This window comes from Microbacterium sp. ZW T2_14 (assembly GCF_044987405.1).
GTDB lineage: Bacteria > Actinomycetota > Actinomycetes > Actinomycetales > Microbacteriaceae > Microbacterium.
Map to the genome: position 1 here is coordinate 1 of NZ_JBJDRK010000011.1, position 56,105 is coordinate 56,105.

Annotated in this window: 56 protein-coding genes and 1 tRNA gene (2 of these 57 only partly in view); 44 read left to right on the forward strand and 13 right to left on the reverse strand. The window is 70.5% G+C overall.

Annotation, left to right across the window (positions count from 1 at the left end; all coding sequences use genetic code 11):
* Window positions 1–81: 81 nt before the first annotated feature.
* Window positions 82–498 carry a nucleoside-diphosphate kinase gene (gene ndk / locus ACI3KY_RS05690; protein ID WP_404929235.1) on the forward strand — a complete coding sequence of 139 codons (417 nt, stop codon included), beginning with the start codon at window positions 82–84 and terminating at the stop codon, window positions 496–498.
* 36 nt (window positions 499–534) lie between these two features.
* Here the strand turns inward: ndk and ACI3KY_RS05695 are convergent, their stop codons facing one another.
* A complete protein-coding gene (locus ACI3KY_RS05695) occupies window positions 535–1,152 on the reverse strand; it encodes a vitamin K epoxide reductase family protein (RefSeq protein WP_404929236.1) in 618 nt (205 codons plus the stop codon).
* A 344-nt stretch (window positions 1,153–1,496) separates the two neighbouring features.
* Between ACI3KY_RS05695 and ACI3KY_RS05700 the strand changes: the two genes are divergently transcribed.
* Both ACI3KY_RS05700 and ACI3KY_RS05705 read left to right on the forward strand, forming a co-directional pair.
* Window positions 1,497–3,929 (forward strand): Rne/Rng family ribonuclease, encoded by a 2,433-nt coding sequence (locus ACI3KY_RS05700; protein WP_404929237.1) that lies wholly within the window; start codon window positions 1,497–1,499, stop codon window positions 3,927–3,929.
* Window positions 3,930–4,033: 104 nt separating this feature from the next.
* Complete coding sequence (locus ACI3KY_RS05705; RefSeq protein WP_404929238.1) at window positions 4,034–5,128, forward strand: glycosyltransferase; 1,095 nt, start codon at window positions 4,034–4,036, stop codon at window positions 5,126–5,128.
* A 4-nt stretch (window positions 5,129–5,132) separates the two neighbouring features.
* On the opposite strand, the gene ACI3KY_RS05710 is transcribed toward ACI3KY_RS05705, so the two are convergent.
* Complete coding sequence (locus tag ACI3KY_RS05710) at window positions 5,133–5,399, reverse strand: DUF4031 domain-containing protein (protein WP_404929239.1); 267 nt, start codon at window positions 5,397–5,399, stop codon at window positions 5,133–5,135.
* 155 nt (window positions 5,400–5,554) lie between these two features.
* Between ACI3KY_RS05710 and rplU the strand changes: the two genes are divergently transcribed.
* From rplU to ACI3KY_RS05760, 10 genes are all read left to right on the forward strand, one after another.
* On the forward strand, window positions 5,555–5,863 hold the full coding sequence (gene rplU / locus ACI3KY_RS05715) for a 50S ribosomal protein L21 (protein WP_141894409.1): 309 nt from the start codon (window positions 5,555–5,557) through the stop codon (window positions 5,861–5,863).
* A gap of 20 nt (window positions 5,864–5,883) precedes the next feature.
* Window positions 5,884–6,141 (forward strand): 50S ribosomal protein L27, encoded by a 258-nt coding sequence (gene rpmA / locus ACI3KY_RS05720; protein ID WP_194415290.1) that lies wholly within the window; start codon window positions 5,884–5,886, stop codon window positions 6,139–6,141.
* 124 nt (window positions 6,142–6,265) lie between these two features.
* The gene (gene obgE, locus ACI3KY_RS05725; protein ID WP_404929240.1) at window positions 6,266–7,774 is read left to right on the forward strand and encodes a GTPase ObgE; all 1,509 of its coding nucleotides are present in this window, start codon (window positions 6,266–6,268) and stop codon (window positions 7,772–7,774) included.
* A complete protein-coding gene (proB, locus tag ACI3KY_RS05730) occupies window positions 7,771–8,613 on the forward strand; it encodes a glutamate 5-kinase (protein WP_404929241.1) in 843 nt (280 codons plus the stop codon). The genes obgE and proB overlap by 4 nt, the downstream gene beginning before the upstream one ends.
* Window positions 8,610–9,869, forward strand: a complete 1,260-nt coding sequence (locus tag ACI3KY_RS05735) for a glutamate-5-semialdehyde dehydrogenase (protein WP_404929242.1) — start codon at window positions 8,610–8,612, stop codon at window positions 9,867–9,869. The genes proB and ACI3KY_RS05735 overlap by 4 nt, the downstream gene beginning before the upstream one ends.
* Before the next feature lie 54 nt (window positions 9,870–9,923).
* Window positions 9,924–10,148: a hypothetical protein gene (locus ACI3KY_RS05740; protein WP_404929243.1), complete on the forward strand. Its 225-nt coding sequence runs from the start codon at window positions 9,924–9,926 to the stop codon at window positions 10,146–10,148.
* Between the two features lie 10 nt (window positions 10,149–10,158).
* Window positions 10,159–10,755 (forward strand): nicotinate-nucleotide adenylyltransferase, encoded by a 597-nt coding sequence (gene nadD, locus ACI3KY_RS05745; protein WP_194415295.1) that lies wholly within the window; start codon window positions 10,159–10,161, stop codon window positions 10,753–10,755.
* A 77-nt stretch (window positions 10,756–10,832) separates the two neighbouring features.
* Window positions 10,833–12,041 carry a hypothetical protein gene (locus tag ACI3KY_RS05750; protein WP_404929244.1) on the forward strand — a complete coding sequence of 403 codons (1,209 nt, stop codon included), beginning with the start codon at window positions 10,833–10,835 and terminating at the stop codon, window positions 12,039–12,041.
* On the forward strand, window positions 12,041–12,421 hold the full coding sequence (rsfS, locus tag ACI3KY_RS05755) for a ribosome silencing factor (protein WP_404929245.1): 381 nt from the start codon (window positions 12,041–12,043) through the stop codon (window positions 12,419–12,421). Before ACI3KY_RS05750 ends, rsfS begins: the two co-directional genes overlap by 1 nt.
* Window positions 12,422–12,492: 71 nt before the next feature.
* A tRNA-Ala gene (locus tag ACI3KY_RS05760) sits at window positions 12,493–12,565 on the forward strand.
* Between the two features lie 81 nt (window positions 12,566–12,646).
* Here the strand turns inward: ACI3KY_RS05760 and ACI3KY_RS05765 are convergent.
* The gene (locus tag ACI3KY_RS05765) at window positions 12,647–13,312 is read right to left on the reverse strand and encodes a M15 family metallopeptidase (RefSeq protein WP_404929246.1); all 666 of its coding nucleotides are present in this window, start codon (window positions 13,310–13,312) and stop codon (window positions 12,647–12,649) included.
* A gap of 86 nt (window positions 13,313–13,398) precedes the next feature.
* On the opposite strand from ACI3KY_RS05765, the gene ACI3KY_RS05770 reads away from it, so the two are divergent.
* From ACI3KY_RS05770 to ACI3KY_RS05800, 7 genes are all read left to right on the forward strand, one after another.
* Complete coding sequence (locus ACI3KY_RS05770; RefSeq protein ID WP_404929247.1) at window positions 13,399–14,079, forward strand: response regulator transcription factor; 681 nt, start codon at window positions 13,399–13,401, stop codon at window positions 14,077–14,079.
* Window positions 14,072–15,157, forward strand: coding sequence for a sensor histidine kinase (locus tag ACI3KY_RS05775; protein ID WP_404929248.1), 1,086 nt, complete (start codon window positions 14,072–14,074; stop codon window positions 15,155–15,157). The genes ACI3KY_RS05770 and ACI3KY_RS05775 overlap by 8 nt, the downstream gene beginning before the upstream one ends.
* 53 nt (window positions 15,158–15,210) lie before the next feature.
* Complete coding sequence (locus ACI3KY_RS05780; protein WP_404929249.1) at window positions 15,211–15,687, forward strand: VOC family protein; 477 nt, start codon at window positions 15,211–15,213, stop codon at window positions 15,685–15,687.
* Window positions 15,684–16,817, forward strand: a complete 1,134-nt coding sequence (locus ACI3KY_RS05785) for a PQQ-dependent sugar dehydrogenase (protein ID WP_404929250.1) — start codon at window positions 15,684–15,686, stop codon at window positions 16,815–16,817. The genes ACI3KY_RS05780 and ACI3KY_RS05785 overlap by 4 nt, the downstream gene beginning before the upstream one ends.
* A gap of 41 nt (window positions 16,818–16,858) precedes the next feature.
* Window positions 16,859–17,944, forward strand: a complete 1,086-nt coding sequence (locus ACI3KY_RS05790) for a putative zinc-binding metallopeptidase (protein WP_404929251.1) — start codon at window positions 16,859–16,861, stop codon at window positions 17,942–17,944.
* Window positions 17,941–19,617 (forward strand): acyl-CoA dehydrogenase family protein, encoded by a 1,677-nt coding sequence (locus ACI3KY_RS05795; RefSeq protein WP_404929252.1) that lies wholly within the window; start codon window positions 17,941–17,943, stop codon window positions 19,615–19,617. Before ACI3KY_RS05790 ends, ACI3KY_RS05795 begins: the two co-directional genes overlap by 4 nt.
* A gap of 61 nt (window positions 19,618–19,678) precedes the next feature.
* Window positions 19,679–20,884 (forward strand): glycoside hydrolase family 3 N-terminal domain-containing protein, encoded by a 1,206-nt coding sequence (locus ACI3KY_RS05800; RefSeq protein WP_404929253.1) that lies wholly within the window; start codon window positions 19,679–19,681, stop codon window positions 20,882–20,884.
* A 1-nt stretch (window position 20,885) separates the two neighbouring features.
* On the opposite strand, the gene ACI3KY_RS05805 is transcribed toward ACI3KY_RS05800, so the two are convergent.
* The 4 genes from ACI3KY_RS05805 to ACI3KY_RS05820 are packed head-to-tail and all read right to left on the reverse strand — an operon-like array spanning window position 20,886 to window position 24,283.
* Window positions 20,886–21,758: a 3-methyladenine DNA glycosylase gene (locus ACI3KY_RS05805; protein WP_404929254.1), complete on the reverse strand. Its 873-nt coding sequence runs from the start codon at window positions 21,756–21,758 to the stop codon at window positions 20,886–20,888.
* A gap of 45 nt (window positions 21,759–21,803) precedes the next feature.
* The gene (locus ACI3KY_RS05810) at window positions 21,804–22,517 is read right to left on the reverse strand and encodes an SOS response-associated peptidase (RefSeq protein ID WP_404929255.1); all 714 of its coding nucleotides are present in this window, start codon (window positions 22,515–22,517) and stop codon (window positions 21,804–21,806) included.
* A gap of 28 nt (window positions 22,518–22,545) precedes the next feature.
* Complete coding sequence (locus ACI3KY_RS05815) at window positions 22,546–23,601, reverse strand: App1 family protein (RefSeq protein ID WP_404929256.1); 1,056 nt, start codon at window positions 23,599–23,601, stop codon at window positions 22,546–22,548.
* A gap of 4 nt (window positions 23,602–23,605) precedes the next feature.
* Window positions 23,606–24,283 (reverse strand): DedA family protein, encoded by a 678-nt coding sequence (locus ACI3KY_RS05820; RefSeq protein WP_404929257.1) that lies wholly within the window; start codon window positions 24,281–24,283, stop codon window positions 23,606–23,608.
* Between the two features lie 42 nt (window positions 24,284–24,325).
* On the opposite strand from ACI3KY_RS05820, the gene ACI3KY_RS05825 reads away from it, so the two are divergent.
* The 5 genes from ACI3KY_RS05825 (at window position 24,326) to holA (ending at window position 32,592) form a co-directional block, all read left to right on the forward strand.
* Window positions 24,326–25,648: an anthranilate synthase component I family protein gene (locus ACI3KY_RS05825; RefSeq protein ID WP_404929258.1), complete on the forward strand. Its 1,323-nt coding sequence runs from the start codon at window positions 24,326–24,328 to the stop codon at window positions 25,646–25,648.
* A gap of 94 nt (window positions 25,649–25,742) precedes the next feature.
* Complete coding sequence (gene leuS, locus ACI3KY_RS05830; RefSeq protein WP_404929259.1) at window positions 25,743–28,349, forward strand: leucine--tRNA ligase; 2,607 nt, start codon at window positions 25,743–25,745, stop codon at window positions 28,347–28,349.
* Between the two features lie 226 nt (window positions 28,350–28,575).
* Window positions 28,576–29,109 (forward strand): ComEA family DNA-binding protein, encoded by a 534-nt coding sequence (locus tag ACI3KY_RS05835; protein WP_404929311.1) that lies wholly within the window; start codon window positions 28,576–28,578, stop codon window positions 29,107–29,109.
* Between the two features lies 1 nt (window position 29,110).
* On the forward strand, window positions 29,111–31,498 hold the full coding sequence (locus ACI3KY_RS05840; protein ID WP_404929260.1) for a ComEC/Rec2 family competence protein: 2,388 nt from the start codon (window positions 29,111–29,113) through the stop codon (window positions 31,496–31,498).
* A 56-nt stretch (window positions 31,499–31,554) separates the two neighbouring features.
* Complete coding sequence (holA, locus tag ACI3KY_RS05845) at window positions 31,555–32,592, forward strand: DNA polymerase III subunit delta (RefSeq protein ID WP_404929261.1); 1,038 nt, start codon at window positions 31,555–31,557, stop codon at window positions 32,590–32,592.
* A gap of 112 nt (window positions 32,593–32,704) precedes the next feature.
* Here the strand turns inward: holA and rpsT are convergent, their stop codons facing one another.
* Entirely contained in the window at window positions 32,705–32,965 is a 261-nt protein-coding gene (gene rpsT, locus ACI3KY_RS05850) for a 30S ribosomal protein S20 (RefSeq protein WP_404929262.1), read from the reverse strand.
* A gap of 236 nt (window positions 32,966–33,201) precedes the next feature.
* On the opposite strand from rpsT, the gene ACI3KY_RS05855 reads away from it, so the two are divergent.
* Window positions 33,202–34,560 (forward strand): GH1 family beta-glucosidase, encoded by a 1,359-nt coding sequence (locus tag ACI3KY_RS05855; RefSeq protein WP_404929263.1) that lies wholly within the window; start codon window positions 33,202–33,204, stop codon window positions 34,558–34,560.
* The gene (locus tag ACI3KY_RS05860) at window positions 34,557–35,801 is read left to right on the forward strand and encodes an MFS transporter (protein WP_404929264.1); all 1,245 of its coding nucleotides are present in this window, start codon (window positions 34,557–34,559) and stop codon (window positions 35,799–35,801) included. Before ACI3KY_RS05855 ends, ACI3KY_RS05860 begins: the two co-directional genes overlap by 4 nt.
* Here the strand turns inward: ACI3KY_RS05860 and ACI3KY_RS05865 are convergent.
* On the reverse strand, window positions 35,790–36,515 hold the full coding sequence (locus tag ACI3KY_RS05865; RefSeq protein ID WP_404929265.1) for an alpha/beta fold hydrolase: 726 nt from the start codon (window positions 36,513–36,515) through the stop codon (window positions 35,790–35,792). The two genes, ACI3KY_RS05860 and ACI3KY_RS05865, sit on opposite strands and share 12 nt — an antisense overlap.
* An 82-nt stretch (window positions 36,516–36,597) precedes the next feature.
* On the opposite strand from ACI3KY_RS05865, the gene lepA reads away from it, so the two are divergent.
* From lepA to era, 11 genes are all read left to right on the forward strand, one after another.
* Window positions 36,598–38,451 carry a translation elongation factor 4 gene (gene lepA, locus ACI3KY_RS05870; protein ID WP_404929266.1) on the forward strand — a complete coding sequence of 618 codons (1,854 nt, stop codon included), beginning with the start codon at window positions 36,598–36,600 and terminating at the stop codon, window positions 38,449–38,451.
* Window positions 38,452–38,461: 10 nt separating this feature from the next.
* Entirely contained in the window at window positions 38,462–39,112 is a 651-nt protein-coding gene (locus tag ACI3KY_RS05875; RefSeq protein ID WP_404929267.1) for a DUF1990 family protein, read from the forward strand.
* 7 nt (window positions 39,113–39,119) lie between these two features.
* Window positions 39,120–40,337, forward strand: coding sequence for a radical SAM family heme chaperone HemW (gene hemW, locus ACI3KY_RS05880; RefSeq protein ID WP_404929268.1), 1,218 nt, complete (start codon window positions 39,120–39,122; stop codon window positions 40,335–40,337).
* Window positions 40,338–40,465: 128 nt separating this feature from the next.
* A complete protein-coding gene (hrcA, locus tag ACI3KY_RS05885) occupies window positions 40,466–41,506 on the forward strand; it encodes a heat-inducible transcriptional repressor HrcA (RefSeq protein WP_194415318.1) in 1,041 nt (346 codons plus the stop codon).
* 51 nt (window positions 41,507–41,557) lie between these two features.
* Entirely contained in the window at window positions 41,558–42,670 is a 1,113-nt protein-coding gene (dnaJ, locus tag ACI3KY_RS05890) for a molecular chaperone DnaJ (RefSeq protein WP_404929269.1), read from the forward strand.
* A 3-nt stretch (window positions 42,671–42,673) separates the two neighbouring features.
* Window positions 42,674–43,411, forward strand: coding sequence for a 16S rRNA (uracil(1498)-N(3))-methyltransferase (locus tag ACI3KY_RS05895; protein ID WP_404929270.1), 738 nt, complete (start codon window positions 42,674–42,676; stop codon window positions 43,409–43,411).
* 65 nt (window positions 43,412–43,476) lie between these two features.
* Window positions 43,477–43,824: an HIT domain-containing protein gene (locus ACI3KY_RS05900; protein ID WP_194415321.1), complete on the forward strand. Its 348-nt coding sequence runs from the start codon at window positions 43,477–43,479 to the stop codon at window positions 43,822–43,824.
* A 70-nt stretch (window positions 43,825–43,894) separates the two neighbouring features.
* Complete coding sequence (locus tag ACI3KY_RS05905; protein WP_404929312.1) at window positions 43,895–44,926, forward strand: PhoH family protein; 1,032 nt, start codon at window positions 43,895–43,897, stop codon at window positions 44,924–44,926.
* Window positions 44,923–45,393: an rRNA maturation RNase YbeY gene (gene ybeY / locus ACI3KY_RS05910; RefSeq protein ID WP_404929271.1), complete on the forward strand. Its 471-nt coding sequence runs from the start codon at window positions 44,923–44,925 to the stop codon at window positions 45,391–45,393. The genes ACI3KY_RS05905 and ybeY overlap by 4 nt, the downstream gene beginning before the upstream one ends.
* Window positions 45,390–46,739 carry a hemolysin family protein gene (locus tag ACI3KY_RS05915; protein ID WP_404929272.1) on the forward strand — a complete coding sequence of 450 codons (1,350 nt, stop codon included), beginning with the start codon at window positions 45,390–45,392 and terminating at the stop codon, window positions 46,737–46,739. The genes ybeY and ACI3KY_RS05915 overlap by 4 nt, the downstream gene beginning before the upstream one ends.
* Window positions 46,736–47,698 carry a GTPase Era gene (era, locus tag ACI3KY_RS05920; RefSeq protein WP_404929273.1) on the forward strand — a complete coding sequence of 321 codons (963 nt, stop codon included), beginning with the start codon at window positions 46,736–46,738 and terminating at the stop codon, window positions 47,696–47,698. Before ACI3KY_RS05915 ends, era begins: the two co-directional genes overlap by 4 nt.
* A gap of 30 nt (window positions 47,699–47,728) precedes the next feature.
* Here era and ACI3KY_RS05925 read toward each other — a convergent pair whose 3' ends face one another.
* Entirely contained in the window at window positions 47,729–48,358 is a 630-nt protein-coding gene (locus tag ACI3KY_RS05925; RefSeq protein WP_404929274.1) for a hypothetical protein, read from the reverse strand.
* A 260-nt stretch (window positions 48,359–48,618) separates the two neighbouring features.
* Here ACI3KY_RS05925 and leuA point away from each other — a divergent pair, with 260 nt between their 5' ends.
* A complete protein-coding gene (leuA, locus tag ACI3KY_RS05930; protein ID WP_404929275.1) occupies window positions 48,619–50,379 on the forward strand; it encodes a 2-isopropylmalate synthase in 1,761 nt (586 codons plus the stop codon).
* Window positions 50,380–50,455: 76 nt separating this feature from the next.
* On the opposite strand, the gene ACI3KY_RS05935 is transcribed toward leuA, so the two are convergent.
* From ACI3KY_RS05935 to ACI3KY_RS05945, 3 genes are read right to left on the reverse strand one after another with little or no spacing between them, the layout of a single operon-like run.
* Entirely contained in the window at window positions 50,456–51,142 is a 687-nt protein-coding gene (locus ACI3KY_RS05935; RefSeq protein WP_404929276.1) for a trimeric intracellular cation channel family protein, read from the reverse strand.
* Between the two features lie 38 nt (window positions 51,143–51,180).
* Complete coding sequence (locus ACI3KY_RS05940) at window positions 51,181–51,834, reverse strand: hypothetical protein (RefSeq protein ID WP_404929277.1); 654 nt, start codon at window positions 51,832–51,834, stop codon at window positions 51,181–51,183.
* A complete protein-coding gene (locus tag ACI3KY_RS05945) occupies window positions 51,831–52,298 on the reverse strand; it encodes a MarR family winged helix-turn-helix transcriptional regulator (RefSeq protein WP_404929278.1) in 468 nt (155 codons plus the stop codon). Before ACI3KY_RS05945 ends, ACI3KY_RS05940 begins: the two co-directional genes overlap by 4 nt.
* 137 nt (window positions 52,299–52,435) lie before the next feature.
* On the opposite strand from ACI3KY_RS05945, the gene recO reads away from it, so the two are divergent.
* The gene (gene recO / locus ACI3KY_RS05950) at window positions 52,436–53,176 is read left to right on the forward strand and encodes a DNA repair protein RecO (RefSeq protein WP_404929279.1); all 741 of its coding nucleotides are present in this window, start codon (window positions 52,436–52,438) and stop codon (window positions 53,174–53,176) included.
* Entirely contained in the window at window positions 53,173–53,985 is an 813-nt protein-coding gene (locus ACI3KY_RS05955; protein WP_404929280.1) for an isoprenyl transferase, read from the forward strand. The genes recO and ACI3KY_RS05955 overlap by 4 nt, the downstream gene beginning before the upstream one ends.
* Before the next feature lie 104 nt (window positions 53,986–54,089).
* Window positions 54,090–54,770: a DsbA family protein gene (locus tag ACI3KY_RS05960; RefSeq protein ID WP_404929281.1), complete on the forward strand. Its 681-nt coding sequence runs from the start codon at window positions 54,090–54,092 to the stop codon at window positions 54,768–54,770.
* 175 nt (window positions 54,771–54,945) lie between these two features.
* Window positions 54,946–56,105, forward strand: the 5' portion of a protein-coding gene (gene dusB / locus ACI3KY_RS05965; RefSeq protein ID WP_404929282.1) for a tRNA dihydrouridine synthase DusB. 7 nt of this gene lie beyond the right edge of the window; the window shows 1,160 of its 1,167 coding nt (coding positions 1–1,160); it begins with the start codon at window positions 54,946–54,948; its stop codon lies off the right edge, out of view.
* Window positions 56,102–56,105: the 5' end (the start) of a deoxyguanosinetriphosphate triphosphohydrolase gene (locus ACI3KY_RS05970; RefSeq protein ID WP_404929283.1), read on the forward strand. Its footprint extends 1,358 nt past the window's final position; the window shows 4 of its 1,362 coding nt (coding positions 1–4); its start codon is at window positions 56,102–56,104; the stop codon falls past the right edge of the window. The genes dusB and ACI3KY_RS05970 overlap by 11 nt, the downstream gene beginning before the upstream one ends.

Here is a 56,105-nt window from a genome sequence, read left to right on the forward strand (position 1 = left end):
CGAGTAGCCCACCCGCCCCCACAGCCTCATCCTGCCGACAGCTCTGTCCTTCTCATCACCCGATCCGAAACGGAGACCCGCATGGCCACCGAAGAGACCCTCGTCCTCGTCAAGCCCGACGGCGTCGCGCGCGGCCTGACCGGCGCGATCCTCGCCCGCATCGAGGCGAAGGGGTACGCGCTGGTCGACATCCGGCTGGTCGAGCCCGACCGCGAGACGCTGGAGCGGCACTACGCCGAGCACGAGGGAAAGCCCTTCTACGAGCCGCTGCTCGAGTTCATGATGTCCGGTCCCTCCGTCGCCATCCGCCTGGCCGGCAATCGCGTCATCGAGGGGTTCCGTTCGCTCGCAGGCACGACCGATCCCACGACGGCGGCACCGGGGACCATCCGCGGCGACTTCGGCCGCGACTGGGGCCTCAAGGTGCAGCAGAACCTGGTGCACGGTTCCGACAGCCCCGACTCCGCGGCGCGCGAGCTCGGGATCTGGTTCGCCTGACCGGTTCGACGGCTGACCGCCTGGAGGCTCCGGCGGTCAGCCGAAGAGCGTCTGCCAGATGTTGACGACGGCGTCCATCTCGAGCTGCGCCAGCAGCAGGATGATCGCGAAGCTCACGATCGTCGCGAGCGGCACCCACGCCATGAGGCGATCGGCGGCGTGGCGCACGCGCTCCGGCACCGGCACCATGCCCGCGCGCAGCAGGTGCAGCGTGACAGCGTAGAACGTCGGAATCGTGACCGACCACGTGACCATGCACCACGGGCAGAGCGTGTGCAGGTCGTAGATGCTCTGGCTGATCAGCCAGAGCACGAGGCCGAACGCGAACGCGATCCCGGCCCAGAAGCACCACCAGAACCAGGGCGCGAAACGCGCACCGGCAAGGATCGCCATTCCGACCACGATCGGTGCGACCCAGCCGGCGAGCCCGACGATGGGGTTCGGGAAACCGAAGAGGCTGCCCTGCCACGAGTCCAGGTTCTTGGTGCACTGGACGAGCACGCTCAGGTCGCACGAGGCGATCGCGTTCGGATTCGCGAGGGCGTGGAGCTTCTCGATCGTGAGCGAGAACGCCGCCCACCACCCGATGACTCCCGCGATCACGAGCCAGATGGCGAATCCCGTGGGACGGGCGTGGGTCTGCTGCTCGGGCATGACTCGGATTATGGCATCGAGAACTGCACGGATGCCGCACCCGCCGCGGCACGGAATCGCGAGGCTGCGGCGCGGGCGACGCCTTCGCGCGCCGCGAATGGGCATTCTGGCGGGGGAAGTGCGATAATGGGGGTCGATGACTCACGGCCGCGTCGTGACGATCATCACCAGAAGACTTCAGGGCGACGAATGCCCTTGGCAGCGCGAGCATCCGCCTAGCGCCGGATATCCGCTGCAGACCGAGTGAGTTCGCGGCACCGCCCCCGTCCGGAGGGGCATGGGCGGCGCCGCACGAGATTTCGCCGGGCGACGCGCGGTGTCGCCCCGCTAGGAGTACGCCAGTGATGGCTGATGGAAACGATGCCGAATTCACCCCTCAGACCGAACCCGACGCGCCGCTGACACCAGCCGGCGACGCAGGGACGCTCGCTCCTGAGGCGGGTCACTCGGGCGAGGACTCCTCACCCGAGGCCGCGGAGCACCCTTCCGCGGAGCCCGAGAACCCGCGGGACGAGCCCCAGGAACAGGCTGAGGAGCCGGACGGCCCTCGCGAGGACGCCGTGGCAGCGGTCGCCGACCAGGAGCCCGATGACGCCGCAGCAGCGGTCGCCGACCCGGAGCCCGAGGGCGACGTGGCGGAGAACGCCGCGCCCGAGCCGGACCCGACGGCCCCCGCTGACCCCGAAGCCGGCGCCGCGCCGGAGCCGGAGGCTCCCTCGGAGCCCGCGCTTCCCACCGCGGTGAGCCTCGGACTGCTGCCGGAGGAGTTCGTGTCGGCCGTCTCGACGCAGCTCGTCTTCTACGCACCCGAGATCGCACCGCTTCCCGCGCGGGCCGGGCGCCCGCCGGAGGAGGACGAGCCCGAGGCCTCCGCATCTGCGAGCAGCTCTCGCCGCCGCAGCCGCCGCCGCGGCGGAGAGGGCCGGGACGAGGCATCCGCTCCTTCCGAGCAGGCACCGCCTCAGCCTCGCCAGCGCGCGGTCGAGCTCATCACCGAGCCGCAGCGCATCAAGGGTTCGACACGCCTCGAGGCGAAGAAGCAGCGTCGCCGTGATGGCCGCGAAGCCGGACGCCGCCGCGCGGTCGTGACCGAGGCGGAGTTCCTCGCGCGTCGCGAGTCCGTCGACCGCGTCATGATCGTGCGCTCGCGCAACGGGCGCGTGCAGATCGCGGTGCAGGAGGACAACGTGCTCGTCGAGCACTACGTGGCCCGCAACCAGGACGCGTCACTGATCGGCAACGTGTACCTCGGGCGTGTCCAGAACGTGCTCCCGAGCATGGAGGCCGCGTTCGTCGACATCGGCCGCGGCCGCAACGCCGTGCTGTACTCCGGCGAGGTCGACTGGGACGCCGTCGAGACCGGCAACCAGCCGCGCCGCATCGAGCTCGCCCTCAAGACGGGCGACCGCGTGCTGGTGCAGGTGACGAAGGATCCGGTCGGCCACAAGGGCGCCCGTCTCACGAGCCAGATCTCGCTCCCCGGCCGCTACCTCGTGTACGTGCCCGGCGGCGCCATGAACGGCATCTCGCGCAAGCTGCCCGACACCGAGCGGGCGCGTCTGAAGAAGATCCTCAAGGAGGTGCTGCCGGAGTCGTCCGGCGTCATCGTCCGCACCGCTGCCGAGGGTGCCACCGAGGACCAGCTCACGCGCGACGTGCAGCGCCTCACGAACCAGTGGGAGCACATCTCGAAGCAGATCGAGACGATCCAGGCGCCTGCCCTGCTGCACTCCGAGCCGGATCTGCTGGTCAAGATCGTGCGCGACGTCTTCAACGAGGACTTCTCGAAGATGCTCATCCAGGGCGAGGATGCGCACCACACGATCTCCAAGTACCTCGAGTCCGTCGCCCCGGACCTGCTCGACCGCGTCGAGCGCTACGAGAGCGACCAGGACCCGTTCGATGCGTTCCGAGTCACCGAGCAGATCGAGAAGGCCCTGGACCGGAAGGTCTGGCTGCCCTCCGGCGGTTCGCTGGTCATCGACCGCACCGAGGCCATGACGGTCGTCGACGTCAACACCGGGAAGTTCGTCGGCTCCGGCGGCAACCTCGAAGAGACCGTCACCAAGAACAACCTCGAGGCGGCCGAAGAGATCGTCCGCCAGCTGCGCCTGCGCGACATCGGCGGCATCATCGTCGTGGACTTCATCGACATGGTGCTCGAGTCCAACCGCGACCTCGTGCTGCGCCGTCTCGTCGAATGCCTCAGCCGGGACCGCACCAAGCACCAGGTGGCAGAGGTCACCTCGCTCGGCCTCGTCCAGATGACGCGCAAGAAGCTGGGCCTGGGTCTGCTGGAGACCTTCAGCGAGGCGTGCGAGGTCTGCGCCGGCCGCGGCGTGATCGTGCACCACGACCCCGTGGTCAAGCACCGCGTGGCCACGGCCGGCGCCCCGGCATCGGGACGTCGCCCCCGCGGCGGCGCGCCGGCTCCGGCAACGGGAGGGTCGAACGGCACCCACGTCATCACGGAGGGCGTCAAGTCGGCGCTCGCGCAGATCGCGGCATCCACGATCCACCACAACGACGAGCCCGCCGTCGCCGAACCGGAGCCGGTCGTCGAGCGGGCGGCCGCCGAGCGTCCCAAGAAGCAGCGCAAGAAGCGTCAGGAATCGGGCGCGAAGAAGGAGAGCCGGACCGAGAAGGACCTGCTCCTGGACTCGGTGCTGAACGCGCTCCCGGAGCCCAAGGCCCCCGGTCAGGGACGCGCGCGCCGTCGCGTGACCACCGCGGCGCTGACGGGCACTCCGGTGCCTCACACGCCTGCCGAGGACTGAGAGCCCGCGCCCCGGTCCGGCCGTCGCCGGTCCGGGGCGCTTCCCTCTGTCGCGGCATCCCACCGATCGCTAGGGTGGGCGCCAGGGCGGGGAACGGGGACGCCATGGCGCGCTACGTGTTCGTCACGTGGGACGGCGGCGGGAATCGCATGCCCACCATCGCGATCGCCCGCGCTCTCGTGGAGCGCGGCCACGAGGTGCGCATTCTCGGCCACGACTCGCAGGCAGCCTCGTACCGCGCTGCCGGGCTGAGGTTCACCGCCTTCGCGAGCGCACCCGGCTTCGTGCTCGACCCGCGACCCGCCGGGATGCTCCGGCTCTTCACCGACCCCGGACTCGCCGACGACACGCTGTCGCAGCTCGCCGCCGATCCGGCGGACGTCGTCGTCGTCGACTGCATGCTGCTGGCCGTCGCGGACGTCCTCGACCGGATGGAGCAGACCTTCGTCCTGCTGGAGCACACCATGCATGGCTTCCTGGCGCCGGGCTTCCGGGTGCTCGGGCCCCTGGTGTGGCCCCGCGACGTGCGTGTCGGCCGGCCCCGCAAGCATGCGGCCCCGATCCTCGTGGCCTCCGTTCCCGGTCTCACCGCGCCGTTCCCGCCCCCACCGGAGCTGTCGGCCGTCCGCGGAGCGATCGTGTACGCGGGCGCGATGACGCCTGCGGTCGCCGCCGCACCGATGGAGCCGACGGTGGCGGTGAGCCTCAGCACCTTCCGTTTCACCGACCTGGTGGCGACGTGGCGGCGGGTGCTCACCGCCGTCGACGGGCTCGACGCGCGCGTCGTGGCGACACTCGGACCGGCGATGACGGCGGGGGAGGTGGCGGTGCCGGCCGGCGTGGAGGTTCACCAGTGGATGCCGCATGAAGAGGTGTTCGCGCGAGCGTCCCTGGTCATCGGGCACGGCGGACACGGGACGACGCTGGCGGCGCTCGCCCACGGCGTTCCCGTACTGGTGCTGCCGCTGGACGCGACCTCGGATCAGCCGCGCATGGGGCGCGCCGTCGCGCGGGCGGGCGTCGGCGCCACGATGTCGCGCCGGTCGCAACCCGCGCTCATCCGTCGGGCCGTCGAGGACGCCCTCGCCGACGACCGGATGCACGCTCGTGCGAAGCGCCTGGGAGCAGCGATCCGTACGTGGGACGGACCCGGCCGCGCGGCGGATGTGCTCGAGCTGTCGGCATCCGTCGCGCGGTGAAGGATCAATGCCGGTCGCGCGCCCGCACCCTCAGGCCGGAGGCGATCAGGCGCCTGACCAGCTCGTGCCCGGTGACGTGCTGCGCGCCGGCGGCGACCAGCCGTGCGTGCGCCTCTTCGGGCACGTCGTAGTGATCCAGGTCGAAACCACGGCGGGGGATCCCGTTCGCGGCGGCGAACTCGTGGAGCTCCTCGAGGTCGGAGTCGGTCACCAGATGCGCCCACAGCCGGCCGTGCGCCGGCCAGCGAGGATCATCGATCAGGATCGCCACGTGCAGATCCTACGGGGACAGCCGACACGACGGCGGCGTGCTTTCGCGGAGTCATCGCTCATCTGATAAAGTAGACCCTTGGTGCGTCGAGATTTCCGCGCCGACTCTTTGATGACATCCTGAGCGCGTGCGCTCCCAGAAGAAACAGGTGTGAAGTGGTTTACGCAGTTGTGCGCGCCGGAGGCCGGCAGGAGAAGGTCGAGGTCGGCACGATCGTCGTCCTCGATCGCCAGGCCGCCAAGGTCGGCGACAAGATCGAGCTCCCCGCGGTGCTCTTCGTCGACGGCGATGCCGTCACGACGGACGCGGACAAGCTCGCGAAGGTCACCGTCACCGCCGAGGTGCTCGGTGAGGAGCGCGGCCCGAAGATCGTGATCCAGAAGTTCAAGAACAAGACCGGTTACAAGAAGCGCCAGGGGCACCGTCAGGACCTCACGCGCGTCAAGGTCACCGGCATCAAGTAAGTCCAGGAAGAGACGCAGAGATGGCACACAAAAAGGGCGCAAGCTCCACCCGCAACGGTCGTGACTCCAACGCTCAGCGACTGGGCGTGAAGCGCTTCGGCGGCCAGAAGGTCCTCGCCGGCGAGATCATCGTCCGTCAGCGCGGCACCCACTTCCACCCCGGCGCCAACGTCGGTCGCGGTGGCGACGACACGCTGTTCGCCCTCGCCCCCGGCGCGGTCGAGTTCGGTCAGAAGGGCGGCCGCAAGGTCGTCAACATCGTGGCGGTCGCGCAGTAGCCTACGACAGGCTCACACACCGCGAGAGCGGTGCAGAATTCCGGAAGGGGCGGGCTTCGGCTCGCCCTTTTCCCTTTACCGCTCGCCCGTCCGTCGGGAAGCATCCACACCTCAGGGGGACCGCATGGTCACGTTCGTCGACCGAGTGACGCTTCACCTGCGCGCCGGCAAGGGCGGCAACGGCTGCGTGTCGGTCAAGCGCGAGAAGTTCAAGCCGCTCGCCGGTCCCGACGGCGGCAACGGCGGTCACGGCGGTGATGTCGTGCTGGTCGCCGACCCGCAGGTGACGACGCTGCTGTCGTACCATCACTCCCCTCATCGATCCGCGGGCAACGGCGGCTTCGGCATGGGCGACCATCGCTCCGGAGCGGCGGGCGAGTCGCTCGAGCTTCCCGTGCCGGTGGGCACGGTCGTCAAGGCCGAATCCGGCGAGACGCTCGTCGACCTGATCGAGCCCGGCATGCGCTTCGTGGCCGCTCCCGGCGGCCTGGGCGGGCTGGGCAACGCCGCACTCGCGAACCCGAAGCGCAAGGCGCCGGGCTTCGCGCTCCTCGGCACCCCCGGCTGGGAGGGCGACGTCCTCCTCGAACTGAAGACCGTCGCCGACGTCGCACTCGTGGGCTTCCCCTCGGCCGGCAAGTCGAGCCTGATCGCCGCGATCTCCGCGGCCCGCCCCAAGATCGCCGACTACCCGTTCACCACGCTGCACCCGAACCTCGGCGTCGTCCAGGCGGGGGAGCAGCGGTTCACGGTCGCCGACGTGCCCGGTCTCATCGAGGGCGCGAGCGAGGGCAAGGGTCTGGGGCTCGAGTTCCTGCGTCACGTCGAGCGGTGCACGGCTCTGGTGCACGTCCTCGACTGCGCCACGCTCGAACCTGGCCGCGACCCGCTCAGCGACCTCGAGGTCATCATGGCCGAGCTGGCGGCCTATCCCGTTCCGGAGGGGCAGATCCCGCTGCTGGAGCGCCCGCAGCTCATCGCCCTGAACAAGGTGGATGTGCCGGAGGCGAAGGACCTCGCCGACCTGGTGCGCCCCGATCTCGAGGCACGCGGATTCCGCGTGTTCGAGATCTCCACCGTGAGCCACGAGGGACTGCGACAGCTCACCTTCGCCCTGGGCGACATCGTCGCGAAGCATCGCGCCGAGCTGGCCGCCGCACCTGCACCCGAGCGGATCGTCATCAGGCCCCGGGGCTCGCAGAAGGAGTTCTCGGTGCGCGTCGAAGGCGGCACGTACGGCAACATCTACCGCATCCTCGGCGACAAGCCGCTGAAGTGGGTGCAGCAGACCGACTTCCAGAACGAAGAGGCGGTGGGCTACCTCGGCGACCGGCTGGAGAAGCTGGGCGTCGAGCTCGAGCTGTTCCGAGCGGGCGCCACACCGGGCGCCACCGTCGTCATCGGCGAGGGCGACGGCATCGTGTTCGACTGGGAGCCGTCGATCTCGTCGAACGCGGAGCTGATGGCCGCACCGCGCGGCACCGACCCGCGCCTGCTGCGCGACACCCGCCGCACCACGTCGGAGCGCCGTGAGAAGTACCACGACATGATGGACGCGAAGGCCGAGGCCCGCGCCGAGCTCGAGGCGGAGCGCGTCGCCGAGCGCTATCGAAACGAGGAGGACGCCGAGTGAGCGCGCGCGAGCGCCGCGACATCCCGGCAGCTCGCCGGGTCGTCGTCAAGGTCGGCTCGTCCTCGATCAGCGGCGACAGCGCCCACAAGATCGCGCCGCTCGTCGACGCCCTGGCCGCCGCCCACGCGCGCGGCACCGAGGTCGTCCTGGTCTCGTCGGGCGCCATCGCGACCGGCATGCCGTATCTGCTGCTCGACGAGCGCCCGAGCGACCTCGCGACGCAGCAGGCGGCGGCGGCGGTGGGTCAGAACGTGCTCATCTACCGGTACCAGGACGCGCTGCGTCCGTTCCGCATCGTCGCCGGCCAGGTGCTGCTGACGGCGGGTGACCTCGAGAACCCCATGCACCGGTCGAACGCCCGCCGTGCCATGGAGCGCCTTCTCGGCCTGCGGATCCTCCCGATCGTCAACGAGAACGACACCGTCGCGACACACGAGATCCGGTTCGGCGACAACGACCGCCTCGCCGCGCTCGTGGCGCAGCTGATCGGCGCCGACGCGCTGGTGCTGCTGAGCGACATCGAATGCCTCTACACCCGTCCGCCGGACGAGCCCGGCGCCCGGCCGATCCCGCACGTGACGTACGGCGACGATCTGCACGGCTTCGAGTTCGGCTCTGTCGTCGTCAACAGCGTGGGCACCGGAGGTGCCGCCACCAAGGTGTCGGCGGCGCGGCTGGCTGCGGCATCCGGAATCGGCGTGCTCGTCACCAGTGCCGATCTCGTCGGCGAAGCCCTCTCGGGCGACGAGATCGGCACCTGGTTCCAGCCGAACCCGGAGCCCGCGGCGCCTGCCGCGACGGGTCCGGTCCGCACGGCGGTCGATACACTGGGCGGATGACCACCACCGCCACGACGGCACGGGAACGGATGCTGCTCGCCAAGGATGCGGCGCGCAGCATCGGCCTGCTCGGGGACGATGCCAAGCGCGATGCGCTGCTCGCGATCGCCGACGCGATCGAGGCGGCAGCTTCCGAGATCGTCGCGGCCAACGCCGAGGATCTTCGCCGCGGCAGCGAGAGCGGGCTCTCCACAGCCCTGCAGGACCGGCTGCGTCTCGACGAACCGCGGGTGGCAGCTCTTGCCGCCGCCGTGCGCGAGATCGCCGGGCTGCCCGATCCGGTCGGCCGCGTCCTCGACGAGCGCACCCTCGCCAACGGCGTGTCGCTCACAAAGGTGTCGGTGCCGTTCGGCGTCGTGGGCTCCATCTACGAGGCCCGCCCCAACGTCACGGTCGACATCGCCGCCCTGGCGCTGCGCTCGGGCAATGCCGTGGTCCTGCGCGGCGGCACGGCCGCCGAGCACACCAACGCGGCGCTCGTGCGGGCGATGCGCGGCGCGCTGGCCGACCGCGGCATCGACCCGGAGGCCATCCAGACCGTCGACGAGTTCGGACGCGAGGGGGCGCGCGAACTGATGCACGCCCGCGGTGTCGTGGACGTGCTGGTTCCCCGCGGCAGCGCCCAGCTCATCGAGACCGTCGTCACGGAGTCGTCGGTGCCGGTCATCGAGACCGGCGCCGGTGTGGTCCACATCGTGCTCGACGAGACCGCACCGCTCGACTGGGCACGCGACATCGTCGTGAACGCCAAGACGCAGCGTCCGAGCGTGTGCAACGCCGTCGAGACGGTGCTCGTCCACCGGGCCGCCGCCGACCGCCTGGTCGGGCCCGTGGTGTCGGCGCTGCAGCAGAACGGCGTCACCGTCCACGGCGACGCCAGCGTCGAGCGGCTCGCCGCGGGAATCGTCCCAGCGACGGACGAGGACTGGGCGACCGAGTACCTCAGCCTCGACCTGGCGATGCGCGTCGTCGACGACCTGGATGAGGCGCTCGCGCACATCCGCAGGTATTCGACCCACCACACCGAGTCGATCGTGACCCAGGATGCCGCCAACGAAGCCCGCTTCCTCGCCGAGGTCGATTCGGCCGTCGTGATGACCAATACCTCGACGCGCTTCACCGACGGCGGCGAGTTCGGCTTCGGCGCCGAGGTCGGCATCTCCACGCAGAAGCTGCACGCTCGAGGGCCGATGGGGCTCGCCGAGCTCACCAGCTCGAAGTGGCTCGCGCGAGGCGCCGGGCAGGTCCGCGCGTAACGGAATAGACTTGACCCGTCCCGCGTCCCCGCGGCGAACCCGAACGGAGCCCGAATGACACTCGCCACGATCATCGCCCTTGCTGCGGAGGAGTCCGAGCACCACGGCAACGTCGCCCTCGAGACGGTCGGGTACGGCCTCACCGCGATCGTGGTCTTCGCCGCATTGGCGCTCGTGACGCTGTCGTACCGCAACGTGGCGAACCGCCACGCGCACAAGGCGGACGCGTATGCCAAGGCCCACGCGAACGACGTACAGCGAGCGGGGCACGGTCACTGAGGTTCTCTGCATGTCGGTGACGACAGCTCCCAGAGTGGGGGTGATGGGCGGCACGTTCGACCCCGTCCATCACGGGCACCTGGTGGCTGCCAGCGAAGTCGCACAGTGGTTCGACCTCGATGAGGTCGTCTTCGTGCCGACCGGTGAACCGTGGCAGAAGGCCGACGTGTCGCCGAGCGAGCATCGTTATCTGATGACCGTCATCGCCACGGCATCCAACCCCCGCTTCACGGTCAGCCGCGTCGACATCGACCGCGACGGCCCCACGTACACCATCGACACGCTCCGCGATCTGAAGGCCCAGCGCCCGGACGCGGAGCTGTTCTTCATCACCGGCGCGGACGCCATAGCGCAAATTCTCAGTTGGAGAGACCATGATGAGTTGTGGGACCTCGCCCACTTCGTCGCCGTCTCCCGGCCCGGACACGTTCTGAACACCGACGGTCTGCCCAGCGAGGACGTCAGCCAGCTCGAGATCCCCGCCCTTTCGATCTCGTCGACGGACTGCCGCGATCGAGTTCAGCGAGGTCATCCCGTGTGGTACCTCGTCCCCGACGGGGTCGTCCAATACATTGCGAAGCATCATCTCTACCGGAGCAAGGAATGAGTACACCCGAGCACCCGGCAACGCCAGCCCTCACCCGTAAGCAGATCCGCGAACTGCGGAACACGGGATCCACTCCCGTGATCACTGCAACCCCCGCGTCCGACGACCCCGTCGAGACCCCGGCCCCCTCCGTCGAGCCCTCACCGGCCGACGCCGTCGTCGCTCCGCCGCCTGTCACCGGTGAGCCTGTCACCGGCGCCCCCTTCACGGCATCGCCGTTCTCGGCAGCGCCCATCAGCGCGGCACCCGTCAGCGCGGCTCCGTTCCCGCGACCCGCCGAACCCGCACCGGTCGCGCCCGCTCCGGTGCCCGACTCCGCGGTCGACCTCGGAGTCTCTCCGCTGACGCGCCGGCAGGCACGCCAGCAGGAGCGCATCCGGACCGCGTCGGTGCCCGTCATCACCCCCGAGGTGGTCGCGGCCCATGCGGCGGCGTCGTCCGGTGCGGTGCCGTCGTTCGGCTTCCCCGCCGCGCCCCCGCCTGCTGCGCCGCTCCGCGAGACGGGCAGCCCTCTGGTGAACGCACCGGCGGATGACTCGCAGGTCACGACCGACAGCGGGATGCACGCCCTGTTCGGCCTGCCGCGCGAATCTGCGCCGGAAGCGGTCGAACCGGCGCAGCGCTGGGATCAGCCGACGCCCTCGGCGCCGACCGCCGTCCCCGCTTTCACCGCCGCGACGGCGGCTCCGGAGGTCGACGACGAGCAAGAGGACGAGCCGTTCTCCGGTGTCTTCGGCGCCGCCGGCCGGCAGACCGTCGAGGAGCCCGCAGCCGCGCCGAAGGCGGTCAGTCCGCTGCTCGGCGCCGGCCTCCTCGAGGATGCGCCCGTCCACGCGGAGCCGACGGCCGTCGAGTTCCCGCCGTCGTTCGACCAGCTGCTGTCGCGCACGACGGGATCCATCGCGATCCCGAACACGCTGATCGTCTCCCAGGCGCCGGAAGTCTCCCCGCTCGTGGCTCCGGTCACGGCGACCGGCGAGGTCATCGTCACCGGCACGTTCAACCTGCCCGAGGGACTCGGTTCCACCGGCCGCGCGAAGGGCACGGCAGACGGCAAGGAGATCGACGCAACGCTCGTCGACGGCGAGCTGCCGTCGCACTCGTCGCCGACGCCGATCGCCGCCAGCGCCGCCGTGAGCACGGTCAAGACCCCCGGCGAAGTCATCAAGCCCCCCACTCCCGAGAAGGGCGGCAAGCTCATGATGTCGCTCGCCATCACGGCGGGCGTGCTCGCCCTCGCACTGGTCGGAGTACTCATCCTCGCCTTCGTGACAGGAGTCTTCTGATGGTCGCGAGTCCGCAGTCCCATGACATGCTCCAGATCGCCGCAGCGGCGGCGGACGCGAAGGGCGGCGAGGATCTCGTCGCCCTCGACGTGTCGGAGCCGCTCCCGCTGGTGGACATCTTCCTGCTCGTCACCGGGCGCAGTGAGCGCAACGTCGCGGCGATCGCCGACGAGATCGAAGACAGGCTCCTCGAGGCCGGTCACAAGCGCCTGCGACGCGAGGGCCGGCAGGAGTCGCGCTGGGTGCTGATCGACTTCGGCGACCTGGTGGTGCACGTCTTCCACGAGGAGGAGCGCATCTACTACGGGCTCGAGCGGCTCTGGAAGGACTGCCCTGTGGTGCCGGTCGAACTGCCCACTCCGGCCGCCGCCGAGGACTGATCCTGGTTCGGAGCACGGCTCGGAATGTTGTAAGCTTGACGAGTTGCCTCGCGGGAGCGAGAGCAGCGTCAGGGCCTGTGGCGCAGCTGGTAGCGCACCTGCATGGCATGCAGGGGGTCAGGGGTTCGAGTCCCCTCAGGTCCACCGAGATAGGCCGCCCGATCAGGGCGGCCTTTCGGTTTTCCCGACCACGTGTGCCGTCGCCGTGACACCGATCCGGCGTGGTCATCCCCGCATCCGCGGGTCCTGTGTCGGATCCGCGTACGGCGAGGGACAGCCGCCTCGCACCGCGTCCGGGCGCAGTTCGAAGTGCCAGGACTCGTTGCTGTACGTCTGACAGAGCCCGTACGCCGCGCCATGCGTGGACATCCAGGCGACCGCGTCGAAGGAGCCGATGTCGACAGCTTCCCCGGCGACGTGGGCCGAGGTGGCGGCCGTGGCCACCCATCTGGCGGCTTCGGCCTTCGACCCGTAGTCGGACACCGCATCCTGAAGGAGCTGGTCCTGGTACTCGGGGGATCGCCACCCGCTGTTCACATGGATCACGACGCCCTCGCGCGCCGCGTCCTCAGCCGCGCGACGCAGCGCATCGCCCAACTCCCCGGAGAGGCGCGCGATGCCGGGGTAGGCGTCGTCGAACACCGAGACGCCGTCGGGAAGGATGCCGTCCTCTTCGGTGACGACGCCGTCGGCCACGACTTCGGCGCCCCGTGCCGGCTCGACCGGGCCGGGCTCCTGCGGAAGGCTGCTTCCCGGAACGGATCGGTCGGCACCCGCCGCGGACTGGTGGAGCGCCGCGCCGACGGACACCGCGCACGCGATGACCAGGGCGAGGATCAGTCCCCACAGCGCGACGGAAGGCTTCAGGCGTGCGGAAGCAGTTCGATTCATGCTCCCACCCCACACGCGCGCGCGTTGCGAGGCGGTATGGATTTTCCGATAGGTGGACGATATGCGCCGCCTCGTACGATCAGAGCATGCGCGTGCTGGTCGTGGAAGATGAACCCCTGATGGCTGAAGCGATCCGCGACGGTCTGCGCCTGGAGGCGATCGCGGCGGACATCGCGGGCGACGGCCACATCGCACTCGAACTGCTGAGCATCAACGGCTACGACATCGCAGTGCTCGACCGTGACATCCCAGGCCCATCGGGCGACGAGGTCGCCGCGCACATCGTCGCCTCGGGCAGCGGCATCCCGATCCTCATGCTCACGGCTGCCGACCGCATCGACGACAAGGCCACGGGCTTCGGTGTGGGCGCCGACGACTACCTGACGAAGCCGTTCGATCTGCAGGAGCTCGTGCTGCGACTGCGCGCACTCGATCGCCGCCGCGCCCACAGCCGACCACCGGTGCGAGAGCTCGCGGGGCTGCGGCTGGATCCGTTCCGACGCGAGGTCTATCGCGACCACCGCTACATCGCGCTCACCCGCAAGCAGTTCGCGGTGCTCGAGGTGCTGATGGCAGCGGAGGGCGGCGTCGTCAGCGCAGAGGACCTGCTGGAGCGCGCGTGGGACGAGAACGCGGACCCGTTCACCAACGCCGTGCGCATCACGGTGTCGGCGCTGCGCAAGCGCCTCGGCGAGCCGTGGGTCATCGCCACCGTGCCAGGCGTCGGCTACCGCATCGACGCGGATGGGAGTGCCGGCGGTGAGTAGGGAGCCCGGGCTGAGCGTGCGGCTCAAGCTGACCCTCAGCTACGCGGGGTTCCTGATGATCGCGGGCGCGGTGCTGCTCGGGATCGTCTGGGTCTTCCTCCTGCGCTACGTCCCCAATGGGCCGATCACCGGCCCGGGTCCTTTCGTCCCGAACCGCGGCGACCTCATCCGCGCCTTCGCGCCGGCGGCCGTCTGGGCGCTGCTCTTCCTCCTCGCGTTCGGGCTGCTGGGCGGATGGTTCCTCGCCGGACGGATGCTGGCGCCCCTGCGACGGATCACCGAGGCGACCCGGCTGGCCGCAGAGGGCTCCCTTTCGCATCGGATCGAGCTCGAGGGCGCCGACGATGAGTTCCGCGAGCTGGCGGACAGCTTCGATGCGATGCTCGCGCGGCTGGAGTCCCACGTCGCGGAGCAGCGCCGGTTCGCCGCCAACGCCTCCCACGAGCTGCGCACGCCGCTGGCGATCACCCGAACGCTGCTGGATGTCGCGCGCAACGATCCCGATCGTGACGTCGACGAACTGATCGAGCGCCTGCGCATCGTGAACACCCGCGCGATCGGCCTCACCGAGGCGCTCTTGGTGCTGAGCCGGGCGGATCAGCGCTCGTTCACGCGCGAGCCGGTGGACCTGTCGCTCTTCGCCGAGGAGGCCGCGGAGGCGCTCCTGCCACTCGCGGAGGCGCGTGGGACGACGCTGCGCACTCTCGGCGGGGTGACGCCCGCGTCCGGTTCGCCCGCGCTGTTGCGGCAGCTGGTGTCGAACCTCATGCACAACGCGATCGTCCACAACCTGCCCGCCGACGGCACTGTCGACATCGTCACGTCGGTGCAGCCCGACGCCGCCGAGATCGTGGTGGAGAACACGGGGGAGAAGCTCAGCCCGCCGGTCGTCTCCACGCTGGCCGAGCCGTTCCAGCGGGGGAGCGAACGCATCCGCACCGACGACCACGCCGGCGTGGGTCTGGGCCTGGCCATCGTCCGCAGCATCGCGCAGGCGCACGGCGGGACCCTCGACCTCGCCGCGCGCACCGACGGGGGTCTGCGCGTCACGGTGCGCCTCCCGCGCCCCGCGGACTGAGCACGGCGATCCACCCATTGCGCGCCTTCGCCCCGTCGGCGAAGGTGGGACGCATGAGCGCAGTCACCCCCTTCCTCTGGTTCGATGACAGCGCCGAAGAGGCGGTCACGTTCTACACCGCGCTCATCCCCGACTCGGAGGTGGTGAGCATCGATCGCTATCCCGACGAGGTTCCCGGCATGGGCGGAAAGGTCATGCACGTGCACTTCCGGCTCGGGGGGCGCGACTACTACGGAATGGATGCCGGACCCCAGTTCCCTTTCACCGAGGCGTTCTCGCTGTATGTGCCGTGTCGTGACCAGGCTGAGGTCGACCGCTACTGGGACGCCCTGACGGCGGACGGCGGGCAGGAGCAGCCCTGCGGGTGGCTCAAGGACCGCTGGGGCCTGTCGTGGCAGATCATCCCCGACCGGCTGGTCGAGCTGATCCGCCATCGAGACCCCGAGATCGCACACCGCGCCGTGCAGGCGATGCTCCGGATGCGGCGCATCGACCTCGCCATCCTCGAGGCCGCCGTGGCGGACGGATGAGCCGCGCGGGGCGGGCGATCGGATGCCTCCTCCTGGTGCTGATGACGGCCGCCGGCTGCAGCGTCTCCACGCCGCGGCCGGCGCCTTCTGCAGAGGCACCGACGGTGGGACCGAGTTCATCACCCGGGGTGGACACCTGGTGGCGGGTCGCAGACGTGACCGGCACCCTGGCGTCCGGCCTCGCCGCACCGTGGTCGGTCGTCCCGCTCCCCGGCGGAGGCGCCCTCATCTCGCAGCGCGATGACGGCGCGGTGCTCGAACTCACGGCGGACGGAGACCTTCGCGAGGCAGGCGTCGTGCCCGGCGTCGTGTCGGGCGGAGAATCCGGGCTCCACGGGCTCGCGCTGCTCTCGACCGGCGAGACACCGATGCTGTACGCCTACTTCGGCGCCGCAGACGACAATCGCGTGACACGGATGCCGCTGCGCGGCGCACCGGGATCCTTCGAGCTCGGCGAGTCCGAGGTCGTGCTGGACGGCATCCCACGCGCAAGCACCCACGATGGAGGCCGCCTGGCATTCGGCCCGGACGGGTATCTGTACGTGACGACGGGCGATGCGCAGCAGCGTGACGCCGCCCAGGACCCCGACGCCCTGGGCGGCAAGATCCTGCGCCTCACCGCCGACGGCGAACCGGCGCCGGGCAATCCCTGGGGGACGCGGATCTGGTCTCTGGGACATCGCAACGTCCAGGGCATCGCGTGGACGGCCGACGGCGCGATGTGGGCGAGCGAGTTCGGTCAGGACACGTGGGACGAGGTGAATCGCATCGAGCCGGGCGCGAACTACGGCTGGCCGGTGGTCGAGGGCGTCGCCGATCGTGAGGGGTTCGTCGATCCGGTGGCACAGTGGGCCACGAGCGACGCCAGCCCCAGCGGTATCGCCGCCGTCGGCGACACGGTGTTCGTCGCGGGGCTGCGCGGCGAGCGGCTCTGGCAGCTCGACACCCGTGAAGGGACCATCGTCGACGAGCCGGTCGCGGCGCTGTCGGGCGAGTACGGGCGTCTCCGCGATGTCGTCGCGGTGCCCGACGGCTCCCTGTGGCTGCTCACGAACAACACCGACGGCCGCGGCACCCCGCGATCCGGCGATGACCGCCTGCTGCGGGTGGCGCTGGATCCGGCGGCGTGACACAGACGCCGGGCGGCGCGAGCACCGGCTACGGTGAGAGCGTGAGCTCGCAGCCCCGCTGTCCGCATTGCCGTCACTTCGTGTATCTCGACACCCTGCGGTGTCCGAACTGCGAGGCCGAGATCGGCTACCACCTCCCGACGCGCGAGTTCGTGGGGCTGCGCAACGGTCAGGCCGACGTCGACGGCGAGACCTGGTACACCTGTTCGAACCGCGAGTGGGCGTGCAACTGGCTCGTGTGGGCGAACGCGCCCGCCGGCCGGTGCTTCTCGTGCCGGCTGACCCGCCGCCAGCCGGCGGGCAACGACACCGTCGCCCTCGAGAAGCTGGCCAAGACAGAAGAGGCGAAGCGTCGGCTGATCCTCCAGCTCGCCGACCTCGGGCTGCCGATCGTCGGCTGGGACGTCAAGGACGGCGGTCTCGGATTCGACCTCATCTCGAGCCTGTCCGACGGCAAGCCCGTGACCATCGGGCACTCCCACGGCATCATCACGATCGACCTCGCCGAGAGCCTCGACGACCGGCGCGAGGCGCTGCGCGTGCGCCTGGGCGAGCCCTATCGGACGATCCTCGGTCATCTCCGCCATGAGGTCGGCCACTACTTCCAGAATGTGCTGCTCACCGACGACGAGCTCTGGGACCGCTGCCGCGACCTGTTCGGTGACGAGCGCACGAGCTACCGCGACGCCCTGAAGCGCCACTACAAGCTGGGTGCGCCGTCCGACTGGAGCCAGTCGTTCATCTCGGAGTACGCCACGATGCACCCCTGGGAGGACTTCGCCGAGACGTTCGCCCACTACCTCCACATCACCGGCACCCTCCAGACCGCGGCGGTCATCGGCATCCATCTGGATGCGTCCGTCACGAATCTCCGCGACACGGATGTCGTGCCCCTCGCGTCGTACGAGCGCGAGCCGATCCAGCGCCTGCTCACCGACTGGGAGTGGCTGTCGCAGGGATTCAACCGCATCAACCGCTCGATGGGCTTCGGCGACCTGTATCCGTTCACGATCGTGACGCCGGTGCGGCACAAACTGGCGTTCGTCCACGACATCGTCACGCGGGCGCCGCTCAGCGCGGGAGAGCAGTACTCGCTCGCGCTGGCGACGGAGACCGAGCGATCATGACCACGTTCGCGCGGGGGCAGCGCGTGATCGGCGCGGCGACGCACTACGTCGAGAACCAGCCGCCCTGGCGTGTGGACGTGGACGAGTATGCCCTCAACGCGCCGCTGGGGGAGGCTGTGCGCGCGTTCGGCGGCGACTGGGCAGAGAGGGGCCTGCGCGAAGCCGGGGGAGTCGTCGGCTCGGGCTCGTTCCAGCGCGACGCGGAGCTGGCGAACATCCACACCCCGGTCGCGTACCCGCACGACCGTTGGGGCTACCGCCTGGACGAGGTGGAGTACGACCCCTCCTACCACCGCGTCATCGGCGAAGCCGTGGCCCGGGGAGCGCACACGTCGGCCTGGGCCGAACCGCGGCCGGGCGCGCACGTGGCGCGCGCCGCCATGTTCATGCTCTTCGCACAGGTGGAACCCGGGCACGCCTGCCCGGTCTCGATGACCCACGCGGCTGTGGCCTCGATCGAGGGCTCGCCCTGGATCGCCGACGCGTGGCTGCCGCGCCTGTACTCGCGCGACTACGAGCCGCGTCTGATCGTGACGGGCGAGAAGACGAGTGCACTCATCGGCATGGCGATGACCGAGAAGCAGGGCGGATCCGACGTGCGTGCGGGCACGACGGTCGGCGAGTCCATGGGCGGTCACGCGTACCAGCTCACCGGCCACAAATGGTTCTGCTCGGCGCCGATGTCGGACGGATTCCTCGTGCTGGCGCACACCCGCAGCGGCGGGGTCGACGAGGGGCTGACATGTCTGTTCGTGCCCCGCGTCCTGCCGCACGGCATGCGGAACGTGTTCCGCATCCAGCGGCTGAAGGACAAGCTCGGCAACCGCTCCAACGCCTCGGCGGAGGTCGAATTCGACGGCACGGTCGGATTCCTCGTCGGCGAGCCGGGCCGGGGAGTGCGCACCATCATCGAGATGGTGCAGCGCACGCGCCTCGACTGCGTGCTCGGCACCGCGGCGGGAATGCGGCAGTCGCTCGCCGAGGCGCTCTGGCACGCCCGCGGGCGTGAGGCGTTCGGCGCGCTGCTGGTGGACCAGCCTGCGATGACCGGCGTGCTCGCCGACCTGTCGCTCGAGTACGAAGCGGCTATGCTCACCGGCATGCGCCTGGCGCAGCTGTTCGAGGCGGACGCTTCCGACCGCGACGTGGCACTCCGGCGGCTCGCGACGCCGGTGTCGAAGTACTGGGTGTGCAAGCGAGGGCCGCATCATGCGTACGAGGCGCTGGAGTGCCTCGGGGGAAACGGCTACACCGAGTCGTTCCCGCTCGCCCGGCGCTATCGCGAGCAGCCGGTCATGGCGATCTGGGAGGGCTCGGGCAACGTCATCGCGCTGGACGTGCTGCGGGCGCTCACACGCGACCGCGAATCGGGTGAGGCTTTCGCGGACGAGCTGGGGCGCACATCCGGCGCTTCCGCCGACCTCGATCGTCATGTCGCGCGCACGCTGATGCTGCTGCAGCAGCTGACCACGGACCCCGACGAAGCGGCATCCCAGGCCCGGCGTCTCAGCGAAGACCTCGCGCTCGCCTTCCAGGCGTCGCTCATGCTCCGCCACGCACCGGGCCGCGACGCCGAGGCCTTCATCGCCGCGCGTCTCGGCGACGAACGCGGGGCGCAGTACGGCGTGCTTCCCCGGGGAACGGATGCCGCGGCCATCGTCGCGCGGCACTGACCCGGCCCGCACGTCCTGTCGTTCCCAGAACCCTTGCACCCGGCGCGCCTAGGCTTGGCGGATGACTTCTGCGCCGCGCCTCGCCCTGTTCGCGGCCGTCGTGGCGCTCGCAGCGATGTGCACGTCGTGCGCGTCGGGCGCCGAAGTGCAGCAGCCGTCGCATTCTTCCACCGCAGAGGTACAGCCCGAGCCGACCCCGACGCCGACACCGACGTCCGAGCCGGCCGAAGCGGCCGTCGAGGCGATGTCGCTGCGCGAGCGGGCCGCCAGCGTCGTGATGGGCCACATCCCGACCACCGACGCCGGCGCTCTGCACGCGTACATGGAGACGTCCGGTATCGGCGGCTTCCTGCTGATGGGGGCGAACATCCCTGCGGATGAGGCGGCTCTCCAGACGATCACCGCGGCGCTGACGGTGGATCCGGCGCGGCCGCCGCTGGTCGCGATCGATCAAGAGGGTGGCGACGTGTCCCGACTTCCGTGGGACCCCTTTCCGGCGCCGCTCGATCTGCAGCAGGCCGATCCGTCGGCAGCCGAGGCGGCGTTCGCAGGTCGGGCGGACCTCGTGCGAGAGGCGGGCATTCCCGTGAACTTCGGGATCGTCGCCGATGTCACGGCCGACCCGGGCTCGTTCATCCACCGGCGCGTGCTCGGAACGACTCCCGACGCCGCGTCTGCCCGTGTGGCGGCAGCCGTGCGGGGCGAGGAAGGCACGGTGTTCTCGACGCTCAAGCACTTCCCCGGGCACGGCGCGGCGCCCGGTGACTCGCACACGGCGATCCCGTCGACCGCCCTGCCCCTCGATCAGTGGCGCGCGGCGGATGCGCTGCCGTTCGAGGCGGGCATCGACGCGGGCGCCGAGCTGCTGATGTTCGGACACCTCGCCTACACCGCTGTCGATCCCGCGCCGGCGAGCCTGTCGCCGGAGTGGCACCGGATCGCCCGGGAGGAGCTCGGATTCGGCGGCGTGAGCATCACCGACGACCTGGGGATGCTGCAGGGTTCTGGCCAGGCGCCGTACGCCGATCCGGTGGCCAACGCCGTTGCCGCCCTCGCCGCGGGCAACGACATGGTCCTGACGGTGGTCTACTCGACGCCCGAGACGGCGCCGCGGATCGTCGACGGCATCGTCGCCGCGGTGGAGTCCGGCGTGCTGCCGGCGGATCGGCTCGACGAGGCCGCCGTGCGGGTGATGGAGCTCCGGCTCGCCGTCGCAGAGGCGGGCGCGGGGGATCTGCCCTGCACGACGTGCGCCCCCGCCGAATGAGTCAGGCGGCGGCGACGTCGATCAGTCGCCGGCGCACTGCGGTCCCGCGGTCGGCGAATGTGCGCTGGGCGCGCACGTACTCGGCCTTGCCCTCAGCCGTCTCGATGGGGACGGCGTCGTAGCCCCACTCGGCGAGGTCGTACGGCGAGGCGCGCATGTCGAGCACGCGGATGTCGCGGGCGAGCTCGAACGCGTCGAGGAGCAGTTCGCCCGGCACCAGCGGCCCGAGCTTCACGGCCCACTTGTACAGATCCATCCCGGCGTGAAGACAGCCCGGCTGCTCGAGCGCCGCCTGCCGCTCGCGGGTCGGCGTCTCGCGATTGCGCGGCGCGGCCTCGGGGGTGAAGAAGCGGAAGGCATCGAAGTGCGTACAGCGCAGCTCGGCGGCCTCGACGACGGCATCCGTCGCGTGCTGACCGAGGCGCAGCGGCACGGGATGCCGGTGCTCCTGCTGCCGATAGACCATCGCCCACTCGTGCAGACCGAAGCAGCCGAAGCCGGGAGCGCGGTCGGCAGTGGCACGGAGGATCCTTGAGACGTTCGCGATGAGGGCGCCGCGCTCGGCGCGGAAGCCGTCGCCGTCGACAGCGAGCGACCCCGATGCGGTGCCCGCGCGGTACCAGCGCCATCCGGCTCGCGCGTCGGCCGCGGCGTCCGTCAGCTCCAGGCCTTCGCCGGGATGCCAGCGATGCAGCACCGACGGCTTGTACGAGTAGTACGTGAACAGGAAGTCCTCGACGGGGTGCGTCTCACCGTGCGCCGCCCGCTCCCGGCGGCCCTGCGTCAGCGCGCGGGCACGGTTCTCGTGTGCCGCCGCGCGGGCACGCCACACGTCACCGGTGAGCACCGGGACGGGAGCGGGCGCGATCGTCACCGTTCGAGGATACGCGGACCCCCTCGCGAGCCCCCACTGCGAAGATCAGGACTCGACCGGCTCGATGAGCTCGGGGGAGTTGTTGCGGACGTTGCCCACGGCCTTCGAGACCGCGTGGTCCTCGAGGGTGTCGGCCAGTGCCGGGGCTGCGTCGATGGCCGCATCCAGCACATCGCGGACGTTGTCGGTGGTCGGATCGAGCCACGCATCGGCGTGATCGGGGTCGAGGAACAGCGGCATGCGGTCGTGGATGGAGCCGAGGTGCCCGATGGAGTCCCGGGTGAGGATGGTGAAGCTCAGCAGCCACCGCTCGGGATCGTCGTCGCCCTTCGTCTTGTCGCGCCACCATTCGTAGAGCCCGGCGAGGAACAGCGGCTCACCGTCAGCCGGGTGGATGAAATGCGGCGTCTTGGCGCCGTCGACGTTCTTCCACTCGTAGTAGCCGGATGTCGGCACCACCGCACGCCGCTTCTCGAGCGCGCCGCGGAACATCGGCTTGTCCTCGAGCTCTTCGGCCCGGGCGTTGAAGGCACGCGCGCCGATCTTCGTGTCTTTCGCCCACGAGGGGATCAACCCCCAGCGCGCCGCCTCCAGCCGCCTGGTCGGCGGCTCGGTCTTGGCCGAGTCCAGCACGATCGCCGCGCGATCGGTGGGTGCCACGTTGAAGGACGGGGCCGGCAGGTCGTCGCCCTCGACATCGACGCGCAGCACCCCGACGAGTTCGGGACCGGCACTGGCCACTACGAAACGTCCGCACATGCGCCCAGCCTACGCGCGGGGTCCGACGTCACACCGTGGCGGTACCCGTGCTCCCCAGCACGCCCACGTCCTCGAGCCGCTCCAGGAGGCCGGCACCGTCGTTGTCGGTGACCCACGGCACCTCGGCCGCCGCGTGGTCGTTGACCGCGGTGCGGCCGCCGGCGAGGACGGCTTCGGCAGGGGAGAGGCGGCGGATGGCGACGGCGACCACTCGAGACGGATGCTCGTCGGTGAACGTCGTGTAGATGTCGTCGTCGTGCTGGCCGTCGTCGCCGATCAGCAGCCAGCGCACGCCCGGGAACTCGTCGGCGAGACGTCGCAGGTTCGACAGCTTGTGGGCCTTGCCGCTGCGGAACCAGCGGTCGTGGGTGGGACCCCAGTCGGTGAGCAGCAGTGATCCGGGCGGGAAGACGTGCCGGCTCAGGAACCGCATCAGCGTCGGGGCGATGTTCCAGGCGCCGGTCGACAGATAGATGAGCGGTGCCCCGGGGTTCTCGCGCACGACGCGTTCCATCAGCACGGCCATGCCGGGGACCGGCTGGCGCGCGTGCTCGTCGACGACGAAGGAGTTCCAGGCGGCGAGGAGGGGGCGCGGGATGGCGGTCACCATCACGGTGTCGTCGACATCCGACACGATGCCGAACCGGACGTCGGGCGCCACCACGAACGCGCGGGTCTCGACCGGCTCGCCGCCTTCGACGGACATCGTGAACGTCTGCCAGCCCGGCTCCAGCGCTGCCGGCAGCCGCGTATCGATCACGCCGCCGCGGTCGGCGACCACGACGTGCTCGATCCCGGCGATGGTGACGGTGATCTGCGCGTAGCCGATCGGCACCGCAACGAAGCTGCGCCAGCCGCGCACTCCGGCATACTCGCCGCCCTCGGAGACCTTCGCGGGGGGCACGATCATGGCGCGGCCGAGCACGCGGACCCACCCGGGACCGCCGTAGCCCGGGAACGGGGTCACCGTGGGCTTCTGGCCCCGTCGCCGCGCCCGCCGTTCCCGCCAGGAGTGGAACCGGTACTCCAGGCGAGCGAGCCACAGGATCTTGGCGCGCACGGGCTGGGGGTCGGTCTGAGGCATCCGCTCAGTCTTTCATGTCCGCCACGGACGCTTCGTCAGGGCCGTCGTGGTCGAGGTGCTTCCGCTCCGCCCGCTCGATGACCTTCTTGCTGAGGAACACGAGCACGAGGAAGAGGACGATGACGCCGACGAAGATGTAGCCCGCGTAGTGGAGCTGGTCGGCGAGTTCGCGGTACGTGCCGGCTGCGAGAGCCGCCACCGAGATGTAGAGCGTCGACCACACGACGCACGCCGGAATGGTCCATGCGAGGAACCGCCGGTACGGGTACCCGCTCATGCCCACCGTGAGCGGCACCAGCGAGTGGAGCACCGGAAGGAACCGTGAGATGAAGATCGCCGGACCCCCACGGCGACGGAGGTATCTCTCCGACCGCTCCCAGTTGGCCTCGCCGATGCGACGACCCAGGCGTGAGTGCTGGATCTTCGGGCCGAGGAACCGGCCGAGCCCGAAGCCGATGCTTTCGCCGATGACGGCGCCGATCACCACCGCGACACCGAGCAGCACGCCCTCGAGAGGGGAGGCGACGGCCGTCGCGGCGACGATGACGACGGTGTCGCCGGGCACCACGAGCCCCACGAGGACGCTGGTCTCGAGCATGATGGCGAAGCCCGCGAGAAGGGTCCTGAGCACCGGGTCGACGCTCTGCACGGCGTCGAGCAGCCAGGTGAGGAACTCGTTCACGCCACGAGCCTAGAGGCCGCCGCGCGCCTCTAACCTGGGAACATGTCGGACACCGTCGCCACCGCGTGCATCGCGCAGTGGGCGGATCCGGCAGCCGTCTTCGCCACCCTGTTCGCGCATGAACCGCACGTCTTCTGGCTGGATGCCGGACCCGGCGCGCGCGAGGGCTGGAGCTGGATGGGCACGGGCTCTCCCGACGATCCCGCGCGCGCGACGGCGACGGTGTGCACGGGCGGGTCTGCCGGCGCTGCGCACTCGGGCGAGGCGGCGTTCCGCGGCGGCTGGGTCGGCTGGAGCGCATACGACGACGCCGCCGCCCGCGCCGGCGCACCCTCGTCCCGCGACGCCGACGGTGTGCCGCAGGACCTCTGGCTGCGGGTCGATCGCCTCGTGGCGTTCGATCATGGCGCGCAGCGCGTCCACGTCTTCGGCTCCTCCGTCGACGTGCCGCGGGTCGTGGCTGCCGTCGCCGGCGTCTTGCCGGCACCTCCGCCGATGCCGGCACCCGCGGGTGCGCCGGCGCGGTCGCGTCACGCGCCGGAGGAGTACGCGGCCCTGATCGAGCGCTGTCGCGACGCGATCCGCAAGGGGGACGCGTACCAGCTGTGCCTCACGACGCGGTTCGAGGTCGAGGCATCCGTCGATCCCGTCGCGGTGTACGCACGCCTGCGGGAGGCGACGCCGGCGCACCACGGGGGGATCGTGCGCTCGGGACGGACCGCGCTCCTGAGTGCGAGCCCCGAGCGATTCCTCGACGTCGCACCCGGCCCGGACGGCGCCGCGGTCGTGCGGACCCGGCCGATCAAGGGCACCCGGCCGCGCGGCGGCGATCCCGCGACCGACGCCGCACTCGCGGACGAGCTGCGCGCGAGCGACAAGGAGCGCGCGGAGAACGTCATGATCGTCGACCTGATGCGCAACGACCTCTCGCGCGTGTGCCTGCCGGGCACCGTCGGAGTCGACGCGCTCCTCGAGGTGGAGTCGTATCCGGCCGTGCATCAGCTGGTCAGCACCGTGTCGGGCCGGCTGGTCCCCGCGACGACCGTGGGCGATCTGCTGGACGCGACGTTCCCGGCCGGCTCGATGACGGGAGCGCCCAAACTGTCGGCGATGACCATCCTGCACAGCCTCGAGGGCGCGCCGCGCGGGGTGTTCTCGGGGTGCTTCGGCTGGATCGGCGACGACGGCGGGCTCGACCTCGCGATGGTGATCCGATCGATCGTCGTCCGCGAAGACAGCGCCTATGTCGGCGCCGGCGGCGGTATCACCTGGCGATCGGATGCCGCGGCCGAGGTCGCGGAGGTCGGCATCAAGGCACGCGCGCCGCTCGCCGCGCTGGGCGCCGCACTGCCGCCGGGCTGGTGAAGCCGCCCTTCCGCTAACCTGGAAGGTGCGCTTCGTGCGCTGCGTGCTGCGTGCGCTCTGCGTGCTTCCCGGCATCCCGGCATCCCGTCATCCGATGATTGGTATTTCCCTCGTGAGTCACACCGACACCCCCGTCACCTCTGCGCCCGCCGAGGGCTATGACGCGTACTCGATCCAGCAGAAGTGGCAGGCGCGCTGGGCCGAGGCCGACCCGTTCCGGGCCGGCGGTGCCGATGACAAGCGTCCGCGGAAGTTCGTGCTCGGGATGTTCCCGTACCCGTCCGGCGACCTGCACATGGGGCACGCCGAGAACTACGCCTACGTCGACGTCGTGGCCCGCTTCTGGCGCCACCGCGGCTACAACGTGCTGAACCCGATCGGGTGGGACTCGTTCGGGCTGCCGGCCGAGAACGCGGCGATCAAGGGCGGCGCGGGCTCCGACCCGCGCGAGTGGACGTACGCGAACATCGCTCAGCACAAGAAGAGCTTCCGCCAGTACGGCTCGTCGTACGACTGGTCGCGCATCCTGCACACCAGCGACCCCGAGTACTACCGCTGGAACCAGTGGCTGTTCCAGCGCCTCTACGAGCGCGGTCTGGCGTACCGCAAGGCCAGCCCGGTCAACTGGTGCCCGAACGACCAGACCGTGCTCGCCAACGAGCAGGTCGTCGACGGGCACTGCGAGCGCTGCGGGGCCGAGGTCGTCAAGAAGAACCTGACGCAGTGGTACTTCAAGATCACCGATTACGCCGACCGGCTGCTCGACGACCTGAACCAGCTCGAGGGTTTCTGGCCGCAGAAGGTGCTCCGGATGCAGCGGAACTGGATCGGCCGCTCGGTAGGGGCCGACATCGACTTCGAGATCGAGGGTCGCGCCGACAAGGTGACGGTGTTCTCGACGCGCCCCGACACGCTGCACGGCGCGACCTTCATGGTCGTCGCCCCCGACAGCGATCTGGCCGCCGAGCTCGCCGCCGGCTCGACGGCCGAGGTGCGCATGCGCTTCCAGGACTACCTCGAGCGCGTGCAGCGCGAGACCGACATCGAGCGCCAGTCGACGGACCGCCCGAAGACGGGCGTGTTCCTCGACCGCTTCGCGATCAACCCCGTGAACGGCGACCGTCTGCCGATCTGGGCGGCCGACTACGTGCTGGCCGACTACGGCCACGGCGCCGTCATGGCCGTGCCCGCGCACGACCAGCGCGACCTCGATTTCGCCCGCGCCTTCGACCTTCCGGTCAAGGTCGTGGTCGACACCACCGCGCCGATCACCGGCGCCATCCCCGTCATCGAGCTCGACGACGACGGCGTGCCGATCGATCCCGGCCCGGTCGAGGCGCTGTCCGACGTCGACCCCGCCCGCACCGGTATCGCGCTCACCGGAGAGGGCCGGCTCATCAACTCCGGGTCGCTGGACGGCCTGTCGAAGCGCAACGCCATCGCGCGCATCATCGAGCAGCTCGAGGCCGCCGGCACGGGGCGTGCCGCGAAGTCGTACCGCCTGCGTGACTGGCTGATCTCACGCCAGCGATTCTGGGGGACGCCGATCCCGATGATCCACACGGAGGACGGCCGTATCGTCCCGGTGCCGGACGACCAGCTTCCGCTCGAGCTGCCCGATGCGCGCGGACTGGACCTGAAGCCCCGCGGGACCTCGCCGCTCGGCGGCGCGACCGAGTGGATGAAGACGACGGATCCCGAGACGGGCGAGCCGGCGCTGCGCGACCCCGACACGATGGACACGTTCGTCGACAGCTCCTGGTACTTCCTGCGCTTCCTCGCGCCGAACGACCCGACGCAGGCGTTCCCGTCCGCCGAGGCCAACCGCTGGGCTCCCGTCGACTCGTACATCGGCGGCGTCGAGCACGCGATCCTGCACCTCCTGTACGCGCGCTTCATCACGAAGGTGCTGTTCGACATGGGGCTGATCGACTTCACCGAGCCGTTCACGAGTCTCATCAACCAGGGCATGGTGCTGCTGGGCGGCTCGAAGATGTCCAAGTCGAAGGGCAACCTCGTCGAGTTCGCATCCAGCATGGTCGACCCGGGAGCCGACGCGTCGCGCGTCGCGATGGTGTTCGCCGGCCCGGTCGAGGACGACATCAACTGGGAGGACGTCTCGACCACCGGCGCCCAGAAGTTCCTGGCACGCGCCTGGCGTGTCGCCAAGGACGTTTCGAGCGATCCCGATGTGATCTGGGCGGAGGGAGACGTGTCGCTGCGGCGCATCACGCATCGCCTCCTGGCCGACGCGCCCGGGCTCGTCGAGCAGACGAAGTTCAACGTCGTCGTCGCCCGGCTGATGGAGCTGGTCAACGCCACGCGCAAGGTCATCGACAGCGGTGCCGGCCCCGCCGACCCGGCGGTGCGCGAGGCCGCCGAGGCCACCGCGATGATCCTCGACCTGTTCGCTCCGCACCTCGCGGAGGAGATGTGGCAGATCCTCGGCTACGACGGCTTCGTGGGCCTGGTGCCGTGGCGCACGGCCGATCCGACCCTGCTCGTCGAGGAGAGCGTGACGGCCATCGTGCAGGTCGACGGCAAGGTCCGTGGAACGCTGCAGGTTCCCGCCCGCATCGACGCCGCAGAGCTCGAGCGCCTCGCCCGTGCCGATGAGAAGGTCGTCCGCGCCCTCGGCGACCGTGACATCACGCGCACCGTCGTTCGACCCCCCAAGGTCGTGAGCTTCAGCACGCACTGACCTTCCTCCCCAGGAAGGCCGGGCCGCGGGATCTCCACATCCTCCGCCCCGTGCGCATCACGGCTGTCACCGGACTCCTAGCGTGAGTCCGGTGACAGCCGGTGACCGCGACGAGCCGCTCGGAACGGTAGCCGCGGTCCCCGCACGGGGCTCAGACTCAGGCTCAGGGCTGAGCGTGCCCGACCCGTCCGCACGGCGGCGGCTCGGCGTCGGCGCCGTGATCGTGATGGTCGTCGCCGCACTCGCCGTCACCGTGGGCATCGGCATCCTTCGCGGTGCGATGTCGCCGGTGGACGAGGTCCTCGTGGACCAGACACCGGTGCCCGTCGCCACGGGCGTCGGCGACCTCTACGTGCACGTGTCCGGCGCGGTGCGCACTCCCGGCCTGTATCTGCTGCGGGCGGGCGCGTGCGTGGTGGACGCGGTCGCCGCCGCGGGCGGCTTCAGCGAGGACGCCGATCGCGACGCGGTCAACCTGGCACGCACGCTCGACGACGGGGAGCAGCTGCCGGTGCCGCACGAAGGCGAAGCGGCGCCGGCCGGCGCGGCCGCCCCGGCAGCCGCCGACGGGCGGGTCGACCTGAATGCGGCGGACGCGGCGATGCTCGAGACGCTGCCGCGCATCGGCCCGGCTCTCGCCGAACGCATCGTCGCCTGGCGCGAGGACAACGGCGGATTCACGAGCGTCGAAGACCTCCTGGCCGTGCCGGGCATCGGCGACAAGATGCTGGAGTCCCTCCGCGACCTCGTGACGGTGTGACGTGCCGCGTGCAGCAGCGCTCCGGCTCGCTCCCGTCGCCGCTTCGTGCTGGGCGGCCGCCGCCGCCGCGATCCTCCTGCCCCCGGCCTCTCCCTGGCTCGCCGCCGCGCTGTGGCTCGTCGTGGCGCTGGGCGCTGTCGCGGTCGTGCGTGCGAGCCTGCCCGCAACCGTGTCCAGCCGCGTTGCGCCCACGCGAGGACGGTTCCGGATGCCGCGTCACGCGGTGCGCCGGGCGCTCGTCGTCGTGGTGCTCGCGGCCGCGGCGTCGGCGACCGCCGCCTCGCATGTCGCTGCGGCGCAGCCCGCGAGAGAGGGTGTCGGGCAACTGGCCCTCGACGGTGGCCGCGCGGTCGAGGTGCGCGCCGAGGTGGTCGGCAAGGTCGAGCGGCGTGCCGACGGGACCGTCGCCTTCGATGCGCGCACCTCGCGCTTCGTGACGGGGCACGAGACCCGCGCGACGGACGTGGAGATCAGCGTGCGCGTGTCGCTGCGCGATGTCCATCGCCTCTCGTCGCTCGACGTCGGCGCAGTGGTCGAGGCTCGCGGCAGCACCACGCCCGGCCGTGCCGGCGAACGCGCCGTGCTGGTGCTCTGGGCGTCCCGAGGGGTCGACGTCGTCCGGGCGGCCGAGGGGGTGGCCGCGATGGCGGCGGAACTGCGGCGCGGGCTGGTCCGCGCCGTGGACGGTCTTCCCGGCGACGGGGCAGGTCTCGTGCCGGGGCTGGCCGTCGGCGACACCTCGGTGGTGTCGCCCGCGCTCGACAGAGCGATGAAGGCGGCATCGCTCTCCCACCTCACCGCGGTGTCGGGCGCCAACTGCGCCCTGGTGGTCGGCCTCGCCTTCGCCCTCGCGGCCGCGCTCGGTGCCTCGCGCGGCCTGCGGGTGGGCTGCGGCCTCGCGGTGCTCGTCGGGTTCGTGGTGCTCGTCACGCCCGAGCCCAGTGTGGTGCGCGCCGCAGCGATGGCTGCCGTCGCGATGCTCGCCGTGCTCCTGGGCCGCACGGGAGTGGGGATCGCGCTGCTGTCGACCGCCGTGACGGTGCTGCTGGTCATCGATCCGTGGCTGGCGGCATCGCTGGGCTTCGCGCTCTCGACCGCAGCGACGGCCGCGCTGCTGCTCTTCGCCCGTCCGCTCGCGGGGGGTCTCGCACGTGCGGTTCCCCGCCCCCTCGCGCTGGCGCTGGCGGTCCCGCTCGCCGCGCAGCTCGCCTGCGGACCGCTGCTGATCCTCATCGAGCCGACCGTGCCCGTCTACGGCGTGCTCGCGAATCTCCTGGCCGGGCCCGCGGCGCCGGCAGCCACGGTGCTCGGCCTCGCGGCATGCCTCAGCGCGCCCTTCCCGTGGCTGCAGTCGGGGCTCGCGGCCCTCGCCTGGGTACCGGCATCCTGGATCGCCGCGACCGCGACGACCGTCGCCGGACTTCCCGGCGACGCCCTGCCCTGGTGGGAGGGCTGGCCCGGGGCCGCGAGCCTGACGATCGTCGGTGTGGCCATCGGGCTCGTCATCGTGCTCCGCCGCGACGGCCCTCCGGCGCGGCGGCTCGCCCGCGCCGCGTCGGTCCTGCTCGTGGCCGTCGTCGCGGGCACGGCCCTGGGCGCGGGGGCACTCACATCGGTCGCGGGGCGCTGGACGCTGCCCGCGGACTGGTCGGTGCTGGCGTGCGACGTCGGTCAGGGCGACGCGGTGCTGCTGCGTTCGGCCGGGGCGGTGGCCCTTGTCGATACCGGCCCGGCGCCGGAGCCGCTCGCCGCCTGCCTGGCACGCGCGGGGATCGGGCGCATCGACCTCCTGGTGCTCACCCACTACGACCTCGACCACATCGGCGGGCTCGACGCCGTGCGCGGTCGGGTCGGCACCGTGCTGCACGGTCCCGGCGATGCGGACGCGGTCCGTCGGATCGCCGCGTTGACGGCGGAGGGCGCGCGGTCGACCCAGGCGTCCACGGGCCTCAGCGGGTCACTCGGCGCGGCGCGGTGGCGTGTGCTGTGGCCGAAGCCCGGCAGTCGGGCATTTCCGGAGGGCAACGACGCAAGCGTCGTCCTCGATGTGCGGGGCGGCGGCATCCCTCCCACGCTGCTCCTCGGCGATCTGTCGGCCTCACCGCAGCGGGTGCTGGCGGCCGCGGGCGCCCTGGCACCGCCGTACTCGATCGTCAAGGTGGCGCATCACGGCAGCGCCGACCAGGACGCCGACCTGTATGTCGCGGTGCAACCGGCTGTGGCGCTGCTGACAGTGGGGGCCGGCAACGACTACGGGCACCCGCGGGTGGAGACCCTCACGATCCTCGACGACGTGGGCGCCCGCATCGCACGCACCGATCTGGACGGCGCGATCGCGCTGTGGTCGTCCGAGAACACGGTCGCGATGTGGCGGGAGCGGGGAGGATGACCAGCCGCCGCCCGCGCCCGGGCTGTGAGGTCGGCGGCCGTCGGTAGGCTGGAGCAATGGCTCCTCCCGCTCGCCGCGCGCCCGCGAAGACGGCGCGCAGCGCCATTCCGCAGCTGTCGTGGCGGGCGCCTCAGCCGGCGCCGATCGTGCTGGTGTCCGGCCCCGAAGAGGTCTGCGCCGAGCGGGCGATCGCCGGTGTGCGCGAGTACCTCCGCGCCGAGGATCCGACGCTCGAGGTCTCCGACATCCGCGCCGACGACTACGCCGCGGGTACGCTGCTGGGCGTCACCTCGCCGTCGCTGTTCGGCGAGCCCCGGCTCGTGCGGGTGAGCGGCGTGGAGAAATGCTCCGACACCTTCCTGGCCGAGGCGGTCTCGTACCTGTCGGCTCCGCAGGATGGCGCCACGGTGGTGCTGCGCCACACCGGCGCCAGCGTCCGCGGCAAGAAGCTGCTCGACGCGATCCGTGCGGGGCAGGGCTCAGGCGTGGAGATCGCCTGCCCGGCCGTCAAGCGCGACTCCGACCGCTTCGACTTCGCCGCGGGGGAGTTCCAGGCGGCCAAGAAGCGCATCGCCCCCACGGCGCTGCGCAGTCTCGTCTCCGCCTTCGCCGACGACCTCACCGAGCTGGCAGCCGCCTGCCAGCAGCTCATCGCCGACGTGCCCGGTGACATCACCGACCAGCTCGTCGAGCGCTATTACGGTGGCCGCGTCGAGACGTCGGCCTTCACGGTCGCCGACACGGCGATCGCAGGCCGCTACGGCGAAGCTCTCATCGCCCTCCGCCATGCGCTGGCCTCGGGTGCCGACCCGGTTCCGCTCGTCGCGGCCGTCGCGATGAAGCTGAGGACGATGGCGCGGGTGGCGGGCAACCGCGAATCCTCGGCTGCCCTGGCGTCGCGGCTGGGCATGAAGGACTGGCAGGTGGACCGCGCGCGCCGTGACCTCACGGGATGGAACGAAGAGAGCCTGGGCCGCGCCATCCAGGCGACGGCGAGGGCGGATGCCGAGGTCAAGGGCGGCTCGCGCGACGCGGTCTTCGCGCTGGAGCGCATGATCACGGTCATCGCGACGCGTTCCCCTTACGGCGCCTGACGTCCGGCAACGCGAAATGGCCCGCCCCCTGACGGGACGGGCCATGTCGACTCGCTCTCACCGCACACTCACGTGGCGGGGCGGCCTCATGGCCGCAGAGCGTGTCGAAGTCTCAGAGCGCCGAGACCTGCTTGGCGATGGCCGACTTGCGGTTCGCTGCCTGGTTCCGGTGGATGACGCCCTTGCTGACGGCCTTGTCGAGCTTCTTGGACGCCGTGCCCAGAGCCTTCTCGGCGGCGGCCTTGTCGCCGGCGGCGATCGCCTCGCGCGTGCGGCGGACGTGCGTCTTCAGCTCGCTCTTCACGGCCTTGTTGCGCTCGCGCGCCTTCTCGTTGGTCTTGTTGCGCTTGATCTGCGACTTGATGTTCGCCACGTGTCGACGTTCTTTCGTTCGAAGGGAATCGGATAGATGTGCCGGTCAGCGAGAGAGGGGCGCTTCGCGACGGTCGTGAGGGCGAACCCACACGCAAGCCAAACAAGGATTCTACCAGGTCGGACGGCGTGCGATGGACGGCGCCGATGCGCGGGGGAGCGGTGCCGGATGATGCATGATCGAGACGTGGCTGCGCGCGTCGCCCGAGGCGCGCGCCCCTGACGAAGGAGTCCGCCGTGCCGCAGCATCCGTCCATCGACCTCGAGACGTTTCCACCCGGCTTCCGATGGTCGGCCGCGACCGCCGCGTTCCAGGTGGAAGGCTCCCGCACCGCCGACGGCCGCGGCCGATCCATCTGGGACGATTTCGTCGACGCTCCGGCCGCGGTCCACGGCGGGGCGACGGCGGAACCCGGGCCCGACAGCTACCGGCGCCACCGCGAGGACGTCGCGCTGCTGGCAGCCCTCGGCGTCGACCGCTACCGCTTCTCGATCTCGTGGGTGCGGGTGCAGCCCGAGCCCGGCGGTCCTGTTCTGCCGGCAGGGCTCGACTACTACCGCCGGCTCGCAGACGACCTGCTCGACGCCGGCGTCACTCCCTTCGCGACGCTGTATCACTGGGACCTGCCGAGCACGCTCGAGCAGCAGGGCGGCTGGCTGCAGCGCGACACCGCGGAGCGCTTCGGCGAGTATGCCGAGATCGTCGCCGAGGCACTGGGCGACCGCATCCGTCATTGGTACACACTCAACGAACCGGTCTCGACGTCGCTGCAGGGCTATGCCGTCGGCACCCTGGCGCCCGGTCGTCAGCTGCTGTTCGACGCGCTGCCGACCGTGCATCATCAGCTCCTCGCCCACGGTCTGGCGCAGCGGGCACTGCGCGCCGCGGGGGCCGAGGAGGTCGGCATCGTCAACAACCACACGCTGGTGCTCCCTGCGAGCGAGATGGAAGCCGACCTCACCGCGGCGGCGGTGTACGACCTGCTCCACAACCTCGTGTTCGCCGAGCCGGTGCTCACCGGGGCGTACCCCGATCTCGAAGCGTTCGGCATTCCGCCGATGCCGGTGGCCGACGGCGATCTCGACGTGATCTCGGCGCCGGGGGACTTCTACGGCATCAACTTCTACAACCCGACGACCGTCGCGGGCGCGCCGCACGGCAGCCCCATTCCGTTCCAGATCGTTCCCACGCCGGGGGCGCCCGTCACCGGGTTCGGACCGGAGTGGCCGATCGTGCCCGCTGCGCTCACCGAGCTTCTGCTCGACTTCCACGAGCGGTACGGCGACCGCCTCCCTCCGCTGGTGATCGGCGAGAACGGCGCGTCGTTCCCCGAACCCGACCACGTCCACGGCCGCGTGGACGATGCCGATCGCATCGGATACCTGGCGGGCCACATCGATGCGGTGGGAGCTGCCATCCGGGCCGGCGCAGACGTCCGCGAGTACACCGTGTGGTCGCTGCTCGACAACTTCGAGTGGGCCGACGGCTGGACGCAGCGCTTCGGGCTGGTGCACGTGGACTTCGATACGGCGCAACGCACGCCCAAGGCCTCGTTCGACTGGTACCGCAGCCTCATCGCGGAGTCCCGCTCGTGAATGCCCGGCGAGGTGCGAAGGTCGGAGCCGGCTGGTTCACGCTGTTCACGCTCGCGTGGCTCGCGCTCTGGACCGTGCAGCTGACGCCGCTGCAGCTCCTCATCCCACTGCAGCTGGACACACCCGACGACGCGGCGGGCTGGATCACCGGCGTCGTGTCATCGGGGCTCGTGCTGGCGATCGGCGGCGTCGCCGGAGTGATCGCGGCCCCGCTCGCGGGTGGCCTCTCCGACCGCACACGCGGCCGATGGGGCCGCCGGCGCCCCTGGGCCCTCGGTGGTGTCGGACTCGGCACCCTGTCGCTCATCGCGATCGCGTTCGCCGACGGACCGTGGGGGGTCGGCCTGGCATGGGTGGGCGTCTCGGTGGGCGTGGCCGTCGCCTCGGCGGCCTTCACCGCGCTCATCGCCGACCAGCTGACGACGCAGCGGGGTGCGGCATCCGCTGCCGTCTCCTCCTCGCAGGCGCTCGGCATCGTGGTGGGCGTCGGGGTGATCGTGCTGCTCGAGCTGGGTGTCGCGGTCGGCTATCTCGCGCTGGCGGGCTTCCTCGCCGTCGTCGGCACCGTGGCCGCGCTGCTGCTTCCCGACCCGCCGGCGAGCGGCGAGGTGGCGGTCGCACGTGAGGTCCGAACGCTCCGCGAGCGCCTCGCCGCGCTGCGGGACCGTGACTTCGCGTGGCTGCTCGCGGGACGCCTGACGGTCAACATCGGCAATGCGCTCGGAACGGGCCTGCTGCTGTTCTTCCTGCTCTACGGACTGCACCGGGATGCCGCGACCGCCGAGGACGAGCTCCTTCTGCTGATCCTGGTGTACACGCTCTTCGTCGTCGCGTCCTCGATCGCCTCGGGTTGGGTCTCCGACCGCACCGGCCGCCGTGTGCCCTTCGTGGTGTGGGCGGCCGTCATCCAGGGCCTCGCGTCGATCATCCTGGTCGTGGCGCCGTCGCTCACGTCGGCCATGATCGCGGCCGCCCTTCTCGGCGTCGGGTACGGCGCGTACATGTCGGTGAGCCTGGCGCTGGGCACCGACCTCCTCCCATACCCGGAGGACCACGCGCGCGACCTCGGATTCGTCAACGTGTCGGCGAGCCTGGGCCAGCTGATCGGGCCGCTCCTGGGTGCGGGCCTCGTGGCCCTCGTCGGCGGGTTCTGGCTGCTCTTCCTGGTGGGCGGCATCCTGTCGATCGTCGGCGGCGTGATGACGTACGCGATCCGCGCCCGGGAGCGGTCAGCGGTCTGACGCCTCGAGGGTGGTGAGCGCGACCTCCAGGAGGGCGTTGAAGACGCGCGGGCGCATGACCGTCACGTGGTGGGTCGTGCGCGGCACGACGACGAGCTCGGCGTGCTGCGCGATGCGCATGAACAGCTTCTCGTTCACGCGCAGCTGGTCGTACTGTCCGTTGACGAACCACAGCGGCACGTCGATGCGGTGCAGCGCCGCGAGGAGATCGAGCACCGAGAGACTGCGCAGTGCCGTGTCCTGCGCGTCCAGCGCGTAGCCGCCCGCGCCGAAGTCGGCGCGTGTCTCATCGGGCAGGATGCGATCGAGCATGCGGTCCGTCAGCCACATCCCGCGGTCGGGGAGCGAGTCGAACCCGCGTGTCAGCATGCGATAGGCGGCGAGCCCGACGCCGCGCGGGATCGCGGTGCAGGACGCTGCGATGAAGCCCGCGACGGGCGGCGGTTGCTCCGCACCCGCGTACTCGATGCACAGCAGGCCACCCATCGAGTGGCCGGAGAGGAGCACCGGGCCACGCTCGGCCGCGGAGCGCACAGCCTGATCGATCGTCGCCATCGCCGATTCGAGCGTGAACTCCTCGGTCATGCGCGCTCCATGGCCGGGCAGATCGACGGCCGTCACGGGCGTGCCGCGAGCGGTCAGGTAGTCGACCTGGGAGCGCCACATCGTGGCGGACGTCCGGATGCCGTGAACGAGCACGACCTGCACCACCATGACGACAGGCTAGCCGGGGCGCTGACGGGCTGCCGACGGCTCGCAGAGTCTCGGCACCGCGCACCCGTACAATCGTCTGGACATGTCACCCCGCGCACTGAAGCCCCTCGAGCCCTCTGCCACGCCGCCCGAGCTGATCCGCAACTTCTGCATCATCGCCCACATCGACCACGGCAAGTCGACGTTGGCCGACCGCATGCTGCAGATCACCGGCGTCGTCTCTGATCGCGACATGCGCGCGCAGTACCTGGATCGGATGGACATCGAGCGCGAACGCGGCATCACGATCAAGTCGCAGGCCGTGCGGATGCCGTGGACGAGCGGCGACCAGACGTTCGCGCTGAACATGATCGACACGCCCGGGCACGTCGACTTCACCTACGAGGTCTCGCGGTCGCTCGCCGCGTGCGAGGGCGCGATCCTGCTCGTCGACGCGGCTCAGGGCATCGAGGCGCAGACGCTCGCGAACCTGTACCTGGCGCTCGAGAACGACCTGCAGATCATCCCGGTCCTCAACAAGATCGATCTTCCCGCCGCCGACCCCGAGAAGTACGCGAAGGAGCTCGCCGGGCTGATCGGCGGCCGCCCCGAGGACGTGCTCCGGGTCAGCGGGAAGACCGGCATGGGCGTCGAGGACCTCCTCGACCACGTCGTCGCGCAGATCCCGGCGCCCCAGGGTGATCCGGATGCCCCGTCCCGCGCGATGATCTTCGACTCGGTGTACGACTCCTACCGCGGCGTCATCACGTACGTCCGCATGGTCGACGGCGCGCTCAACCCGCGTGAGCGCATCCAGATGATGTCGACCCGCGCGATCCACGAACTGCTCGAGATCGGCGTCTCATCGCCCGAGCCGACACCGACCCGGGGCCTGGGCGTCGGCGAGGTGGGCTACCTCATCACCGGCGTGAAGGATGTGCGCCAGTCGAAGGTCGGCGACACCGTCACGAACGCCGCGAAGCCGTCGAAGGACGCACTGCCCGGCTACACCGACCCGAAGCCGATGGTCTTCTCGGGCCTGTACCCGATCGACGGCAGCGACTACCCGTTGCTGCGTGAGGCGCTCGACAAGCTGAAGCTGTCGGATGCCTCGCTCAACTACGAGCCCGAGACCTCGGTCGCCCTCGGCTTCGGGTTCCGCTGCGGCTTCCTGGGTCTACTTCATCTCGAGATCGTGACCGAGCGCCTCGAGCGCGAGTTCGGCCTGGACCTCATCTCGACCGCGCCGTCGGTGACCTACGAGGTGGTGACCGACGACAAGAAGAGCTTCACCGTCACGAACCCCAGCGAGTTCCCCTCCGGCACCAAGATCGCCAGCGTGACGGAGCCGATGGTCAAGGCCGCGATCCTCGCGCCCAAGGACTACGTCGGCACGATCATGGAGCTCTGCCAGTCCCGCCGCGGCACGCTGCTCGGCATGGAGTATCTCGGCGAGGACCGCGTCGAGATCCGCTACAGCATGCCCCTCGGCGAGATCGTCTTCGACTTCTTCGACCACCTGAAGTCGAAGACCGCGGGGTACGCCTCGCTCGACTACGAGCCCAGCGGCGACCAGGAGGCCGACCTCGTGAAGGTCGACATCCTGCTGCAGGGCGAGCCGGTGGATGCGTTCAGCGCCATCGTGCATCGCGACAAGGCCTACGCCTACGGCGTGCTCATGACGGAGCGGCTCAAGAAGCTCATCCCACGTCAGCAGTTCGAGGTTCCGATCCAGGCCGCGATCGGGGCGCGCATCATCGCCCGCGAGTCGATCCGGGCCATGCGCAAGGACGTCCTGGCCAAGTGCTACGGCGGCGACATCAGCCGCAAGCGCAAGCTGCTGGAGAAGCAGAAGGAGGGCAAGAAGCGCATGAAGATGGTCGGTCGCGTGGAGGTCCCCCAGGAGGCGTTCATCGCCGCGCTGTCGGGCGATACGGAGAAAAAGGACGGCAAGTAGGCTGGTCGTCATGCGTCGAGGGAACTTCCGGGACGACACGGTCGACTACGCCGCGGTCGGGGCGACGCAGGCGCCCGATCTCATGCACTATCCGCCGGAGCGCAGCATTCCGGCCGAGCAGTCGTGGCGCATCGGCAGCGGCGAGGCGCGTTTCCGCGCGGCCGGCGAGGCGCTGCTGTCGTGGACGGCGCAACGCGGTGCAGGGCTGGACGTCTCCGACGTACGCCCCGCGTCGGGCCCGATGTACTCCGGCGTCAGCTTCGACGCCGAGGGCACCCCGGTCGCTCCCAGCCGCACCGAGACCGAGCAGCGCTTCGACGCCGACGGCACGCCGTACGTCAGCGCCGGCACCACCATCAGGGTCGACGGCCGGGTGAAGGGCCTCCGCGCCGACGCGGAGCTGCGCGTCATCTTCGCCGTGGAGGAGCCGCGCCGCATCGGCTTCGCACTCGGCACGGTGAGCGATTCGGTCGTCAGCGGCGAGGAATCCTTCATGCTCGACTGGTACGACAACGACGAGGTGTGGTTCACCGTGCGCGCCTTCGACGCACCCCGTGCCGTGCTCTACCGCGTGCTGCCGGGTTTGACCAAGCGCCGTCGGCGCGAGCTGTTCACGCGCTATCTGCGCGCGATCTCGCCGCTGTACACGACACCCGCGTGACGCGCTGATGGGCGCCGCGCTGCCACTGGGCGAGCCGGTTCCGGCGGATGGCTCGCTGCCGGACCTCACCCGCATCGCCCCGGCGACGGACTTCGGTGTCTACCTGCACGTGCCGTTCTGCCGTGTCCGATGCGGATACTGCGACTTCAACACCTACACGTCGTCGGAGCTGCAGGGCGCCCGCCAGGACCAGTACGCCGACACGCTGCTGCGCGAGATCGACCTCGCCGCGACTGTGCTCGATCGCGCCGGCGGCAACCGGCCCGCGACGACGGTGTTCTTCGGCGGCGGCACACCCACACTTCTGCCTCCGGGCGACCTCGCCCGCATGCTCGACGGCGTCCGCGAGACCTTCGGCATCGTCGACGGGGCGGAGGTGACGGTCGAGGCCAACCCCGACACCGTCTCGCCCGCGGTGGCCGCCGAGCTGGCGGCATCCGGCGTCACCCGGCTCTCGATCGGCATGCAGTCCGCGATTCCGCACGTGCTCGCCGCCCTCGATCGCACGCACGATCCCGAGAACGTCCGCACGGCGGTGTCCGCCGCCCGTGACGCGGGCCTGGACGTCAGCGTCGACCTCATCTACGGTGCTCCCGGTGAGTCGCTCGCGGACTGGCGCGCGTCGCTGGAGGCCGCCATCGCACTGGAGCCCGATCACATCTCGGCCTACGCGCTGATCATCGAGGACGGCACGAAGCTGGCGCGCCAGATCCGCCGCGGCGAGGTCGCCGCCCCCGACGACGACCTGCAGGCCGACATGTACGAACTCGCCGACGACCTGCTCGCGGGCGCGGGGTTCGGCTGGTACGAGGTGTCGAACTGGGCACGCGACACGGCGCACCGCTCGCGGCACAACCTCGCCTACTGGCTCGGCTCGGACTGGTGGGGGTTCGGCCCGGGAGCGCACAGTCACATCGGGGGAGTGCGGTTCTGGAACGTCAAGCACCCCGCGGCCTACGCGCAGCGGCTCGCCGCGGGCGAGTCGCCGGCCGCCGGACGCGAGATCCCGGATGCCGAGGCCCGGGCCCTCGAGAACGTGCTGCTGCGCACGCGCGTGCGTGAGGGGCTGCCGGTCGGCGAGCTTCAGGGCGAGGGCCGGCATGCCGTCGCTGCGCTCATCGCGGACGGTCTCATCGACGGACCGACCGCGCTGAAAGGCCACGTCGTGCTGACCCGACGCGGCCGTCTGCTGGCCGACGCGGTCGTGCGCGCGCTGACCGCATGATCCTGCGGAGGCGGGCGGAGGCCGTGCGGCGTCGCTCGGCGCTCCTGACAGAGGCATCCGATAGAATTGGCACTCCAGTCGTGCGAGTGCCAGACGCCCTGGTGCCGACAGCAGCGTGAGGAGGCGGGATGGTCAGCGAGCGAGGCCTGCAGGTGCTGCGCGCGATCGTGCAGGACTACGTCGACACGCGTGAGCCCGTCGGCAGCAAGACGATCGTCGAGCGTCACGCCTTCGGCGTGTCTGCGGCGACGATCCGCAACGACATGGCGCTGCTCGAAGACGAAGAGCTCATCGTCGCGCCGCACACGTCGTCGGGACGCGTGCCGACCGACAAGGGCTATCGCGTCTTCGTGGACCACCTCGCTGAGATCCGCCCGCTCTCGTCGGCGCAGCGCTCCGCGATCGCGTCGTTCCTCGACGGCTCAGGCGACCTGGACGACGTGCTGGTTCGCACCGTCCGCGCACTCACCCAGCTCACGGGCCAGGTGGCGATCGTGCAGTATCCGTCGTTCGCGCGCGCCAACGTCACGCACGTGGAGCTGGTGCAGCTCGGCGGCGGACGGATGCTGGTGATCGTCGTCACCGACACCGGCCGCGTCTCGCAGCGACTGACCTTCGTCGGTGAGGACTTCGACGACACCGACCTGGCACACATCCGTGCGCGGCTCGGCACCCTCCTGGTCGGCCGGCCGGTCCGTGAGGGGCTCCAGCGCATCGCGGAGCGGCTCGAGGTGCCGGACGCCCAGGCACCCGCTCACGAGCGTGCGACGGACGAGATCGTCCGCGCGGTCGCCGAAGAGCTCGAGGAGTTCCGGCAGGACAAGCTCGTGATGGCCGGCAGTGCGAACCTCGCTCGCAGCGAGTCCGACTTCCGGGGCAGCATCTACCCGCTTCTCGAGGCGATCGAGGAGCAGGTCACGCTGCTGCGGCTGATGGGCGAGATGGTCGCCGACGAGCAGGGGCTCGCCGCGAGCATCGGCCGCGAGAACGAGGCGTTCGGCCTGGCCGAGGCATCCGTCGTCGCCAGTGACTACGACGCGACCGGATCGCTCGCACGCGTCGGCGTGCTCGGTCCGACACGCATGGACTACCCGACGAACCTCGCGACGGTCCGCGCCGTCGCGCGCTACCTCACGCGCATGCTCGAGCAGGACGACAATTCCCGCTGACGCGGACGCGCATCATCGATTCCGCGGCACGGCCGCGGCAGGAAGGCGAAAGTGGCAGACCACTACGAGGTCCTCGGCGTCGCACGCGACGCCACCACCGACGAGATCAAGAAGGCGTACCGCAAGCTGGCACGGCAGCTGCATCCCGATGTGAACCCGGGTGAGGACGCCTCCGAGCGCTTCAAGCTCGTCACCCACGCCTACGACGTGCTGAGCGACCCGGATCAGCGCGCACGCTACGACATGGGCGGCAACGACTCGCCGTTCGGCGGCGCCGGCGGGTTCGGGGGCTTCAACGACATCTTCGAGACCTTCTTCGGAGCCTCGGGCGGCTCGCGCGGGGGGCGTCCGAGGTCGCGACGCGAACGCGGGCAGGACGCCCTCGTACGCGTCACGCTCGAGCTCGGCGACGTGGTGTTCGGCACCCATCGTGACATCGACGTCGACACCGCGGTGGTGTGCGAGACCTGCCAGGGATCGTGCTGCCAGCCGGGGACGAGCCCCGTCACATGCGACATCTGCCACGGCACCGGCAACGTGCAGCGCCAGGTGCGGAGCCTCCTCGGAAACGTCGTGACCACGCAGCCGTGCAACGTCTGCCAGGGCTACGGCACCACCATCCCCTACCCCTGCGCGACCTGCCAGGGCCAGGGCCGCGTGCGCGCCCGCCGCACCGTCTCGCTCGACATCCCCGCGGGCGTCGAGACCGGTCTGCGACTGCAGCTGCCCGGCTCGGGCGAGGTCGGTCCCGCCGGTGGCCCGAACGGCGACCTGTACATCGAGGTCACCGTCTCGCCCCACGAGGTGTTCAGCCGTGACGGCGACGATCTGCTCGCGACCCTCGAGGTGTCGATGCCCGACGCGATCCTGGGCACCACGACCACGATCGAGTCGCTCGACGGCCCGGTCGACCTCGAAGTGCGCCCGGGCGTCCAGGCCGGCGACATCCTGACCATCAAGGGCCGCGGCATCACCCCGCTGCGCGGCTCGCAGCGCGGCGACCTGAGAGTGGGCGTGCACGTCGTGACGCCCACCCGGCTCGACCACAAGGAGCGCGCGCTGATCGAGGAGTTCGCCAAGCGCACCAAGGCGCCGGCTCCGCGTCTCTCGGAGTTCCACCAGGGCCTGTTCGCCAAGCTGCGCGACCGCTTCCGGAACGGGTAGCCGGTGGCCCTGCACTTCCTCCTCGACGGGCCTGCTTCCGCCGGGCCGGGCGAGACCGTCACGCTCACCGGCGCCGAGGCGCACCATGCCTCGAGTGTGCGACGGGTGCGTGTCGGCGAGGAGGTGACGGTCGGCGACGGCCGCGGCGCCTGGCTCACGGGCCTCGTCGAGTCGGCCGCGCCGCGGGAAGTGGTGGTGCGCGTACGCGAGCGCACGGATGCCGCGCAGCCGCGTCCGCGCGTCGTGCTCGTGCAGGCGCTCGCGAAAGGCGACCGTGACGAGCTGGCGGTCCAGGCGGCCACCGAGCTCGGCGTCGATGAGATCGTGCCATGGCAGGCCGCGCGGAGCGTCTCGCGGTGGGACGCCGCGAAGGCGGTGAAGGGCCGCGCCCGGTGGACGACCATCGTTCGAGAGGCGGCGAAGCAGGCTCATCGCGCGTGGGTGCCCGAGGTGGCGGAGCTCACCACGACGACCGCGCTCGCGCGCCGGGCCGCGGCATCCCTCGTCCTCATCCTCGAGCCGACGGCGACCGAGTCGCTCAGTGCCCTCGCGGTCGAGCCGGGCGACGTGCGCGACATCGTGCTGGTCGTCGGCCCCGAGGGAGGCATCGCACCCGAGGAGCTCGACGCCCTCGCTGCGGCCGGAGCGCGACTCGTGCGGCTCGGCGACACCGTGCTGCGCACGTCGACGGCCGGCCCGGCGGCACTCGCGGTCGTCAGCACCGCCCTCGCCCGCTGGTGACCGCTGCGACAGGCTCACCGACCGGTACCCGAGCCCGCCGTTCGGCCCCTCGCTAGACTTGCGGGATGAGCGAGCCGTCGATCTTCACGCGCATCCGCAACGGAGAGATCCCGTCCGAGATCATCGCGGAGACCGAGAACGCGTTCGCGATCCGTGACATCGCTCCACAGGCGCCGCTGCACCTCCTGGTGATCCCCAAGACCGAGGAGTACCGCAACGTCGTCGAGCTCGCCGCCGGCGATCCCGAGCTGATGGCCGAGCTCGTCGGCCTGGCGAACACGCTCGCCGCCGAGCATTCCGACGGGGACTTCCGCCTCGTCTTCAACACCGGCCCCAACGCGGGCCAGACCGTCTTCCACGTGCACGCCCATGTGCTCGCGGGAGGCCTCGAAGAGAAGAGTGTCGGTGCCTGATCAAGACGGTCATGAAGCCGTGAGCGACCGCGCCCGCACCACCGAGCGCATCTATGCGGACGGGGTCGCGATGGTGCAGCTGCTGGGTCCCCAGGATCGCCTGCTGCGGGTCGTCGAGCGGGAGCACCCCGGTGTCGACGTGCATGTGCGCGGCAACGAGATCACGCTGACGGGCGAGGCGGACGCGGTCGCGGCAGCCCGGTCGCTGGTCGACGAGCTGCTCGCGATGACCAAGGCCGGCCACGCGCTCGGCGAGGAGGACGTCACCTCGTCGAACCGCATCCTGCGCACCGAAGGCGGCCCGCGGCCGTCCGAGGTGCTCGGTGAGGCGATCCTGTCGTCGCGGGGCCGCGTGATCCGTCCGAAGACACTCGGTCAGAAGGCCTACGTCGACGCGATCGAGGAGAACACCATCGTGTTCGGCATCGGTCCGGCGGGAACCGGCAAGACCTACCTGGCGATGGCCAAGGCGGTGCAGGCGCTGCAGCGCAAGGAGGTCAGCCGCATCATCCTGACCCGCCCGGCCGTGGAGGCCGGGGAGCGGCTGGGGTTCCTTCCCGGCACCCTGACCGACAAGATCGACCCGTATCTGCGCCCGCTGTACGACGCGCTCAACGAGATGATGGACCCCGACATCGTGCCGAAGCTCATGGCGACGGGCACGATCGAGGTGGCGCCGCTCGCCTACATGCGCGGCCGCACGCTGAACGACTCGTTCGTCGTGCTCGACGAGGCGCAGAACACCACTCCCGAGCAGATGAAGATGTTCCTGACGCGCCTGGGCTTCGGCACGCGCATGGTCGTGACGGGCGACATCACGCAGATCGACCTGCCTCAGGGCGCATCGGGTCTGCGGCTGGTGACGCGGGTGCTGGACAAGATCGACGACATCCATTTCGCCTACCTCACGAGCGACGACGTCGTGCGCCACACCCTCGTGGGACGGATCGTCGACGCCTACACGGAGTACGACGAGCATCGCCTGGCTGCGCGCCGTGAGCGCGATGAGGCCTCCGAATTCGCCAACCGGGCAGAACGGCGTGCCGCCGTTCCCCGCAGCGGCGGACCCCGCGACCACCTTCCGAAGCGAGGACGCTCATGACCATCGAGATCGGCAACGAATCCGGGATCGCCGTCGACGAGACCGTGCTGCTGCGGCTCATGGAGCACCACTTCGCGGAGCTGCACGTGAGCCCGGAGGCCGACGTCGCGATCCTCCTCGTCGACGAGGGCGCGATGGAGGCGCTGCACGTGCAGTGGATGGACGAGCCGGGTCCGACCGACGTCCTGAGCTTCCCCATGGACGAGCTCCGTCCCGGCACCGAGGACGCCCCCACGCCCGCCGGGCTGCTCGGCGACATCGTGCTCTGCCCGCAGGTGGCGGAGACGCAGGCGGCGGCCGCCAAGCACTCGACGCTGGACGAGCTCATCCTCCTGACCACGCACGGCCTGCTCCATCTCCTCGGCTTCGACCACGCCGAGCCGGAGGAGGAGCGTGAGATGTTCGGCCTGCAGCGCGAGCTCATCACCTCCTTCCAAGCGACCGAGCGTCGACGACCGCGCGCATGACCGCTGCGCTCCTCCTGATCGCGGCGGCCCTGCTGCTCGCGTTCGGGGCACTGATGGTCGCGATCGATGCGGCCCTCAGTGTCACTTCGCGCGCGGATCTCGCCGACCTCGCCGCCGGCGACCGCAACGCCGAGCCGCTGCGCAAGATCGCGGCCGATCCCGACGCGCACGCCAACGCGGTGATCTTCATCCGGGTGCTCGCCGAGACGACGGCGGCGGTGCTGGTGACCGTCGCGTTCACGGATCTCTTCAACAACATCTGGTGGGCCATGCTCGCCGCCGCGGTGCTGATGACGGGCGTGTCCTACGTCGTCGTGGGCGCGAGCCCGCGCACCCTCGGCCGGCTGCATTCGAAGGGCCTGCTGCGGGGCGCGGCGCCGGTGATCCGCGGGGTGAGGATCATCCTGGGTCCGCTCGCCCACGGCCTCGTCGCCCTCGGCACCCGGATCACCCCCGGCGGCTCGCGTGGTTCGTCGTTCGCGTCGGAGGAGCAGCTGCTCAGCATCATCGACGAGGCGGCCGAGAACGAGCTCATCGAGCAGGACGACCGTGAGCTCATCCATTCCGTCTTCGACTTCACCGACACCTTCGTCCGGGCCGTGATGGTCCCGCGCACCGACATGGTGACCGTGGATGCCTCGGCCTCCACGCGCGAGGCCATGTCGATCTTCCTCGAGAAGGGCGTGTCGCGCGTGCCCATCGTCGACGACGACGCCGACGACGTGGTGGGGGTGCTCTACCTGAAAGACCTCGTGCAGTTCGGCTTCCGTGACGAGTCCGGGTGGCGCGATGCCCCCATCAGCCGGATCGCCCGGCCTGCCGTCTTCGTCCCCGAGTCGATGAAGGCCGAGACCCTGCTGCAGCAGATGAAGCGCGACGCCGTGCATGTGTGCCTCGTCGTCGACGAGTACGGCGGCGTGTCGGGGCTGGTGACCCTGGAGGACCTCATCGAAGAGCTCGTCGGCGAGATCTCCGACGAGTACGACCCCCGCGCGGAAGAGGTGACCGAGCTCGAGCCCGGCCACTACCGCGTGAGCGCCCGCCTGGGACTGGACGAGGTCGGCGACCTGTTCGGCCTCGAACTGGAGGATGAGGACGTCGACTCGATCGGCGGGCTCCTGGGCAAGGCGCTGGGGCGCGTGCCGCAGCCCGGCGCCACCGCCGAGTACGCCGGCCTCGTCCTCACCGGTGGCGCGTCACGCGGACGCGGACGCGGCATCTCCACGGTGTTCGTCGAACGCGGCGCACCCACTCTCGACATGGGCCGTCCGCGCACCGGCGAGATCCGCATCCCGAGCCCTCGCACCGGCGAGATCCGGCTGCCCAAGAAGGAAGACACCCCATGACCGAGAACGACCCCACGCCGGCTCCGGAGTCCGCCACGGCCCCCGCGTCCTCCGGAACCCCTGAGCCGGCCGAGGGGCGTTCGGGCTTCGTCACCTTCGTCGGCCGCCCGAATGTCGGCAAGTCCACCCTGACGAACGCGCTCGTGGGCGAGAAGGTCGCCATCACCAGCGACAAGCCGCAGACCACGCGGCGCGCCATCCGCGGCATCGTCAACCGCCCGACCGGCCAGCTGGTCATCGTCGACACACCGGGGCTCCACAAGCCGCGCACCCTGCTGGGTCAGCGGCTGAACGATCTCGTCGAGCAGGTGCTGGGGGATGTCGACGTCATCGGCTTCTGCGTGCCTGCGACCGAGAAGGTCGGCCCCGGCGACCGCCGCATCGCCGAGTCGCTGGGCGGGTACGGCCGGGCGAAGAAGGTCGCGATCGTCACCAAGACGGATGCCGCGTCCCGCGACCAGATCACCGAGAGGCTCGTCGAGGTGGACCAGCTGCGCGAGGACTGGGCGGCTGTCATCCCGCTGTCCGCGTTGACCCGGGATCAGCTCGACGTGCTGACCGACGAGCTGCTCGCGCTCATGCCGAAAGGCCCCGCGCTCTACCCGGACGGCGTCGTCACCGACGAGTCGACCGAGGACCGCATCGCGGAGATCATCCGTGAGGCGGCGCTCGAGGGCGTGCGCGACGAGCTTCCGCACTCCATCGCCGTCACCATCGAGGACATGTCCGAGCGCGAGACCGGCTCGATGACCGATATCTTCGCGAACCTCATCGTGGAGCGCGACAGTCAGAAGGCGATCATCATCGGGCACAAGGGGTCGCGCCTGCGCGACGTCGGTGCGCGTGCGCGGGCGCAGATCGAGCCGCTGGTGGGCACCAAGGTCTTCCTGAAGCTGCACGTCCGCGTCGCGAAGGAATGGCAGCGCGACCCGAAGCAGCTGGGCCGCCTCGGCTTCTGACCGCGCCGCCGAGCGGCGCGAGCGCCCGGGTCAGCCGCCGGTCGGCGTCATGGCCGACCGGACGACGACGGTGTCGTCGCCGTACTCGGCGTTCGCGGCATCCTGCCAGCTGCCGTCGTCCCAGACGACATCGATCCAGAGCCATCCGTCCTGCGGGTACGAGCTCAAGTACGCGTCACCGAGGCGGTCCGGGAGCTCGTCCTGGATGGCCGCGAGCGTCGCCTCGTCGCCCGCGCCCGGCTCGCCGCCTGTCGGATCCTCCGGACGGATGGGGTCGTAGAGAGCCAGCAGGATCGGCGGCTGCGTCACCGTGAACGACGTGCCGTCGTACGTGCCGCGCACGGCATAGGCACCCCAGGTCACATCTCCCGACGACTCGGCACCGTCGACGCCGTCCCAGGTCCAGTCCTCGAGCGGGATCCCCGCGCACTGCGGCGGGTACGACTCGGCGACCGGTCCCAGGCAGAGCTGCACGTCACCCGCGGCGTCCCGCACCGTCCCTGTGGTCGCGACCTCACCCTCGGGCGGCACCGGCGTGATCGCGCCGAACGCCGTCGGCGGGGGAGTGCTCGCGGGATCGGCGCTCGCGCACGCGACGGCGACGAGCCCGACGAAGACAGCGACGACGGCGATGCCGAGCGGGCGGCGAAGACCTCTCATACCTCCATGGTGTCGTGCGAACGCCGATCGTCTCGGAGACCGGATGCCGCGGCATCCGTGTCGAGCGGTTCACACCGGGCACAGAACCGGGTGTAACGTGGTCACATGCGCTTCGGCGGGCTTCTCCTTCTTAGCCGCCGCGACGAGACCTCGTTCTAGGGCCTTCCTCGTCGCGGAGCTTTCGGCTGGCCCGCATCATCAGGCATCGAGCCACCCCGATCGGGTTGATGGCTCGAGACAGACGAGAGAAGCAATCGATCATGAAGAACAATCAGAAGCCTTCGGGCATGCCGGTCCACAAGTATCTGCCGTTCCACGAGCAGATCACCGTCGAACTGCCCGACCGCACGTGGCCGGACCAGCGCATCACGACCGCACCCCGCTGGTGCGCGGTCGATCTGCGTGATGGCAACCAGGCGCTCATCGATCCCATGAGCCCCGAACGCAAGCGGGTCATGTTCGACCTGCTCGTGCGCATGGGCTACAAGGAGATCGAGGTGGGGTTCCCCTCCGCCAGCCAGACCGACTTCGACTTCGTGCGTCAGCTCATCGAAGAGGACCTCATCCCGGACGACGTGACGATCCAGGTGCTGACGCAGGCGCGTGCGCACCTCATCGAGCGCACCTACGAGTCGATCGCCGGCGCGAAGCAGGCCATCGTGCACCTGTACAACTCGACCAGCGTGCTGCAGCGCGAGGTCGTGTTCCGCACCGACGAGCGTGGGATCACCGACATCGCGCTGGAGGGCGCGCGGCTGTGCCGCGAGTTCGAGAAGCGGATCCCCGAGACGCAGGTGTTCTACGAGTACTCGCCCGAGAGCTACACCGGCACCGAGCTCGAGTTCGCCCTCGACGTGTGCAACCAGGTGATCGAGATCTTCGAGCCGACGCCGGAGCGCAAGGTCATCATCAACCTCCCCGCGACTGTCGAGATGGCCACGCCGAACATCTACGCCGACTCGATCGAGTGGATGAGCCGTCGCCTCGCCCACCGCGAGAACGTCATCCTCTCGCTGCACCCGCACAACGACCGCGGCACCGCGATCGCCGCGGCGGAGCTCGGCTACATGGCCGGCGCCGACCGCATCGAGGGGTGCCTGTTCGGCAACGGTGAGCGCACCGGCAACGTCGACCTGGTCGCGCTCGGCATCAACCTGCTGACGCAGGGGATCGATCCGCAGATCGACTTCAGCGACATCGACCAGGTCAAGCGCACGGTCGAGTACTGCAACCAGCTGCCGGTGCATGAGCGCAGCCCGTGGGCCGGAGACCTGGTCTTCACCGCCTTCAGCGGATCGCACCAGGACGCCATCAAGAAGGGCTTCGAGGCCATGGAGGCCCGCGCCGCGGCGGCCGGCGTCACCGTCGACGAGATCGACTGGGCCGTCCCGTACCTGCCGATCGACCCGAAGGACCTCGGTCGTTCGTACGAGGCGGTCATCCGGGTCAACTCGCAGTCGGGCAAGGGCGGCGTCGCATACCTGCTGAAGACCGACCATTCGCTCGACCTGCCGCGCCGGCTGCAGATCGACTTCTCGGGCGTGGTCCAGGCCAAGACCGATGCCGAAGGCGGCGAGGTCACGAGCGACCAGATCTGGAAGATCTTCACCGACGAGTACCTGCCGGCGGAGGTCGCGGACGAGCGCTGGGGCCGCTTCGAACTACTGGCGACGAGCACCCGCAGCGACCTGTCCGGCGATGTCTCGCTCGACATCACGCTCCGTGACGGCGACGAGCGATTCGAGGCATCCGGCCACGGCAACGGCCCGGTCGCGGCGTTCCTCGAGATCGTCCGCGCACAGGGATTCGACGTGACGCTGTACGACTACGTCGAGCACGCCCTCAGCGCCGGAGGCGACGCCCAGGCCGCCGCGTACATCGAACTGCAGGTCGATGGCGAGCGCCTGTGGGGCGTGGGCATCGACTCGGACATCTCGACCGCGTCGCTCAAAGCGATCGTGTCGGGGGTCAACCGCGCCATCCGCACGCGGCAGCGCTCCGGGGCCCTCGCGGCCGTCTGAGCGCGAACCGTCGACGGGTGTGCGCGGGTGATCCCCGCGCGCACCCGTCGGTGTGCGCAGGCGGGCTTCAGACCGCTCAATGCTTGACGATGGGAATCGTCGAGGTCTCGACGGCCACCTTGCGGCGGTAGAGCGCACGCTGTTCCGGCAATGAGATGTCGAACATCACGGCGAGCAGCCGGATGACGGTGGTGACCACGATGCCCACGATCGCGGCGATGACCAGATCGACCCCGAGCGCATTCGCGACCGCGAGGACGAGGCATCCCGCTCCGGCGGCGACGGCATAGAGCGAGCCGACGTGCATGATCGCCACGGGAAGGCCCATGATCATGTCACGCAGGATGCCGCCGCCGACGGCCGCGCATACGCCGACGAAGACGGCGGGCACGAGGGGGAGGCCGAGCGCGAGCGCCTTGCTGGTGCCGAAGGCGCCGAACAGCCCGATGACCAGCGCGTCGAGGCCGACGATGACGGCGTTGAGTCTCTGGAAGACGCCGGCGAGCAGCATCCCGAGCAGTGCCGCGCCGGTGGCCGTCAGCAGATACCAGTTGCTCTGCAGCGTGGTGGGGGTGACGTTCAGGAGCAGGTCGCGGATGAGACCGCCGCCCATGCCGACGACGATGCCGATGATCGCGACGCCGAGCAGGTCGAGCCGCCGTTGGCCCCGGAAGCCCGACGCGAAGAGCGCGCCCTGTATCCCGCCGAGTCCGACGGCGGTGAGGTCCGCCCACAGCGGGATCACGAAGATCGGCTCGTCCACCCCTCCATTGTGGTCGCACGGGGTGCTCGCGGCCGGATTCAGGGGATGTGCGTCCGCACCGCCGTCATGAACCCGTCCAGGTCGTCGACCCAGAGCCGCACGGCGTCGACCTCGTCCGCGGTGTCGCCCAGACGCACGGCCACCGGACGCTCGAGGATGACGAGGACATTGGTCTCGTCCTGCATCCGCAGAGCGAGCGTGCGTCCGTGCGGCTCGTCGCGGATCTTCGGAGCCTTCTCCCGCACATCGCGGGACTTCTCGACACTCGTCACCGACTCCCACGGCAGGTCGATGTCGAGCTCGGCACCGGAGCGCGCGCGGATGCCTTCAGGTCCGACGGCGTGCGGACGGGTCAGGAAACCCAGCAGGAGGCCGATCATCCACGTCACGCCCCAGATCCCTGCGGCGAGGAGGGGGATGCGCACCCACGGCCAGTCGTGGACGATGAGGTCGACGATCGGGATCTCGATCGCCGAGAGGACGATGAAGATCACCAGGATCGTGAGCACCGGGGAGTGGTAGGCGAATCCGCTGGCCCCGACGGGCACCCGTGGGCGCCGGAAGATCCAGCGGTAGAGGCTCTTCCAGATTCCGATCTCCGCCCGCAGCGCCATCCGGGCGAGGCGTCGGACGCGCTGCCCGAAGGACCCCGGTTGAGGACTCGTCGTGTCGGTCGCGGGGGATCCGGTCATGAGGGCTCGGCCTGCTCGTCCTGCCGCGCGGCGTGCTCGGCGACCAGCCGTTGCAGGGTCGTCAAGACGTGCTGCAGGGCGTCGGCGGTGACGCGCACTGTTTCGTCGGCGAGTCCGGCGACCAGGTCGCTGCCGAGCGCGTCGTGCTCGGCATCCATCGTCTCCATGATCGACAGGCCGCGCTCGGTGAGGTGGACGAGCACCGCCCGGCGATCGGTGGGATGCGGCTCGCGGCGCGCGAAGCCCGTGGCCTCCAGCGCGTCGACCAGCGTGGTCACGTTGCGCGGGGTGACGCCGATCGCGTCGGCGAGCTGTGCCTGCGTCACCGGCCCGCCCTGGTAGAGCACCCACAGCAGGTGCGTGCGCGGTTGGGTGAGTCCCCGCCGCTCGAGTTCGCGCGCCTGATCGGCCTCGAGGACCTGCGAGAGGGCGAGAAGGGAATCCAGAATCTGCGTGCCCGACATAGTGAACAGAGTACATAGTGTTAGCCGGGATCGGGTTCTCACCCGGCCAGCCAGCGAACGGGACGAGTCCCTTCGGCAACCGAGCCCGCACGGTCCGGCGCCGCCCGATCACGCGGGTACGCAGCGATAATTGACGGGTGCCCACCTACCGCGATGAAGTCGTGGTCCTTCGCACCCACAAGCTGGGGGAAGCCGACAGGATCGTGACCATGCTCAGCCGCCGTCACGGCAAGCTGCGCGCGGTCGCGAAGGGCGTGCGTCGCACCTCGTCGCGCTTCGGCGCGCGGCTGGAGCCGTTCATGGTCGCCGACGTCCAGCTCTACCAGGGCCGCTCCCTCGACATCGTGCAGCAGGCCGAGTCGCTCGGCTCCTACGGCGCCGAGATCGTCGCCCACTACGACCGCTACACATCCGCCCACGCGATGGTCGAGGCCGCCGACCGCCTCAACGAGGCCGAGGCGACGCCGCAGCAGTATCTGCTCCTCGTGGGCGGGCTGCGTGCGCTCTCGCGCGGCGAGCACGCCTCGCGCAGCGTGCTGGACTCCTATCTCCTCCGGGCCATGGCGCTCTCCGGCTGGGCGCCGGGGCTCGGGGAGTGCGCCCGCTGCGGCCGCAGCGGACCCCACGACACGTTCGTCGCGCAGCAGGGCGGCGTCATCTGCCGCGACTGCGCTCCGACCGGCGCTGCGCGCGTGGATGCCGCGACGGTGTCGCTGCTGCAATCGCTCATGGCGGGGGAGTGGGATGTGGTGGATGCCGCGTCCCACGGCTCGACCGCTGCCGCCTCGGGTTTGATCGCGGCCTATGCCCAGTGGCACCTCGAGCGCGGCATCCGCTCGCTTTCGCACGTCTCCGCCCCCCAGGAAGGTCGCTGGTGACTCCCAAGCCCTACACGCATCGCGATGCCGTGCCGTATCGCCCGCTGGACTGGACCGGGATCTATCCGCCCGAGTACCCGCGCGGCGCCGTGCCGAACCACGTGGCGATCGTGATGGACGGCAACGGCCGCTGGGCCAATCGCCGGGGCCTCACGCGCATCGAAGGTCATAAGGCGGGCGAGGCCGCGCTGCTCGACGTCGTCGCGGGAGCGATCCAGGCGGGCGTCAAACACCTGTCCGTGTACGCGTTCTCGACCGAGAACTGGTCGCGCTCGCCGGAGGAGGTGCGCTTCCTGATGGGGTACAACCGCGACGTGCTGCACCGCCGCCGCGACCAGCTCAACGAGTGGGGCGTGCGCATCCAGTGGGCGGGACGCAAGCCGCGGCTGTGGTCGAGCGTGATCAAGGAGCTGCAGTTCGCGGAGCGCCTGACGGCGGGCAACGACGTGCTGACCCTCACCATGTGCGTGAACTACGGCGGCCGTATCGAGCTCGTCGACGCGATGCGCTCGATCGCCGACGACGTCGCGGCAGGCAGGCTCAAGCCGTCGGCGGTGTCGGAGAAGCTCATCCAGCGCCGTCTGTACCGGCCCGACATGCCGGATGTCGACCTCTTCCTCCGCTCGAGCGGGGAGCAGCGCACGTCCAACTTCCTGCTGTGGGAGTCGGCGTACGCGGAGTTCGTCTTCCTCGACACGCTGTGGCCGGACTTCAGCCGCGAAGACCTCTGGGACGGCATCGACGCCTACCTCGGCCGCGAGCGCCGCTTCGGCGGCGCCGTCGACACGCCCGATGCCTCGGCATCCTGACCGGCGGCGGGTTCACCCGGTGCGGCAACGCGCCGGCACCGACGATCGAGCATGACAGCGCATTCGGCGGAATAGAAGCGACGACGCCCGCGGTTGTCCTCAGCATGACGGACGCCATCAAGATCGACGTGTGGAGCGACATCGCCTGCCCCTGGTGCTACATCGGCAAGCGCAATCTCGAGAACGGGCTGGCCGCGGCATCCGCGGATGACGACGCCCCCGCCGTGGAGGTGACGTTCCACTCGTTCGAGCTGTCACCCGACACGCCCGTCGACTTCGAGGGCGATGAGCTCGACTTCCTCGCGAAGCACAAGGGCATGGCTCGCGATCAGGTGCAGCAGATGCTCCAGCGTGTCACCGGCGTCGCCGCCGATGCCGGTCTCGAGTACCGCTTCGACCTCCTCAAGCACACCAACACCGTCAAGGCGCACGAACTGCTCCATTTCGCCAAGGAGCACGGCCGCCAGCATGAGCTCGCCGAGCGCCTCATGGCCGCCTACTTCACCGAGGGCCGTCACCTCGGGCGTGAGGACGAGCTCGTGGAGCTCGCCACGGATGCCGGACTCGACTCCGACGCCGCGCGCGCGGCGCTGCAGAGCGGCCGCTACCTCGACGCCGTCCGCGCCGACCAGGCGCAGGCCACGGCGTACGGCATCAACGGCGTGCCGTTCTTCGTGATCGACGGCAAGTACGGCGTGTCGGGCGCGCAGCCCGCCGACGCGTTCGCCCAGATCGTGCGCCAGGTGTGGGCCGAGCACCGCGAGCCCGCGGCCGTCGACGCCTGACCAGACGGACAACCGGAACGGGCCCGCCGCGAATCATCGCGGTGGGCCCGTTCTCTGCTTCCGGGCAGCCGGTCGTCGAGGGTCTCCGCCATCGAACCGGGCTGCGGGAGCCTCTCACCGCACAGACGAACGCCCCGTTCAGCCAAGGGACGGATTCCTGTAAGAGAATGGAGGCGTGACGACTGCCCTCGCTCCCGCGCGCACGCTGCGCATCGGGCCCATCGATCTCGATGCGCCCGTCGTGCTGGCGCCGATGGCGGGTATCACCAACACGGCGTTCCGGCGACTCTGCCGCGAGTACGGCGCCGGCCTCTACGTCAGCGAGATGATCACGACGCGCGCCCTCGTCGAGCGCAACGCCACGACGATGCGCCTCATCACGCACCACGAGTCCGAGAAGCCGCGTTCGATCCAGCTGTACGGCGTGGATCCTGCGACGACCGAGGCGGCCGTACGCCTCCTGGTCGAGGAGGACCGCGCCGACCACATCGATCTGAACTTCGGATGCCCCGTTCCCAAGGTCACCCGCAAGGGCGGGGGAGCGGCACTGCCGTGGAAGCTGGGCCTGTTCCGCGAGATCGTCACACGAGCCGCGCGCGCCGCGGGCGACATCCCGCTGACGGTCAAGATGCGCAAAGGCATCGATGCCGACCACCTGACGTACCTCGACGCGGGCCGCATCGCCGAGGACGCCGGCGTGGCCGCCGTCGCCCTGCACGCCCGCACGGCCTCGGAGTTCTACTCGGGCAATGCCGACTGGTCGGCGATCGCCGCACTCAAGCAGGCCGTCACGAGCGTGCCCGTCCTCGGGAACGGCGACATCTGGTCGGCCGACGACGCGGTACGCATGATGGACGAGACCGGCTGCGACGGCGTCGTGGTCGGTCGTGGGTGCCTGGGGCGCCCGTGGCTCTTCGGCGACCTGGCCCGCGCCCTCGGCGCTCCGGGCGCCGCGCCCGCCGAGCCGGTGGATGCGACTCTCGGGTTCGTGGCGCGCGCCTTCCGCCGCCACGCAGAACTGCTCGTCGAATTCTTCGAGGACGAGGGTCGCGGCTGCCGCGACATCCGCAAGCACGTCGCCTGGTACTTCAAGGGCTACCCGGTCGGGGGCGAGCTGCGTGCGAGCCTGGCCACCGCCTCGACGCTGGCCGAGATCGACGACCTGCTGGCGACCCTCGAACTCGACGCGCCCTACCCGGGCGCGGCGGCCGAGGGTCAGCGCGGCCGCGCCGGCACCCCGAAGCGTCCCGCGCTGCCCGATGGCTGGCTGAACTCGCGCGAGCTGGGGGCCGCGGCATCCACCGCCCTCGCCGAAGCGGAACTCGACCACAGTGG

What these genes read in the sequence shown, in the direction of transcription:
- nadD (WP_194415295.1), top strand. Translation starts at nt 10,159, where the DNA reads ATGTCGGTGACGACAGCTCCCAGAGTGGGGGTGATGGGCGGCACGTTC.
- rpmA (WP_194415290.1), top strand. Translation starts at nt 5,884, where the DNA reads ATGGCACACAAAAAGGGCGCAAGCTCCACCCGCAACGGTCGTGACTCC.
- ACI3KY_RS05945 (WP_404929278.1), bottom strand. Translation starts at nt 52,298, where the DNA reads ATGTCGGGCACGCAGATTCTGGATTCCCTTCTCGCCCTCTCGCAGGTC.
- ACI3KY_RS05960 (WP_404929281.1), top strand. Translation starts at nt 54,090, where the DNA reads ATGACGGACGCCATCAAGATCGACGTGTGGAGCGACATCGCCTGCCCC.
- ACI3KY_RS05900 (WP_194415321.1), top strand. Translation starts at nt 43,477, where the DNA reads ATGAGCGAGCCGTCGATCTTCACGCGCATCCGCAACGGAGAGATCCCG.
- ACI3KY_RS05865 (WP_404929265.1), bottom strand. Translation starts at nt 36,515, where the DNA reads ATGGTGGTGCAGGTCGTGCTCGTTCACGGCATCCGGACGTCCGCCACG.
- ACI3KY_RS05800 (WP_404929253.1), top strand. Translation starts at nt 19,679, where the DNA reads ATGACTTCTGCGCCGCGCCTCGCCCTGTTCGCGGCCGTCGTGGCGCTC.
- ACI3KY_RS05940 (WP_404929277.1), bottom strand. Translation starts at nt 51,834, where the DNA reads ATGACCGGATCCCCCGCGACCGACACGACGAGTCCTCAACCGGGGTCC.
- holA (WP_404929261.1), top strand. Translation starts at nt 31,555, where the DNA reads ATGGCTCCTCCCGCTCGCCGCGCGCCCGCGAAGACGGCGCGCAGCGCC.
- lepA (WP_404929266.1), top strand. Translation starts at nt 36,598, where the DNA reads ATGTCACCCCGCGCACTGAAGCCCCTCGAGCCCTCTGCCACGCCGCCC.
- leuS (WP_404929259.1), top strand. Translation starts at nt 25,743, where the DNA reads ATGATTGGTATTTCCCTCGTGAGTCACACCGACACCCCCGTCACCTCT.
- ACI3KY_RS05705 (WP_404929238.1), top strand. Translation starts at nt 4,034, where the DNA reads ATGGCGCGCTACGTGTTCGTCACGTGGGACGGCGGCGGGAATCGCATG.
- ACI3KY_RS05765 (WP_404929246.1), bottom strand. Translation starts at nt 13,312, where the DNA reads ATGAATCGAACTGCTTCCGCACGCCTGAAGCCTTCCGTCGCGCTGTGG.
- ACI3KY_RS05835 (WP_404929311.1), top strand. Translation starts at nt 28,576, where the DNA reads ATGGTCGTCGCCGCACTCGCCGTCACCGTGGGCATCGGCATCCTTCGC.
- ACI3KY_RS05785 (WP_404929250.1), top strand. Translation starts at nt 15,684, where the DNA reads ATGAGCCGCGCGGGGCGGGCGATCGGATGCCTCCTCCTGGTGCTGATG.
- ACI3KY_RS05810 (WP_404929255.1), bottom strand. Translation starts at nt 22,517, where the DNA reads ATGTGCGGACGTTTCGTAGTGGCCAGTGCCGGTCCCGAACTCGTCGGG.
- ybeY (WP_404929271.1), top strand. Translation starts at nt 44,923, where the DNA reads ATGACCATCGAGATCGGCAACGAATCCGGGATCGCCGTCGACGAGACC.
- ACI3KY_RS05875 (WP_404929267.1), top strand. Translation starts at nt 38,462, where the DNA reads ATGCGTCGAGGGAACTTCCGGGACGACACGGTCGACTACGCCGCGGTC.
- ACI3KY_RS05770 (WP_404929247.1), top strand. Translation starts at nt 13,399, where the DNA reads ATGCGCGTGCTGGTCGTGGAAGATGAACCCCTGATGGCTGAAGCGATC.
- ndk (WP_404929235.1), top strand. Translation starts at nt 82, where the DNA reads ATGGCCACCGAAGAGACCCTCGTCCTCGTCAAGCCCGACGGCGTCGCG.
- ACI3KY_RS05780 (WP_404929249.1), top strand. Translation starts at nt 15,211, where the DNA reads ATGAGCGCAGTCACCCCCTTCCTCTGGTTCGATGACAGCGCCGAAGAG.
- hemW (WP_404929268.1), top strand. Translation starts at nt 39,120, where the DNA reads ATGGGCGCCGCGCTGCCACTGGGCGAGCCGGTTCCGGCGGATGGCTCG.
- ACI3KY_RS05905 (WP_404929312.1), top strand. Translation starts at nt 43,895, where the DNA reads ATGGTGCAGCTGCTGGGTCCCCAGGATCGCCTGCTGCGGGTCGTCGAG.
- ACI3KY_RS05915 (WP_404929272.1), top strand. Translation starts at nt 45,390, where the DNA reads ATGACCGCTGCGCTCCTCCTGATCGCGGCGGCCCTGCTGCTCGCGTTC.
- ACI3KY_RS05740 (WP_404929243.1), top strand. Translation starts at nt 9,924, where the DNA reads ATGACACTCGCCACGATCATCGCCCTTGCTGCGGAGGAGTCCGAGCAC.
- ACI3KY_RS05700 (WP_404929237.1), top strand. Translation starts at nt 1,497, where the DNA reads ATGGCTGATGGAAACGATGCCGAATTCACCCCTCAGACCGAACCCGAC.
- ACI3KY_RS05695 (WP_404929236.1), bottom strand. Translation starts at nt 1,152, where the DNA reads ATGCCCGAGCAGCAGACCCACGCCCGTCCCACGGGATTCGCCATCTGG.
- ACI3KY_RS05735 (WP_404929242.1), top strand. Translation starts at nt 8,610, where the DNA reads ATGACCACCACCGCCACGACGGCACGGGAACGGATGCTGCTCGCCAAG.
- ACI3KY_RS05795 (WP_404929252.1), top strand. Translation starts at nt 17,941, where the DNA reads ATGACCACGTTCGCGCGGGGGCAGCGCGTGATCGGCGCGGCGACGCAC.
- obgE (WP_404929240.1), top strand. Translation starts at nt 6,266, where the DNA reads ATGGTCACGTTCGTCGACCGAGTGACGCTTCACCTGCGCGCCGGCAAG.
- hrcA (WP_194415318.1), top strand. Translation starts at nt 40,466, where the DNA reads ATGGTCAGCGAGCGAGGCCTGCAGGTGCTGCGCGCGATCGTGCAGGAC.
- ACI3KY_RS05815 (WP_404929256.1), bottom strand. Translation starts at nt 23,601, where the DNA reads ATGCCTCAGACCGACCCCCAGCCCGTGCGCGCCAAGATCCTGTGGCTC.
- ACI3KY_RS05825 (WP_404929258.1), top strand. Translation starts at nt 24,326, where the DNA reads ATGTCGGACACCGTCGCCACCGCGTGCATCGCGCAGTGGGCGGATCCG.
- rsfS (WP_404929245.1), top strand. Translation starts at nt 12,041, where the DNA reads ATGGTCGCGAGTCCGCAGTCCCATGACATGCTCCAGATCGCCGCAGCG.
- era (WP_404929273.1), top strand. Translation starts at nt 46,736, where the DNA reads ATGACCGAGAACGACCCCACGCCGGCTCCGGAGTCCGCCACGGCCCCC.
- leuA (WP_404929275.1), top strand. Translation starts at nt 48,619, where the DNA reads ATGAAGAACAATCAGAAGCCTTCGGGCATGCCGGTCCACAAGTATCTG.
- ACI3KY_RS05925 (WP_404929274.1), bottom strand. Translation starts at nt 48,358, where the DNA reads ATGAGAGGTCTTCGCCGCCCGCTCGGCATCGCCGTCGTCGCTGTCTTC.